The sequence below is a fragment of the Lujinxingia sediminis genome, from assembly GCF_004005565.1.
In the GTDB taxonomy this organism is placed as follows: domain Bacteria; phylum Myxococcota_A; class Bradymonadia; order Bradymonadales; family Bradymonadaceae; genus Lujinxingia; species Lujinxingia sediminis.
Genome location: NZ_SADD01000005.1, coordinates 57,672 through 115,342 on the forward strand (window position 1 = coordinate 57,672; position 57,671 = coordinate 115,342).

At 65.3% G+C, this 57,671-nt stretch carries 43 protein-coding genes (2 of these 43 cut by a window edge); 15 read left to right on the forward strand and 28 right to left on the reverse strand.

Translation table 11 applies throughout. The annotated features are described in order from the left end of the window. Positions 1-73: the 3' end of a hypothetical protein gene (locus EA187_RS10655; RefSeq protein WP_127780255.1), read on the forward strand. It extends 395 nt beyond the left edge of the window; 73 of the gene's 468 nt are visible here — the last part of the coding sequence; its start codon lies off the left edge, out of view; its stop codon occupies positions 71-73. Then, positions 70-744: a hypothetical protein gene (locus EA187_RS10660; RefSeq protein WP_206524256.1), complete on the forward strand. Its 675-nt coding sequence runs from the start codon at positions 70-72 to the stop codon at positions 742-744. Before EA187_RS10655 ends, EA187_RS10660 begins: the two co-directional genes overlap by 4 nt. A gap of 101 nt (positions 745-845) precedes the next feature. Here EA187_RS10660 and thrS read toward each other — a convergent pair whose 3' ends face one another. After that, a complete protein-coding gene (gene thrS / locus EA187_RS20405; RefSeq protein WP_164856188.1) occupies positions 846-2,660 on the reverse strand; it encodes a threonine--tRNA ligase in 1,815 nt (604 codons plus the stop codon). 318 nt (positions 2,661-2,978) lie between these two features. On the opposite strand from thrS, the gene EA187_RS10670 reads away from it, so the two are divergent. Continuing rightward, positions 2,979-3,941, forward strand: a complete 963-nt coding sequence (locus EA187_RS10670) for a thioredoxin domain-containing protein (protein ID WP_127780356.1) — start codon at positions 2,979-2,981, stop codon at positions 3,939-3,941. A 53-nt stretch (positions 3,942-3,994) separates the two neighbouring features. Here the strand turns inward: EA187_RS10670 and EA187_RS10675 are convergent, their stop codons facing one another. Continuing rightward, the gene (locus tag EA187_RS10675) at positions 3,995-4,783 is read right to left on the reverse strand and encodes an Ig-like domain-containing domain (protein WP_127780257.1); all 789 of its coding nucleotides are present in this window, start codon (positions 4,781-4,783) and stop codon (positions 3,995-3,997) included. Further along, positions 4,770-6,071 carry a hypothetical protein gene (locus tag EA187_RS10680; protein WP_127780258.1) on the reverse strand — a complete coding sequence of 434 codons (1,302 nt, stop codon included), beginning with the start codon at positions 6,069-6,071 and terminating at the stop codon, positions 4,770-4,772. The genes EA187_RS10675 and EA187_RS10680 overlap by 14 nt, the downstream gene beginning before the upstream one ends. A gap of 399 nt (positions 6,072-6,470) precedes the next feature. Here EA187_RS10680 and EA187_RS20800 point away from each other — a divergent pair, with 399 nt between their 5' ends. The 3 genes from EA187_RS20800 (at position 6,471) to EA187_RS10695 (ending at position 9,321) form a co-directional block, all read left to right on the forward strand. Then, positions 6,471-7,259, forward strand: coding sequence for an OmpA family protein (locus EA187_RS20800; protein ID WP_115604128.1), 789 nt, complete (start codon positions 6,471-6,473; stop codon positions 7,257-7,259). 126 nt (positions 7,260-7,385) lie between these two features. After that, positions 7,386-8,177: a tetratricopeptide repeat protein gene (locus tag EA187_RS10690; protein ID WP_115604130.1), complete on the forward strand. Its 792-nt coding sequence runs from the start codon at positions 7,386-7,388 to the stop codon at positions 8,175-8,177. A 121-nt stretch (positions 8,178-8,298) separates the two neighbouring features. After that, positions 8,299-9,321, forward strand: coding sequence for a DUF6483 family protein (locus EA187_RS10695; RefSeq protein WP_127780259.1), 1,023 nt, complete (start codon positions 8,299-8,301; stop codon positions 9,319-9,321). Positions 9,322-9,398: 77 nt separating this feature from the next. Here the strand turns inward: EA187_RS10695 and EA187_RS10700 are convergent, their stop codons facing one another. The 5 genes from EA187_RS10700 to EA187_RS10720 all read right to left on the reverse strand — a co-directional run bounded on the left by EA187_RS10700 (position 9,399) and on the right by EA187_RS10720 (position 13,932). Continuing rightward, on the reverse strand, positions 9,399-9,908 hold the full coding sequence (locus EA187_RS10700; RefSeq protein ID WP_115604134.1) for a double zinc ribbon and FHA domain-containing protein: 510 nt from the start codon (positions 9,906-9,908) through the stop codon (positions 9,399-9,401). Between the two features lie 113 nt (positions 9,909-10,021). Then, on the reverse strand, positions 10,022-10,813 hold the full coding sequence (locus tag EA187_RS10705; protein WP_115604136.1) for an inositol monophosphatase family protein: 792 nt from the start codon (positions 10,811-10,813) through the stop codon (positions 10,022-10,024). Between the two features lie 32 nt (positions 10,814-10,845). Then, positions 10,846-12,006 (reverse strand): serine hydrolase domain-containing protein, encoded by a 1,161-nt coding sequence (locus tag EA187_RS10710; protein WP_127780260.1) that lies wholly within the window; start codon positions 12,004-12,006, stop codon positions 10,846-10,848. A 19-nt stretch (positions 12,007-12,025) separates the two neighbouring features. Then, positions 12,026-12,976, reverse strand: coding sequence for a S66 peptidase family protein (locus EA187_RS10715; protein WP_164856189.1), 951 nt, complete (start codon positions 12,974-12,976; stop codon positions 12,026-12,028). Beyond that, complete coding sequence (locus EA187_RS10720; RefSeq protein ID WP_127780262.1) at positions 12,973-13,932, reverse strand: DUF3108 domain-containing protein; 960 nt, start codon at positions 13,930-13,932, stop codon at positions 12,973-12,975. Before EA187_RS10720 ends, EA187_RS10715 begins: the two co-directional genes overlap by 4 nt. A 252-nt stretch (positions 13,933-14,184) precedes the next feature. Here EA187_RS10720 and EA187_RS10725 point away from each other — a divergent pair, with 252 nt between their 5' ends. Beyond that, positions 14,185-16,188: a hypothetical protein gene (locus EA187_RS10725; protein ID WP_127780263.1), complete on the forward strand. Its 2,004-nt coding sequence runs from the start codon at positions 14,185-14,187 to the stop codon at positions 16,186-16,188. A 3-nt stretch (positions 16,189-16,191) separates the two neighbouring features. Here the strand turns inward: EA187_RS10725 and EA187_RS10730 are convergent, their stop codons facing one another. From EA187_RS10730 to EA187_RS10760, 7 genes are all read right to left on the reverse strand, one after another. Beyond that, positions 16,192-17,115, reverse strand: coding sequence for a cation diffusion facilitator family transporter (locus tag EA187_RS10730; protein ID WP_127780264.1), 924 nt, complete (start codon positions 17,113-17,115; stop codon positions 16,192-16,194). Positions 17,116-17,136: 21 nt separating this feature from the next. Continuing rightward, entirely contained in the window at positions 17,137-18,216 is a 1,080-nt protein-coding gene (locus EA187_RS10735) for a mannose-1-phosphate guanylyltransferase (protein ID WP_127780265.1), read from the reverse strand. Between the two features lie 72 nt (positions 18,217-18,288). Further along, a complete protein-coding gene (locus EA187_RS10740) occupies positions 18,289-19,227 on the reverse strand; it encodes a HAMP domain-containing protein (protein ID WP_127780266.1) in 939 nt (312 codons plus the stop codon). A gap of 3 nt (positions 19,228-19,230) precedes the next feature. Continuing rightward, complete coding sequence (locus tag EA187_RS10745) at positions 19,231-19,896, reverse strand: potassium channel family protein (protein ID WP_115604152.1); 666 nt, start codon at positions 19,894-19,896, stop codon at positions 19,231-19,233. A gap of 34 nt (positions 19,897-19,930) precedes the next feature. Next, positions 19,931-21,694: a TrkH family potassium uptake protein gene (locus EA187_RS10750; protein ID WP_164856190.1), complete on the reverse strand. Its 1,764-nt coding sequence runs from the start codon at positions 21,692-21,694 to the stop codon at positions 19,931-19,933. A 255-nt stretch (positions 21,695-21,949) separates the two neighbouring features. Continuing rightward, entirely contained in the window at positions 21,950-23,638 is a 1,689-nt protein-coding gene (locus EA187_RS10755) for a ribonuclease J (RefSeq protein WP_115604156.1), read from the reverse strand. Positions 23,639-23,772: 134 nt separating this feature from the next. Further along, the gene (locus EA187_RS10760) at positions 23,773-24,003 is read right to left on the reverse strand and encodes a hypothetical protein (RefSeq protein ID WP_127780268.1); all 231 of its coding nucleotides are present in this window, start codon (positions 24,001-24,003) and stop codon (positions 23,773-23,775) included. Between the two features lie 320 nt (positions 24,004-24,323). Here EA187_RS10760 and EA187_RS10765 point away from each other — a divergent pair, with 320 nt between their 5' ends. From EA187_RS10765 to EA187_RS10775, 3 genes are all read left to right on the forward strand, one after another. Beyond that, positions 24,324-24,983, forward strand: coding sequence for a hypothetical protein (locus tag EA187_RS10765; RefSeq protein WP_127780269.1), 660 nt, complete (start codon positions 24,324-24,326; stop codon positions 24,981-24,983). Positions 24,984-25,062: 79 nt separating this feature from the next. Further along, positions 25,063-26,490: a flotillin family protein gene (locus EA187_RS10770; protein ID WP_127780270.1), complete on the forward strand. Its 1,428-nt coding sequence runs from the start codon at positions 25,063-25,065 to the stop codon at positions 26,488-26,490. 51 nt (positions 26,491-26,541) lie between these two features. Next, a complete protein-coding gene (locus tag EA187_RS10775; protein ID WP_115604164.1) occupies positions 26,542-27,780 on the forward strand; it encodes a flotillin family protein in 1,239 nt (412 codons plus the stop codon). Between the two features lie 335 nt (positions 27,781-28,115). On the opposite strand, the gene EA187_RS10780 is transcribed toward EA187_RS10775, so the two are convergent. The 8 genes from EA187_RS10780 to EA187_RS10815 form a co-directional block, all read right to left on the reverse strand. Further along, positions 28,116-30,719 carry a BatD family protein gene (locus EA187_RS10780; RefSeq protein ID WP_127780271.1) on the reverse strand — a complete coding sequence of 868 codons (2,604 nt, stop codon included), beginning with the start codon at positions 30,717-30,719 and terminating at the stop codon, positions 28,116-28,118. Next, a complete protein-coding gene (locus EA187_RS10785) occupies positions 30,719-33,922 on the reverse strand; it encodes a vWA domain-containing protein (protein WP_127780272.1) in 3,204 nt (1,067 codons plus the stop codon). Before EA187_RS10785 ends, EA187_RS10780 begins: the two co-directional genes overlap by 1 nt. A gap of 12 nt (positions 33,923-33,934) precedes the next feature. Next, complete coding sequence (locus tag EA187_RS10790; RefSeq protein ID WP_115604170.1) at positions 33,935-35,008, reverse strand: VWA domain-containing protein; 1,074 nt, start codon at positions 35,006-35,008, stop codon at positions 33,935-33,937. Then, positions 35,005-36,171, reverse strand: a complete 1,167-nt coding sequence (locus EA187_RS10795) for a hypothetical protein (protein ID WP_127780273.1) — start codon at positions 36,169-36,171, stop codon at positions 35,005-35,007. The genes EA187_RS10790 and EA187_RS10795 overlap by 4 nt, the downstream gene beginning before the upstream one ends. After that, entirely contained in the window at positions 36,168-37,043 is an 876-nt protein-coding gene (locus EA187_RS10800) for a DUF58 domain-containing protein (protein ID WP_115604174.1), read from the reverse strand. The genes EA187_RS10795 and EA187_RS10800 overlap by 4 nt, the downstream gene beginning before the upstream one ends. 58 nt (positions 37,044-37,101) lie before the next feature. Beyond that, positions 37,102-38,130: an AAA family ATPase gene (locus EA187_RS10805; RefSeq protein WP_115604176.1), complete on the reverse strand. Its 1,029-nt coding sequence runs from the start codon at positions 38,128-38,130 to the stop codon at positions 37,102-37,104. A gap of 53 nt (positions 38,131-38,183) precedes the next feature. Next, positions 38,184-38,957 (reverse strand): ribonuclease HI, encoded by a 774-nt coding sequence (locus EA187_RS10810; protein WP_206524257.1) that lies wholly within the window; start codon positions 38,955-38,957, stop codon positions 38,184-38,186. Between the two features lie 957 nt (positions 38,958-39,914). Beyond that, positions 39,915-42,095 (reverse strand): caspase family protein, encoded by a 2,181-nt coding sequence (locus EA187_RS10815; protein ID WP_127780274.1) that lies wholly within the window; start codon positions 42,093-42,095, stop codon positions 39,915-39,917. A gap of 222 nt (positions 42,096-42,317) precedes the next feature. On the opposite strand from EA187_RS10815, the gene EA187_RS10820 reads away from it, so the two are divergent. Both EA187_RS10820 and EA187_RS10825 read left to right on the forward strand, forming a co-directional pair. Further along, positions 42,318-43,433 (forward strand): ATP phosphoribosyltransferase regulatory subunit, encoded by a 1,116-nt coding sequence (locus EA187_RS10820; RefSeq protein ID WP_127780275.1) that lies wholly within the window; start codon positions 42,318-42,320, stop codon positions 43,431-43,433. After that, positions 43,430-44,179, forward strand: coding sequence for a type 2 periplasmic-binding domain-containing protein (locus tag EA187_RS10825; protein WP_115604182.1), 750 nt, complete (start codon positions 43,430-43,432; stop codon positions 44,177-44,179). Before EA187_RS10820 ends, EA187_RS10825 begins: the two co-directional genes overlap by 4 nt. A 116-nt stretch (positions 44,180-44,295) precedes the next feature. Here the strand turns inward: EA187_RS10825 and EA187_RS10830 are convergent, their stop codons facing one another. Next, complete coding sequence (locus EA187_RS10830; protein WP_127780276.1) at positions 44,296-50,118, reverse strand: tetratricopeptide repeat protein; 5,823 nt, start codon at positions 50,116-50,118, stop codon at positions 44,296-44,298. A 266-nt stretch (positions 50,119-50,384) separates the two neighbouring features. On the opposite strand from EA187_RS10830, the gene EA187_RS10835 reads away from it, so the two are divergent. Beyond that, positions 50,385-50,975 carry a hypothetical protein gene (locus EA187_RS10835; protein ID WP_115604186.1) on the forward strand — a complete coding sequence of 197 codons (591 nt, stop codon included), beginning with the start codon at positions 50,385-50,387 and terminating at the stop codon, positions 50,973-50,975. 120 nt (positions 50,976-51,095) lie between these two features. Here EA187_RS10835 and EA187_RS10840 read toward each other — a convergent pair whose 3' ends face one another. Further along, on the reverse strand, positions 51,096-51,443 hold the full coding sequence (locus EA187_RS10840; RefSeq protein WP_164856191.1) for a rhodanese-like domain-containing protein: 348 nt from the start codon (positions 51,441-51,443) through the stop codon (positions 51,096-51,098). A 334-nt stretch (positions 51,444-51,777) separates the two neighbouring features. Here EA187_RS10840 and EA187_RS10845 point away from each other — a divergent pair, with 334 nt between their 5' ends. Continuing rightward, entirely contained in the window at positions 51,778-52,833 is a 1,056-nt protein-coding gene (locus tag EA187_RS10845) for a PEGA domain-containing protein (protein ID WP_164856192.1), read from the forward strand. A gap of 88 nt (positions 52,834-52,921) precedes the next feature. Continuing rightward, a complete protein-coding gene (locus EA187_RS10850) occupies positions 52,922-53,110 on the forward strand; it encodes a hypothetical protein (RefSeq protein ID WP_115604192.1) in 189 nt (62 codons plus the stop codon). Positions 53,111-53,309: 199 nt separating this feature from the next. Here the strand turns inward: EA187_RS10850 and EA187_RS10855 are convergent, their stop codons facing one another. The 3 genes in view from EA187_RS10855 to EA187_RS10865 are tightly spaced (at most 51 nt apart) and all read right to left on the reverse strand, a layout consistent with a single transcriptional unit that may run on beyond the window. Then, positions 53,310-55,694: a BamA/OMP85 family outer membrane protein gene (locus tag EA187_RS10855; RefSeq protein WP_127780279.1), complete on the reverse strand. Its 2,385-nt coding sequence runs from the start codon at positions 55,692-55,694 to the stop codon at positions 53,310-53,312. Between the two features lie 31 nt (positions 55,695-55,725). Continuing rightward, on the reverse strand, positions 55,726-57,321 hold the full coding sequence (locus tag EA187_RS10860; RefSeq protein ID WP_127780280.1) for a serine/threonine protein kinase: 1,596 nt from the start codon (positions 57,319-57,321) through the stop codon (positions 55,726-55,728). Positions 57,322-57,372: 51 nt separating this feature from the next. Next, positions 57,373-57,671, reverse strand: the 3' end of a protein-coding gene (locus EA187_RS10865; RefSeq protein ID WP_127780281.1) for a serine/threonine-protein kinase. The gene runs 1,408 nt beyond the window's last position; only the last 299 of its 1,707 coding nucleotides appear in the window; its start codon lies beyond the right edge, outside the window; its stop codon occupies positions 57,373-57,375.

The window sequence follows — 57,671 nt, forward strand, 5'->3', positions numbered from 1 at the left end:
TGACGCTGACGCCAGCGATCCGGAAAACGGCGGCTGCGGCGGCTTCTCCTGGACGAAGATGACGCGCCTATGATGAAGCGAATCCATCATGGTCTGCTCGCTGCCATGCTCGTCACCGCCGGGGGGGCGGTGGGCTGTGGCGAGGCGGTCCCGCCGGTAGATGCTGCACCCTGGTGGGAGGGGCTCCCTTACGCCAGTGAGATGGTTTCGTTTACGCCGGGTGAAGGTGCCGGCTATGGCGAACAGGCGTTGCCCGACGTGGTGCTGGGGCCGCCGCAGGGCAAAGGAGAGCTCGCGGCGTCGCTCGATGTCTTGAGCCTTGGAGATGGTGGGGAGATCGTGCTGGGCTTTGGCGATCGCGTCATCGTCGACGGTCCCGGTGCGGACTTCGTGGTCTTTGAAAACCCTTTTTACGCCGATGGCGATCCCGAGCAGGTTTTTGCCGAGCTGGGCGAAGTCTCGGTGAGCGAAGACGGGGAGACATGGGTGCATTTTGCCTGCGACTCTACCCCGGACGATGCTCCCCCTTATACGGGGTGCGCCGGCTGGACGCCGACGCAGGAGTACGACGCGTTGGAGCATCCGACGCTCTCGCTTGAGCTCACCGGCGGCGATGGTTTTGACCTGGCGGACGTGGGTCTAAGCCGGGCGCGTTACGTGCGCATTCGGGACCTCTGGGGCGTGGGTGCCACTCCCAGCCAGGGTTTTGATCTGGACGCGGTGGGCATTCTCAACGCTGAGTAAGTTCTTGTAATGATTGAAAAAAAAGGCCGCGCCTCCCGAGGGGGGCGCGGCCTTTTTTGGGGTTCAGACCTCAGCAGATCGCGTTGTCCATCGGGACACCATCAATACCCGCGCTCGGCCATATCTTCGCCGCTCGGGGCGTCTTCGACGATCGTGGCCAGGCCGCTGACCTGCACATCAACGTCGAGGGTGCGGTTGGCGATGCGATCGAGGATCTCCGCTTTGACCTCGGCAAGGGGGAGGGTACCGCGACGGCCGTCCTTGTAGGTACGCAGCGCGACGTTATGCGCTTCGGCCTCGCGTCCGCCGATAACCAGCATGTAGGGGATCTTTTTGGTCTCCGCTTCTCGGATCTTAAAGCCCATCTTCTCGCTGCGATCGTCAACCTCAACGCGTACCCCGGAACGTTTGAGGTCGCGGGCGACCTGCCAGGCGTAGTCGTTCTGATCGTCGGTGATGGGCACGATCACCGCCTGCACCGGGGCAAGCCAGGTGGGGAAGGCTCCGGCAAGGTGTTCGAGCAAGATGGCGAAGAAGCGCTCCAGACTGCCGGCGATGGCGCGGTGGATGACGATCGGGGTGCGCTCGGCGTTGTCGCTGGCGGTGTAGGTCAGCTCAAAGCGGCGAGGCAGCTGGAAGTCGAGCTGGATGGTGGCACATTGCCAGGAGCGGCCCAGGCAGTCGCGCACCTGGAAGTCGATCTTGGGGCCGTAGAAGGCACCGTCGCCCTCGTTGATGGTGTAGGACTTGCCAGCCGCCTCCAGCGCCTCTTTGAGCGCGCCCTCAGCTCTGTCCCACAGCTCCACCTCGCCCATAAAATCTTCGGGGCGCGTGGAGATCTCCACGTCGTACTCCATGTTGAACATGCCGTAGGTGCGCTCGACGAGTTCCAGGAGCATGGAGATCTCCTGGGTGATGTGCTCCTCGGTGGTGAAGATGTGGGCGTCGTCCTGGCAGAACTGGCGCACGCGGGTGGCGCCGCCCAGCGCGCCGGGGAGCTCGTTGCGGTGGAGGTGTCCGAACTCGGCCACCCGCAGCGGGAGCTCGCGGTAGGAGCGCTTCTTGCTCTTGAAGTAGAGCATGGTGTCCGGGCAGTTCATCGGCTTGAGGCAGTAGTTCTGACCGTGGGCCTCCAGCTTGAACATGGTGTCCTGGTAGTGCTCCAGGTGGCCGGACTGCGCGAAGAGATCTTCGTGATAGATCAGCGGGTTGCAGATCTCCTCGTAGCCCTGCTCGGCCTCGATCTCGCGGAAGTAGTTCTGGAGCTCGCGGTAGGAGGTCCAGCCTTTGGGGCGCCAGAAGATCGAGCCCGGAGAGAGGCGGTTGAAGTCGAAGAGTTCCAGCTCGCGGGCCAGTTTGCGGTGGTCGCGGCGTTTGGCCTCCTCCAGCATGAGGAGGTACTGGTCGAGCTCCTCGCGGGTGGGGAAGGCGGTGCCGTAGACGCGCTGGAGCATCGGCTGGTTTTCGTCGCCGCGCCAGTAAGCGCCGGCGACCTTCAGGAGTTTGAAGTTCTTGCACTGCTTGGAGTAGCGCACGTGCGGGCCGGCGCAGAGATCGATAAGCGGGCCGCTCTCGTAGGTGGAGACGGTGTCGCCTTCGATGCCCTCGATGAGTTCGAGCTTGTAGGGCTGGTCTTTGAAAAACTCGCGGGCTTTGTCTTTGTCCCACTCTTCGTATTTGAAGGGGACGTTGGCCTTGACGAGTTTGGTCATGCGCTCTTCGATCTCCTCGAAATCGTCGGGGGAGAGGGCGCGGGGGAGCTCAAAGTCGTAGTAGAAGCCGTCCTTGATGGGCGGGCCAATGGCCAGGCGCGCATCGGGGAACATCTCAAGGATCGCGGCCGCCATCAGGTGGGCGGTGGAGTGGCGGACCCGATACAACTTATCGGCGCGTTTATCGTTGGGTGCTTCCGCCATGGGGCTCTCCTGGGGTAAGAGGTCAATCGTATCGTGAAGGCGTGTTGCGGCAGGTGGGCCGCAGCACAGGGGTTGTGAAGCGCGTCTGAGCGCAGCAGACAGTGACTTAGCCCGAAAGGCTGGCGAGCGTAAAGTGCAGCGAGGGGAAAGTCGACGAGGGAGGGGGCACATGCAGGCGTCGCTTGACGATGCGCGTGTCGATCCCATTGAATAGCCCGGCCCGCGACGATGTTTGAGCCAGTTCCCCCGAGCCTTTGTTCTGAGAAGCCGGGGCTGGCCTGAGAAAAGTAGACCTACAGAGAGCCTGGAGACGAAGTGATGAAACAAAACGAGCGGTTTAAGAAGTCGGCCCTGGTGCTGGCGATGGTAGCCATGGTGGTGGCGCTTTTGGGGTGCGACTCTGGCTCGAAAGAGGACGCCCAGGCTGAGGCGCCCGTGGTGAGCGCCGAGGGTGCTGCGTCTGATGAGGGTGCGGCAAAGGGCGAGGCCCCCGGCCAGGGCGGGGCGGGAGCTCCGTCGGTGGAGTATCCCGGTGTGGATCTCTCGAAGCTCGGAGCTGCCGAGCGCGCTCGCCTGACCGAGATGGCTGAGGGTGAGCTTTGCCCCTGCCCCGACAGCACCGAGAGCCTCAACGCGTGCATGCAGAAGGAAGAGCGTTGTGAGGAGGCCGAGACGGCGTTCACGACCATGGTCACGGCGCTGGCGGAAGGCGCTGGCGAGGACGCGCAGCAGCGTGTTGCCGAGCAGCAGAAGAACGAAGACCGCGTCCATAACTTCGTGCTCGAAGGTGTGCCGGTGAAAGGCTCGGCCGAGGCGGATGTGAAGATTGTGGAGTTTGCGGACTTCCAGTGTGGCTACTGCCGCATGGCTGCCGGCGTGCTCAGCGCGGTGCATGAGCAGCTCGGCGATGACGTGGGCATCTACTTCAAGCAGTTCCCGCTGGGGAGCCCGCTCTCGGATCTGGCCGCGCGCGCGACCAACGCCGCTCATAAGCAGGGGCGGTTCTGGCAGATGCACGACCTGATCTTCGCCAACCAGCAGCAGTTCAACCCGCAGCGCCTTGAGGCTTACGCGCGTCAGCTCGGCTTGAATTACGAGCGTTTTCAGGAAGACCTGAAGTCGCAGGAGATCGGCGCGCTCGTGGCTCGGGATCGTCAGGAAGGTATGGCGGCCGGTGTGCAGGGCACGCCGAGCCTCTTCATCAACGGCAAGCGCTACACCGGTCAGCTCACCCCGCAGGCCATTGTGGCTGCGGTTAAGGCTGAAGCGGCAGCTGAGTAAGGCCGTCGCAAGAGGTCAAAGTTAGAACAGGCGTCATGCACAGGGCGCGCGCGTCAGCGCGCGCCCTGTGCGATCCAGTCCTCGATACGTTCGATCTCATCGAGGCTAAGAGGGGGCGCGTCGCTGTAAGGGGGAGGTTGGACGGTGAAGCGTCGCAGGGGATAGTCGGGCAGGATCTTATGCATCAGGTAGGATTGCGCCGGCTCAAAAGGCATCACCAGGGGAGCATCGACCTGGGTGGATCGGGTCTGTCGAAGAGCGTCGGGTGTGAGGCGAGGAAGCCTCCAGCCGGGATCGTTGTGACAAGCGTTGCAGGAGCGTTCCACGATCGGGGCGATGTCGCTCCAACGTACCTCGGGTCTGTCCAGGGGCGGGGAGCCGGGAAGCGACGCGTCGGTGAAGCGCTCCGGAGCCGGCGTGTCGGGAAAGAGCGGTGCGCCGGTGACGCTGCGAAGATCGCGTGAGGCAAAGAGGGTGTAGCGCAGCCCCTCGATAAGATCGCTACGGGGACGTAGACGCAGCGTTTTACGGGTCATGCGGTAGTCAATGCGCCCGCCGCTGGTCAGACCGCCGGAGCGCAGTGAGAGAGCGCTGTAGGAGTTAAAGGTGCCGGGATCGAGGTAGGCGTTGAAGCGCACCTCGATGGTGGGGCGCACGGCGATGGCGTGTGAGGGGGTGACCTCAACCACGCGCAACCAGTCGTCCAGGGGGGCCGGTCGCGGAATCGGCTCACCATCGGCATCCGTCGGTGGTGGCGGCTCGATAGGGCCACAACTCGCCAGGCCGAGGCAGAGCGTCAGCGTCCCGATGCGGCGGAGCAAGGTAGCGTTATGGCGATGCACGTGGGGTCTGCCAGGTGAGAAGAGTGGTGAGCAGGCCTGCGCCCAGGGAGAGGGTAGAGGCGACGCCGAGCGGAGTGATCGTAGCGAGCTCGGTCAGCGCGAGCAGGGAGGCCGGAGGGGCGATGAGTATGAGGGCGCCGAGCAGGGCGTAACGCGTACTGGAGAGGGTGGTGCGGGAGAGGGTGTCGGGCAAGAGCGTGAAGAGCAGGGCGACGAAGATCAAGCCGGCTGCGATCATGCGGGCGGGCTGGATGCCCAGGAAGGCCAGGAGCGGGTCGGCACCGAGGAGGTGCAGCGTGGACGCCGGAGCGACAAGCAGGGGGAGGACGAGCGTTGCGGCGAAGGCGGCAGCCAGCAGGTCTGCCGGAAAAGGCGGTGTCGAAGGCGAACGCGAGAGTTTGCGCGCAGCGCCCAGGCCCAGCCCGACGAGGGCGACCAGTACCAGAAGCGAGCAGAGCAGGTAGGCCAGCGCGACAAAGCCGCCGGGGGTGTAGGCGCCCATGGCGTAGGGCCAGTCGCTCCACAGCGCGAAACCCGGCGCAGGGAGCTCGCCACGGCCGGCGAGCTCGCGCAGCGCGGCGGCGCCGGGCTCGTGGTGCGCGGGCATGTCTGAGAGCCACTCCGAGCGCCAGGCCAGATCTTGACGGGCCAGAAGCCGCGCGCCCAGAATCAGGCTTATGGCCCCGGACCAGATCAGGATCAACCCCGGCGCACGGGCCAGCGTGAATGCCGGAGGGGCGCCGCGGCGAACCCAGACACCGCAGTCGCGCGAGAGCCACAGGGCAAGGGCCGCCCCGACCAGCGGGGCGACGATAAGCGCCGTGCTCAGCACCGGTGCCCAACCCACCTCCGAGGGGAGCATCAGCGAGAGCGCTCCGGCCGCGACGCCTCCCAGGGTGCTCGCCAGCAGGGCACCCTCCCGGCGGTGGGCGAAGAGGCGCAACGCCATCAGCAAAAAGATTGCGGTGGGCAACAGCGAGAGCGCCCGCAGAAGATGGATCTCGGTGAGCCCGAGGGGCAGTCCCGACACCCCAAAGATCGCCGTGGCTGCCAGGGCGCGCCTCAGAGCGGCATGGAGCCCGAGGGCCGCATCGGGCTTGTCGGGACGGGCCAGGACCACCACCAGAGCTACCAGGGGCCAGAAGAGCGGGGCGCTCTCGGCCTGCGCTGTCGCCAGGGCGATGAACTCGGCAGGCGCAGCGTGACCCACCCGTGCCAGGCCTCCCAACTCCAGGAGGACGGGCAGAGCGAACGCGAGAGTCAACGCCAGAGCACTTGCCAGTCGCAAAGATTGCGTCGGTCCGGTGGCGTCTTCCATAGGCGGCGCAGAGGCATTCACGGCGTAGTTTCGGATGGCGGTAAGGAAGCGGGCGAGGCGGCACGACGCAGGTTCGAGTCTGGTGGATGTTCAAAAGGTGCGCAAGCGGCTGCGATACGCACACGATGTTGCATGTGTTGATGCAACATTTAGCGAAAATTCCCTTGGGTTTGGGGAGAAACTCCGTATATTGCGGCAGTTAAGAGCCTTTGAACGAAGCGGGGCGGTGCAGCCCGCGTGCGGAGCCCGCGTCGCACACGCTCGTTCAGGGTATCGGCAGTGCCTGACCGTCGGGTTCAGGTCGCAAGGGGCTGCCAGTATGTGGATTAAATACCGGTCGTACATGCCGTAAATAAGGAGTCTGTCGTTATGTCGCTTCGACGTATGTTTGCGTTGTTCTCCGTCGCCGCTTTGATCGCATTGAGCTCGGTGGCCTGTCGCCCTGATTTCCCCAACTGCAAGACCGATAATCACTGTGCCGACAGTGAAGCTGGCCAGGCCGAGGGGCGTCTTTACTGCGTCAACGGTCTCTGCCAGCAGTGCCGCACCACCGCAGATTGTGGTGACGCGGGCATGGAGTGCCGCGCGGGTGTCTGCGAAGAGATCCCGGGCTACTGCGTCGGTACCGGCGACTGCCCCGGCAACCAGGTTTGCCGTGACAACCGCTGCGGCCCGGAGTGCCTGAGCAACGACAACTGTGAAGAGGGCTACATCTGTGAAGGTGGCTCCTGCGTGGCCGAGCCGGAGTGCTCCGAAGACGGCGACTGTGGCGAAGGCATGCGCTGCCGCCGCGGCACCTGCGAAGAAGCACCTGTGCAGGTCTGCCAGCTGGAGACGGTTCTTTTCTCCTACGATAGCTCCAACCTCGATGATGACGCGCGCAGCGCGCTTCAGCGTAACGCCTCCTGTGTTCAGGAGCGTGGCATTTCGGTTCAGATCGCCGGTCACGCCGATGAGCGCGGCACCTCGGAGTACAACATCGCGCTCAGCGAGCGACGCGCCCGCTCGGTGCGTAACTACCTGACCTCGCTGGGTGTGAGCAGCTCCCAGGTCAACACCGTCGGCTACGGCGACTCGCGCCCCGTGCGCGTCTGCCAGGAAGGTGGCCCGGAGAGCTGCCACCGCGCCAACCGTCGCGCTGAGTTCAATGTGCGCTGAGTTCGGTTTGGCCCATCCTCGGCTTGTGGCCTGAGGTTGAATCATTAAGGTAGGAGGCCCGCCGCCGACAGGCTGCGGGCCTTTTGCCCTCTGAGCAACGTGATCCGTTTCATATCAGGTCAAGTTATGTGGAAGCCCTTTGTCGTGGTTCTTGCCTTGAGCACCAGCGGGTGTCTGCCGATCTGGCAGGGTAAGACGATGCAGGAAGATATCGAGGCGCTGCGCGCCGAGCAGCAGGCGATCATCTCCAAGAGCGCCAGCGAGCGCGAGGAACTCACCGCCATGGTTGCCAGCGCCCGCGAGGATGTGGCCGAGCTTCGCGATGTGCTCGCTGAGGCGCGTGAACTCTTGCAGCGCAACAGCGCCGACCTGGGGGTGGAGGTCGCTGCCACGCGCGAAGATCTCAACCGGCTGCGCGGCACCGTCGAAGAGCTCGATTTCCGCTTTATGCGAATGGAGCAGAGCCTGGAGCTGTTTCGGCGCGACGTCGACCTTCGTTTTGAGTCCGGAGAGGCCATCAAACTTCCCGAGAACCCCGACGAACTTCGCCAGTTCGGTGACGCGCGTCTGGCCGCCGAGGACTACCCGCAGGCCCGCCGCGCCTACGAGCGCTTTCTGGAGCGCCACGGCGATGATGCCCGCGTCAATGAGGTTCGCTTTCAACTGGGTGAGGCCTTCTTTGCCGAGTCGCAGTGGGTGAGCGCGATTGGCGAGTATCAGAAGGTGCTCGAAGGTTCGGCACCCACCAGCCGTCAGGCTCAGGCGAATCTGCGCATCGGGCAGGCCTTTTTAAAGATGGGGCAATGCCCCAACGCCGAGGTCTTCTTTGAAACGGTGGTCGCCGAGTATCCGGGCTCGCGGGCGGTGGCCGATGCTCGCCGGGGCCTGGAGCAGGCGCGCAGCGGGCGTTGTCCGTAACGCGACCCGCCCCGGAGACCGGGCATTGACGAAGCCTCTCGATTGCCGCACTTTGAGCGCCTCTCGCCACAGGCGCAGCGCAAACCCTTAATGACGTAGCGACACACCAAGGACGATCGCCATGGAAGATAGCCGCTGGATGGATGCGCAGCTCAAGGCTGCCAATGACCTAGTTAACGCGGGCAGCCAGGCCCTGCGCCAGAATCAAAATGCCGTCGGTGCCGCCGCGCTGCGCGAGGCGGACGCGATCCTCGATATGGCTGAGGAGGAGAGCGATGAGGTTTTGAAGCTGCGCGCCCGCGTGAGCAACGAGCTCGGTGTGGCTCATCAGCGCCTTAACAGGCTCGAAGAGTCGCTGGGCTACCACGGCAAGGCCGCCGAGATCTGCAACGAGCTCATTGAGCGCGGTGAGAGCTTTGAGGCCAATAGCGCCGCCACCCACCTCAACCTCTCGAGCATCTACATCGCCATGGGCAAGGCTGCCGAGGCGCTGGAGGCCGGCGAAAAAGCGCTGACGATGATCGGACTGCTGCGCGAGCGGGAGGAGCCCGGTGTCGACGCGTTGGAGCTCGGCGCCAACCAGAATATGGCCGTGATCTACGCCCGCGAGAAGCGCTACGAGGCCTCGGACGCGGCGATGGAGCGCTCCGTGGAGTTGGCCCGGATTCTGGCCGAGGCCGGTCAGCCTAACTTCCAGGCGCAGCTCGCTCAGGGCTGTCAGCAGCTCAGCGTGATCCTCTTTGATGAGGAGCGCTTCGAGCACGCGCTTCGCTGGGGCCGCGATGCGGAGGCCCTCTCCGAGAAGGCGTTTGAGGCGATCGGGCAGCCGGTGCTTCCGGTTTACGTCATCAGCCAGATCAACCTGATCAGCTACAACGAGCGCCTCGGCCGCTATGCCGACGCGGAGGATTGCCTCTGGAAAGCGCTCGATGTCGCCGGTAACGACGCTCAAATCCTGCGCCGCGGCTACGCCTTCTACGACTCCTGCCGTAAGCAGGCCGATGCGCGTCTCGAAGAGGGGAACCTCCCGCGCGAAGAGGTCGACGAGGGCTTTGAGGAGCTTAACGCGCGCATTGAGAAGGTCGGTGGCATGGAGGCCATTCAGCGCGCGATCGAGCAGGCTCAGCAGCGCGGCCGCCGCTGAGTGCGACCTGTGATATCGAGCTACAAAAAAAGCGCCCTGCGGGGCGCTTTTTTTTGTAGCCGCTCAGTGTGGCTGACTTAGATGGACTCCGCAGTGCGGTAGCGGGGTTTGAGCCAGACTTTGAACTCTTCGCTGCCGAAGCGCAGAAGATCGCCGTGGTTGAGGGCGTGCGGGATGCGTACGCGTTTGCCGTTGATGTAGGTGCCGTTGGTGCTGGCAGAGTCCTGAATTCGGACGCGTTCATTGCGACAGATGACGATGGCGTGGTTCCAGGAGACGGCGGCCCGGCGGATGACGATATCGTTGTTGCCGCCGGCGCCGATGGTGTTGTCGCCCTGCTCCAGCGGGAACTGCTGTGGGTTGGCGTTGAGCTCGTAGAGGTAGCCGAAGACGGTGTCGGCCACCTCCGAGGGCGGCTCGAACGTCGGGCGGCGCTCCACGACGAGCGATTCGCCGCAACTTCCGCAAAAGCGAGCATCGCCCGGGTAGAAGTGCTGGCAGGGCTCGCACTTTCGTACCGAGCTTCCACAGTAAGCGCAGAAGCGTGCGTCGGTGGGAATCTCTCGAGCACAGACCGGGCAATGCATAGGACCTGACCACAACGGGGGCGAGAACTTCGACCAGGGGCGCGCTCATCGCAGCGCCGCGTCCTTATGGTTGTGCCACAGCCGCAGGGCGAACAAAAGGGCAGGGCGTCGACTCAGAGCTTGAGCGCCTCGATCAACTCGGCGTGCAGCGTGCCGTTGCTCGCCAGGATGCTGCGTCCCTCCACCACGTAGGGTGAGCCATCAAGCGCGCTGACCTGACCGCCAGCCTGCGCCACGATCAGATAGCCTGCGCCGGTGTCCCACGGGCTCAGCCCAAACTCCCAGAACGCGTCGATGCGCCCGCAGGCCACATAGGCCAGGTCGATCGCCGCCGAGCCCAGCCGTCGCACCCCGCGACTTGTGCGGGTGAGCCTGATGAACTGTTCCAGCGCGTTTTCAAACTCCTCGCCGCGCCCGGAGGGAAACCCGGTGACGAGCACAGCGTTGGCGATCGTCGCGCACTCACTCACCGCAATGGGCCAGCCGTTAAGCGTGGCCGGCTGGTCTTCGCGTGCGCTGAAGAGTTCGTCACGGTTAGGCTCGTAGATCACGCCGACGACGGTATGACCGTCGACCTGCAGCGCAATCGAGACGCAGTAGAGCGGGATGCCCATCGTGAAGTTGACGGTGCCGTCGATAGGATCGATCAGCCAGCGACGCCGCGCCCCGATGGCCGTCGAGTCGCCCCGATGGTCGCCGTACTCCTCGCCGATGATATCATCGTCGGGGAAGTGCTCGCGGATCGCGGCGGTGATCAGGCGCTCGGTGCTGCGATCGACGTTGGTCACAAGGTCGTTGGGGGCTTTGAGCGAGACTTCCATGTTCTTCGCGCGCTCGCGGAGGATGTGGCGGCCGGCCTGGCGTGCGATCGATTCGGCGACGCGTAACTCGTGGTGATAAGTCATCGGGACTCCTCGAGGAGGGGGGAAGGTGGCGTTTAGACGCGGGAGGCCGGAGGCAGAACGGCCTCCTGAAAGTCGATGCGAGCCGTCTTGATGCGGGTGTTTTCGCGGGTGGGATAGACGCGGTTGGTCAAAAGCACGCTGACCACGCCCAGCTCCCGTTCTATCCACAGCGAGGTTCCGGTAAAGCCCAGGTGCCCCACGGTGGTGTCGGGAGCGAAGCCTGCACCGGCGCTGGAGGTGGCGCCGCTGGGCGTATCCCAGCCGCCGCGGTGGTTGCCGCCGGCCATGGCGGCCTGAGCGGACCAGGCATAGCTCAGGGTCTTGCGTGAGGTCAGCGGGGCGTCTACCTCCTGGCCCTGATCAATGGCCAGGAGGTGCAATCCGAAGCGCAAAAGATCGTCGGCGGTGGAGAAGACGCCGGCGTGGCAGGAGACGCCGCCGATGATCTCGGTGTTTTCATCGTGGACGCTGCCCTGGATGAGGTGGCCACGACGTTCGCATCGCTCGGTGGCGGCAGCGTCCTGCAAGGGGGCGTCGCCCCGGGCCAGGGATACGTAGCGGGTATGTCGGAGCTTGAGCGGCTCAAAGATGCGCGTTCGGGCCATCGTTGCCAGGGGCACATCGAAGATCGTTTCCAGGACGTTGGCCAGCAGCAGGTATCCCAGGTCGGAGTACGCGTAGATCGCGCCGGGAGGGCCACAGAGAGGTGTCCGACAGATGCGCGCGATGATGTCTCGGCGCGTAGCCTCGGCGGTCGAGGCCTGCGGGTTGAGCGGGTATTCGAGATAGTATTTATGCCAGGCCGGCAGACCGCTGGTGTGGTTGAGGAGGTTCAAAAAGGTGACCTGTGCGGCGCGCGGGTCAGGGTGCGCCCGCCAGGGCGCGTAGAGCTCACCCAGGGGAGTGCGCCAGTCGGTCAGGTTTTGGTCGATGGCCTGCATCGCGAGTGTGGCGCCGACCAGCGCTTTGGTGACGCTGGCGATATCAAAGAAGGTGTGGCGCGCCACGGGCTTAGCGTCGGGCTCAAAGGAGGTCAGGCCCAGCGCGCGGTGGTAGCGCTGGCCGTTGAGGGTGCCGACCGCCGCCTCAATGGCGCTGCAGGTATGCGTCGTGCCGATCGCCTCATAGGAGGGTGCCAGCGCGCGGTCGAGCGCCTGGTCGATGCGCCGGGAATCGAGGAGAAGAGCAGTCATAGGGCCAGGATGCAGTGGTTCAGGTCAGCAGGGTGAGGCGTCCCAGATCGGCGTTGAGTTCGGCCGGAGCTCCCATGGGCAGCGCCAGGTTGGGGCTGCGGTGACCCACCGGTGCGCCGGCCACCACCGGGCAATCAAACTCGCTGGCGAGCATGGCCAGAAACGCGTCGGTGCCCTCGTCGTCGACGTAGACCCCGGCCGCGTCGCTGAAATCGCCCAGTACCAATCCGGCGATGCGCTGGCCCTTGAGCGAATGTCGCAGCGCCGTGAAAAGTCGGTCGATGCGGTAGTCGACCTCCCCGACATCTTCGACCACGAGGATCGCATCGTCGAGCGAGGGGCAATAGTCGGTGGCGAGCTGGTGCACGAGCACGCAGAGGTTACCGCCGAGAAGTCGGCCCTGCGCGCGGCCGGGGCGCACGGTGCGCAACCCCTCCAGACGCCAATCGCGCTTTTTTTCGCCAAAGAGCAGCGCCCGCAAATGCTCGATGGAGCGATGGGAATCGTCGCGATGCAGCGCAAAGCTCTTAACCACCGGACCATGCCAGGTCTGAAGCCTTAAGTTACCCGCCAGGTGCAGGTGCAGCGCCGTGATGTCGCTAAACCCGACCAGGTGGCGGGGGTGCGCGCGAACATCGAGTTCGTTGAGGAGTGGGAGGATGCGCTGCGAGCCGAACCCTCCGCGGGAGCAAAAGAGCGCGCGGCACTCCGGGTCACGCCAGGCGTTAAGGAAGGCCGCGGCCCGCGCCTCATCGTCGCCGGCAAGATAGTCGGCACCAGGGCGGCGAGCGTAGACGGCGTCATCGATCACCACGTCAAGCCCCCAGGCGCGCAGCGTGGCCAGCCCCTCTTCGAGGAGCTGTGGAATCACCGGGCCTGCCGGGCTGACCACATGCACCCGATCGCCGGGGCGCAGCGGGGCAGGGTGGACGAGGTGTAAAGCGGAGGTTTCAGTGAACGTCGAAGTCACGCGCCGGTTCCGGGTTTGTAGTGGATCAAAACGGCCTCGCCGGCCCCCAGAGGGGTGTTTATGGTGACGCGGACCGGAATGAAGTTGGCGTCTCGGCTCAGCCAGAGGCTGCCGGTGTGACGGGAGGACTCCCGCAGCGAAACTGCAGGGGCGGCCACCTCGCCAGCCTCGTCGTCTACGCCGCCGTGCTCAGCGTCCATGATATGGCGTGCGAAGTCGAGGCGGTAGGTATGAAACCAGCCCAGCGGGGTCAGGATGTCTTCGCGGGCAACAACGTCGACATCAAGCCGACTTAAGAGCCAGCCGTCGTAGATGTAGAACTCAAAGGCGTCTCCCACGTTCAGCTCCCCCTGGCCGCGAAGCTCATAGAGCCAGGTGAGCATATCGTGGGTGGTGTCGGGAATGGTGGCCCGAAAACGCATGCTACGATCTTCGCGCAGCCGTTCCACCCGCGCCTCAAAGCCGGGATGGCGGTAGTCGACGTTATAGACGCGGGTCTGACCGCGCTCCTCGAAGTGTTTTTCGGTGCGCAGCGGGCGCATCGTGGTCGGGTCGAGGTAGGTGTTGGCGCGGTCGTGCAAGGGATAGACCGCATGAAAGAAGCCACGGGACTGAGCGGTTCCACTTAATGGCACGTACTGTCGCCCCTGATGGCGTCGAAGCTCGCCGGTGCGAAGTCCGGCGCGCATGGCTTCGGCGTCGTTGACACGTACCGAGTAAAAGAGCTCCTCCTGTTGCCAGCGAAACGTCCGGGGGCGCATCACCTGCGGTGCGTCCACCTCGACCAGGGGCTCCTGCAGGGAGGCGCGTAGTTCGGCGCGCTCCACCTGCTCGGTCGGTACTGTTTTTGTCGGTCGCCGGGCCTCGGCCGCCGCCGGAGCGCCGACGTTGAGCGCCAGCGCGGCCAGCGCGACGAGGGCCAGGCGGACATGAATTCGGGGCGTGGAAGCGTTCATCTCAGGAGCCGGGGCGAGGGAGGTTCAGAGCCATTACCATAACTGAGACGGTCAACAGGATCATTTCTTCATCAAAGCTCGTCACCACCGAAGGGAGAGACAGCACCGAGCGTTGCGGGTTGCCCCGCACTTTGGCGCTCTCCATGACCGCTGCGAGGCAGGTCGCCGGGTTGTCGGCTATACCACATCATGATAGGGGCGTGGGTTTGCCCCGTTGCCCGGGGGCCACCCCCGACACATCTGGAAGAGCGAATGAGCGAGCCTCAAGAATACGTCGTCACACATCGCCAGCGCCTGGAGGCGCACCTGGGGGAGTTCAGCTCGCGCCAGCGCACGCGCATGGCCGAGATCTACGGCGTTGACGAAAACACCCCGGAGGCCATTGCGACCGCCTGGTTGAGCGATCCGGAGCGCTTCGCCGAGGTGGTCGAGGAGCACGTTCCCGCCGGGAGCGCCTGGCGTGTGCTCGAGGAGCTTGTGCTGGAGCACGATATCGGGTTGTCGATCGGCTGGGCAACGATTCGTTCCCGCCAGATCTTGCAGCGGCTGGGCATCGCCAAAACGCGTCGCTCCGAGGAGGGCGATCTGTGGGCGGTGATCCCCGGCGCCATCGCCGCGATGCTCGCCAGACGCATTCAAGGGCAACGCCCCTCGCTGATCATGCTGCTGGGACGCGTCAGCGATGAGGAGATCGCGCGCCTGGAGGCGCTCTACGGCGTGGACTCGGAGGGCTCTCGCATTGAGCGGGTGCTGCGTCTGGCCGAGACGTTTGAGCAGCCCGACACCGTAGCGCAGATGGTGGAGTCGCTCCCCAACCAGGACTGGATCGGGGATGCCATGATGGTGCTGGAGCTCGGAGGGGTGTGCTACTGGCAGCAGATCTACGGCTATGACCTCGATCCGACCTGGGGAGAAGCGCCGGATGAGAAGATCGTCCCGCTGATGCGCACCCAGGACCGCCAGCATCAACAGGACGTGGCCGAACATCTTCTGCAGGCCGGGGTACTCTTTCGTTTCGACGATCCGGTCTTGCATGTGCCGATGGTTGCGGTGCCCGAGGAGCTCTGGCGCGAATTGTGGACGCTCGGCCGCCGCTGGCTTTTCGACTGGATTGCCCAGAGCTTTTATGACTTGAGCGACCAGGGGGCCCGCCGCGCCATCACACCCGCGCCGGTTGATCTGCAGGCGGTGCTCAAGTGGTTGGCGTTGGAGCTCGACCGCGAGCCCCTGGCGTTGAGCAAGGGCGGGAACTTCAACGAGGCCAGCGTCGCCCGGCTCGACGCCATCAGCGAGGCCCCGGTCAACTGGGAGGCGGTGGTCAGTCTGGCGACCGAAGCGCGCATCTTCCGTGCTAAAAAAGGGAGGCTGGAGCGGGGCGTGGAGTTTGAGCTGATGCTCGACGTGCCTCGTCGACGCTTCGCCCGCGAACTTCTGCTGGAATGGGTCGTTGGCTACTCCGGGGAGCGCGCCGACCGCCTGATGGCGGAGGCCATCGGGCTTGATGACCTCTGGCGGCGCGACGCGATTTATCAGCTGCGCCAGAACGACGAGATGGTACCGCGCTGGATGACCGGCACCGGTGTCCCCACCCACGAGACCGGTGGAGGCTGGCTGCGAGGTGCCGGTGAGGGGTCCACCGACGCGGTGATCTTTGAGGCCGGGCTGGTCATGGGCTTTGGCATCGCGCTGAAGATGACCTGGCTTGACCTTGTAAGCCTGCTGGAGCCGGAGCGCTGGTACACGCTGGATTCGCTTGTGGAGATGCTTCAGTGCACCGCCGCAGCGACGATGTTCAGCCAGCTGGGCATGGTGCTCGAACATCAGCACTCCACGGTGTACCTGCCCTACCAGCGCGCGAGCTTTTTTATGGACACCTACCACGGGCCGAAGTTCCGGGAGTGGCTTGAGGCGATCCTCGACGAGCTGCTGGTGCCGCTGGGCGCAGCCCAGCGCAGTGAGGGGGGCGATCTGGTGTACCTGGATACGCGTCAGCTGCGCATTGAGTCGCCGGCGGGCTGGCCGGAGGAGCATCGCGCCGAGATCATTCAGGAAATCCTCGGTGATGAGGAAGTCGTCTTTGATCTGCCCGCCCAGGGGGGGCCGGAGCTACGCAGTGTCAGCCTGATCGAGGAGGCCCAGCCGGCACGTGTGAGCGTGGCCGAGCCTTTGAAGACCCTGCGCGGGCTGGTCGGTGACCGTCGCGTGGCGCGTTTTGACGGGCGCTTCCTGGAGCTTGTCGGCGGCGACGCTGAATAAGTCTCAGACCAGGTTGTCCGGCACGTCCTCATAATGCACGGGGTGGTGCGGTTCGAGCTGAATGAGGACGTCTTCAAGCTCGCTGAAGCGCGCATGAAGGCGCGCTTTGATCTCCAGAAGTACCTCGCCGGCCTGCTCCATCTTCATGTCCGGATCGACGGTGACGTGAAGATCCAGATGGACTGAGCCGGGCATCCCGCGGCTGCGCACGTAGTGGCAGGAACGCACCTCGGAGTGGGTGCCGACGACCTCGCGGATGGCGTCGGCGTCGAGCAGAGCGGCGTCGACCAGCACGATCATTCCATCGCGAAGGACGCGGTAGGCGGTCATTCCGATAAAGAGCATCACGGCCAGCGCCGCAAAGATATCTCCCGAGGGGATGCCCTGCCGCACCAGTACAAGGCCAATGAGCACGGCGATGCCCGCCAGGGCATCGGAGAAGGTGTGGGCTGCATCGCTGGCCAGAATCATTGAATCGTAGCGTTTCGCCGCGCGTTTCTCATACCAGCTGATGACAAAGCTCGTGGCGATGGCCACACCGATCACGCCGAATGCCGCCGGGCTGACCTGGGGGGAGGCCGCGCCGGTGGCCGCGGCCCACACCCCACGGCCCACCTCCAGCAACCCCAGAAGGATCATCATCCCGATGGCCATGCTCGCGGCCACCTCCAGCTTCTGGTGTCCGTAAGGGTGCTCGCGGTCCGGGGGAAGTGTGGCCATGCCCAGCGCAATCAACCCGATGACGTTGGAGAGGGCGTCGAAGAAGGAGTGGAAGCCATCGGCCTGCATGCTCACGATGTTGGCGTGGTAACCCCAGGCGAGTTTGCCCACGGCCACGAGCAGGTTAGCGGCCAGGGTGAAGATGAGCACGCGGCGCACCGCGCGGTGGTTGTTGCTGCGACTGACCTCTGGCGTCGATGCACACATGGGGACTCCGGCCGAAAGGCTCTACAGAAGATCGTTGCGACCTTTGCGCTTGAGCGCGTCCACAAGCTCTCGCACCCGCTGGGCGCGCTCCCGAGGCAGCACCAGAAGCGCATCGGGGGTGTCGACCACCACAAGGCCCTCGATGCCGCTCATCGCAATGAGGCGATCGCTTCCCGCGCTGAGCACCACCGAATCCTTGACCTCGTCGAGCACCGCCTCGGCGCGCACCACGTTGCCCCGGTCGTCGGTGGCGCTGACCTCGTCGAGTGCCGCCCAGTGGCCGACATCCGACCAGCGAAAGAGTGCCGGGATGACCTCGACCTTCGCCGCTCCCTCCATCACCGCGTAGTCGATGGAGATGGACGCGGCCTTATCAAACGCCTCGGCGATGATCGCCGCATCGCTCGCCCCGCTGCGACGCACCGGTTCAAAGGCGCGCAGAAGTTCAGGCTGCTGGCGTTCAAGTTCCGACCACAGTGTGGAGGGGCGCAGCACGAACATCCCGGAGTTCCATACAAAACGCCCCGACGTCACATAGTCGCGGGCGGTGGCCAGGTCGGGCTTTTCGACAAAGCGCCGCACCCCAAGCGCCACCGGCCCCTGGCCGGGTGCGCTGTCGATTGAGCCCTCGCTCTCGATGTAGCCGTAGCCGGTTTCAGGCCGGGTGGGTGGCACGCCCAGGGTGACAATGGCTCCCTGGCGCGCGCGCTCGTCGGCGAGCTGCAAGCAGGCCTCAAAGGCCTCCTGACCGCCGATGAAGTGGTCGGAGGGAAAGACAGCGATGGGATCATCGCCGGCGATGGCCTCGGCGCGCGCGGCTGCCAGGGCGATGGCCGGCGCGGTGTTGCGGGCCCGGGGCTCCACGACCAGCTCCAGCCCTTCGGTGCCCAGGTTTCGGAGCGCCTCGGAGGTGGGCTCGACATGATGTTGGCCGAGCACCAGGAGGGCGCGACCCTGTTCGTCAAGGCCTGCAATCCGATCGAAGGTCTCGGCGATCATCGGTCGGTCGCCCCACAGGGCAATCAGCTGTTTGGGGCGCGCGCGACGGCTCAGCGGCCAGAAGCGGGTGCCGGAGCCGCCGGCTAAGATGACTGGAATCATGATGAACCTGAACTGTGCGTGCGGGAAGGATCGGCGGCGGCCACGATAGCCATCAATGCCGATAAATCAAGGTCAAGCCTCGGCGCTCTCCAGGGTCGCAAGCCAGAGCTCATCGGTGAGCTGGCGGCGGCGCCATAGACGCTCATCCTCGGCGAGTTCATCGAGGTGCTTGAGCTGCGCCCGCGCCTCATCGGGAAGATCGAGGGCGGCGCGACTGGTCGCCAGCACCTGGCCCGAGCGATCGAGCAGCGCGCTGGGAGTGGCGGAATCGTCGAGCAGGGCGATGGCCAGTCGCCGCTCACCATCACCCAGCATCGAGGGCCTGGGCGAGGGCGTGGCCTCGGTTTTCGTCGTGCCACCGTGGCGAAGGCGTTGATGCTCATCGAGCAGGGTGTTCATACAGCGGGCGGTATCTCTAAACTCCGGCGGGGGCTCATCGAGGTGAACCCGACGCAGAAGATCACCGCTGGAAAAGGCGCGCGCGGTGGCCTGGAAGTCCTCGGCCGGCTCCACGATGCGGTGCAGGAGCCGGCGCGCAAAGACAAGGCCCAGAAAAACGCTGACAACTCCCAGGATCATCGCCGCCCAGGCCCCGGAGATGCCCATGCGTTTGGCGCGCTCGTCCATGCGCGCCATCGAGTCGTGGTTGATGCTCGCGAGCTCACTGAGCGCGGCGGTGGTCTCGGCGCGAGCCTGCGAATCACCGCGGAGCGCGGCCTGATGGTAGCGCTCAATGGTGGTGATCGCCGGGCGTTCCTCGGTCTCGGTGATGTTGGTGCTGGCGCGGGTGAACGCCTCGTCAAAGCGTTCCAGATCCTCATCGCTGACCGGGGTGTTCCCCAGGATCACGAGCATCTCTTCGACGGCGATGATCGAGTAGGCGTTCTCCTCGATGATCTGCTCGATCGCCGGCGCCATCCGCGAGAGCAGGCCGATGGCCCCCAGAGAGGTCAAGATCTGCAGGGAGAGCAGGGCGATGAGCAGCGCGGTGATTTCGGTGCGGACGCGCATGACTTAGATCCAGTCGACGAGCTTGCGGGCGGCGTCCGAACGGGAGACTACCACCAGAATGTCGTCGCTTTGTAAGACGGTGTCGGGCTCGGGAAGCTGCACAACGCCGCGTCCTTCAATGACGCGGCGAATGGCCACGACGTTGACGCCCACGCGGGTGGGAAGTTGCAGCTCTTTGAGGCTGCGGCCCAGCATGGCCTGGGGCGGGCGAAGTTCGGTCAGGACCAGATCTTCGCCCAGAGGAACTTCTTCGAGCACGCCGCTGTAAAGCATGCGTGTGGCCAGGCGCTCTCCGAAGGCGCGCTCCGGGTTGACGACCTCGTGGGCGCCGACCAGATGCAGGATCCGCTCGAGAAGCTCGTCGGTGGCGCGGGCGACCACCCGGGAGGCTCCCATCTTGCGCAGCAAAGCGGTGACCACGATCGCCCCCTCCCGCGACTCGTCGCCGATCGCGCACACGCAGATATCTCGCCGATCAGGCGCCGCGCGCGCCAGGGCTTCCTCGTCCATGGCGTTGAAGCAGGCGGCCTCGGCGGCAAAACTTGCGGCCTGCTGCACAAGGTCGTCTTTGGTATCGACTGCCAGGACGTCGACGCCCTGGCCAGTCAGCGAGCGGGCCAGGGCCATGCCGAATTGTCCCAGCCCGATGATCAGAGCCTGCTTTGCCATAGGAGTTTCACTGCGCGGGGTACGAAAGGGTCAGTTAGCCGACCGGCAGGCTGCGCGTGGGGCGCGTCCAGTCGGAGCTCGGCGTACGGGAGGCCAGTAGCAGAAAGAGCGTCAGCGGGCCAATACGACCGATGAACATCGCCAGCATCACGATGATCTTGCCCACAGTATCGAGCATGCCGGTTCCCCCGATCGAGAGCCCCACGGTGCCCAGCGCGCTCAGCGCCTCGAAGATCGCCATGAGAAAGGGCATCTGTTGGGTGATGAGCAGCGCCAGCGTCATCACCACCCCGATCATGGCTCCGACCGTGGCGATGGCGGCGGCCCGAAAGATCGTCTGCTGCGGGATATGAAATCCGAACGCTTCGACCCGCGCCCGGTTGGCCAGCGCGCTGCGCACCACCAGAAAGAGCAGCGCAAAGGTGGTGGTTTTGATTCCACCGGCGGTCGACCCGGGGGAGCCTCCGATGAACATCGCCATGAGCATGATCAGGACGCTGGCCGGATGCAGAAGAGAGAAGTCCACCGAATTAAAGCCCGCGGTGCGCAGCGTGATCGACTGGAAGATGGCGTTAAACGCGCGGTCCACGGCTCCCAGGGCTTCAAAGCTGTGGGTGGACTCCGAGAAGAAGAAGAAGACCGCCGGCAGAAGCCAGAGCATCAGCGAGGTCGTCATCACCACGCGCACATGCAACGAGACCGGGCGTCCGCGCCACCAGCGTGGAAGCGATGCGACGACCGCCGGTCCCAGCCCCCCTACGACGATGAGCGCGCCGACGGTCATCAGGATGGCCGGGTTGGATTGCACGCTGACCAGGCTGTCGGAGCGCAGCGCGAAGCCGGCGTTGCAGAAGGCCGAGATGGCGGTGAACACCCCTTCCCAGATCGCGCGTGCCGGGGAGGCACCGTCGAGCCACCAGAGCACGCTTAAGATCAGCGCACCGATGGCCTCGGCGACAAAGGTCACGAGCAGGATAAGTTTGAGCGCGGCGGTGATCTGGCCGCGGTCCCGTTCGCCGATGAGTTGAGCGATCGCACCCTCGTGGCGCATGCTCAGCCTTCGCCCCAGCAGCAAAAAAGCTGCGGTGGAAAAGGTCATAATCCCCAGGCCGCCGATCTGAATGAGCACCAGGATGATCAGCTGACCCACGCCGCTGAAGTCGGTCGCGGTGTCCAGAACCACCAGGCCGGTGACGCAGGTTGCGCTGACCGCGGTGAAGAAGGCGTCGATGACGGGAATGGAGCCGTGCGTAGCCTGGGGCAGAGAGAGGAAGAGCCCGCCGATGAGGCAGGTGAGCAAAAAGGTCGTCGCCAGCAGGCGCGCCGGGTTGGTTGCCACCGGCTCCCACCAGTGCGCTTCGGGATCGGAGGTCGGGTGGTCGAGGATCCACAGCCGGACAGCCAGCAAGATCACGACCAGGGCCCACAGGCTCAACGCCAGACCGACGCTGGCCCCGACCAGCAGGGGCAGTGGGCCCGTCAGGGCCAGGGCGCTGGCGAGCATCGCCAGCTCACGCGGCGCCTGGCGGCAGCGCCAGAGCCCGTGGGTCATCACGATCAGAGCGCTGGCGATGGAGAGCCCCACCGCAACTACTCCGAGGCGTTCAGGAGGAGCAATCAGCACCGCGTTGAGCCAGACAGTGACCATGCCCAGGGAGGCACCGATCGCACCGGCCGCGCCGCGACCTCGAACAGATACCTCCCCCTGCTGGAGCCAGAGCAGCCAGTAGCCTCCCAGCAGTACGCTCAACGCCCATAAAAATGCCGGTCCGGGTCGGGTTGCCGAGACCTGTAGCATGGGGATCAACCCCACCAGCACAAGGCCCAGTGAGCACAGCCGCACGAAGGGCCGTCGCCAGTTTCGCGTGTTCGTCAAAAGCCAGAGTGCCGCGCAAATCGCGAGACTTACGACGAGCGGGCGCGGTGCCTCCAGCCAGCCAGGCAGATCTCTGGCTGTGCCCCAGGACAGCACGAACGCAGGTGAGCCCGCGCGCAAGAGCGCGCGGGCGAGGTTGGGTCGCGTTAACATCGGTGCCGCCTCAGGGTCCGAACATTAGAGTTCGTGAACCACGGGAATAACCACCGGACGACGCCCCAACTCTTTGCTGATGTAGCGTCGGATATGGGTGCGAATGGCCTCTTTGACCTCGGAGATGTCGCCGCGCGCGGCGCGGGAGAGTTCCTGGACGCCGTTCCAGGCCGCCTGAGCCGCCTGCTCAAGCAGCTCGTCGCTCTCGGTGGTGTTGACCACCCCGCGCTGAAGCACGGTGGGCGGGGCCACCAGCGAGCCCGATTCGCGATCGAGGATACCCATGGCCATGACGATTCCGGCGCTGGCCAGCTTGCGGCGGTCGCGAAGCTGGAAGTCCTCGGTGTCTCCGACGTTGCGACCGTCGACGAGCATGCGCCCGTGATGCACTCGTCCGACGACCTCCGCGCCTGCTTCGGTGATCTGCAGGCAGTCACCATTTTCGATCAGATGGGTGTTCTCCACCCCCACCTCCGAGCCCAGGCGGGCATGGCTCTTGCGCATGCGGTACTCGCCGTGGACGGGGATGAGGTGCGTGGGACGGGTGAGGTTGAGCATCAGCTTGAGCTCCTCCTGCTTGGCGTGACCCGAGCCGTGGATGACCTTGTCGTCGGCGGTGATGATGATCGCGCCCCGCTTGTAGAGCGCGTTGACCATCGAGTTGATCCCGTACTCATTGCCCGGGATCTGACGGGCACTGAGCACGATGGTGTCGCCCTCCTGCACGTCGACGTGGCGGTGATCACCAAAGGCCATGCGCGCCAGCGAAGAGCGTGGCTCGGCCTGGCTTCCTGTGGAGATGATCAGGATGCGCTTGTCCGGGTACTTATCCATCTCCTCCGGGGTGATAAGGATATCTTCGGGAGGGAAGGGTAGAAACCCTAAGTCCCGGGCGATATTGGAGTTTTTGACAAGGCTTGTGCCCATGAGCACCGCCTTGCGCTTGTGGCGGTAGGCCAACTCCAACAGTCCGGCGACGCGGTGCAGGTTGCTGGAGAACTGCGCCACGATGAGGCGCCCGGGGGCGTTATCAAACACCTCCGAGAAGCCCTGGAAGACGGCGCGTTCGCTGCGGGTAAACCCGGGAACCTCCGAGTTGGTGCTGTCGCCAAAGAGCGCCAGCACTCCCTGGTCACCCAGCGCCGAGAGGCGCGGAAGGTCGGTGATGGGCTCGTACATCGGGGTCTGGTCGATCTTCCAGTCGCCGGTAAAGAGCGCGGTTCCCAGCGGGGTGTGCAGCGCGATGGCCATGGCATTGGGCACCGAGTGATTGATATGCACAAACTCCGCGACAAAGGGGCCGATCTCCAGCTGCTCACCGGGCTCCACTTCGATCAGGTCGACCTGGTTTCCCAGCCCGTGTGACTGCAGCTTGCGGTTGAGCATGCCCAGGGTGAGTCGCCCGCTGTAGACCGGCACATCGACTTCCTGAAGGAAGAAGGGCGCGCCGCCGATGTGGTCCTCATGGCCGTGGGTCAGCAGGATGCCGTCGAGCTTATCGAGGTTGTCGAGGACGTAGCTCCAGTCGGGCAGGACGATGTCCACGCCGAAGTCGCCGGTCTCGGGGAAGGTGATGCCGCAGTCGATCATCAGCATCGAGCCGTTGCACTCGATGATCGAGCAGTTCATGCCCACCTCATCCAGACCACCGAGCGGGATATAGCGCAGGTAGTCCTTTTTGGGCGGGGCGGGTAGCAGGTTGTTTTCGCTCATGAATCCTCTTCAAACAGGTGTACGTCGGCCCCGACCACAGCGCGTTCTACGCGTGGCAAGGATCGGGGCCCTGACTGTGGGTGCTAAGTGGGGTGATTCAAACGTTTCACGTCGGGATGGTCTTTTCGAGGTGTTCAGGCGCCGGGAAGCGCTGCGCGAGCGCGATCCTCGCACTCGTCGGGGTGGGCCTCATCGGGATGAAGCCAGTGACCGTCGGCAGCGTTGTTGTCGTCACAACGCTCGCTGGTCGGAGGAGGAGAACACCAGAGGCAATCTTCGGGGCGCTCCAGAAGCTGCACAGAGATCTCGGCGCTGTCGTCGGAGGCACCGGTCGCGCTGTCGACCAGCGCGCGAGGCGTCAACAAAAGAGCGCTCGCAAACGCCAGAGCGCCTACGAGAAACTTGAGCGTGAGATGTGTGAGGGGCCCGGTCATGCCGTGAGAACTCTGTATTTTCGTCACCATTAACGCGTCAAACTCTAGCAGGTATTCCGCAGCATTAAAAGGCCAGCGGAGCATCGCCGCTCTGCGGTTGCCTTGATCGCGTGGAGATTGCGCGCTATCAAAGGCTGCGCACGCGTTCATTGATGTCTACCACTTTTGTCCGTGGGTCCTTCAGAAGGTCGGGTTGATCGGGGACGAGTCTGCCTGATTGCACCTTTCCGGGGCCGGACGACAGGTCGTCTATGCTGGCACTCTACGTATTCTGTCTGGTCTTCGGGGGCCTCTTCGTGGCGATGACCGTCTTCGCCGGACTGGGCTCCGATGCTGATCTGGAAGCCGACGGAGAGGGGGATTTCGATCTCGATAAGGAGTTTGAGATCGATCAAGAGTTCGACCTCGACAAGGAGTTTGAGCTCGACAAAGATCTGGATGGCGACGCTGAAAAAGACTTCGAGACTCAAGGCGGACGCCGTTTTCGTCCCCTGCGAAGTTTTAAGTTTTATACCTACGCGATGGGTTTTTTCGGGCTTACCGGCACGCTTCTTACGGTGCTTGGGCTTGCCAGCGGCGGGTTCGCCGCCGGGCTCTCGGCGCTTATGGGGCTGGGTGCCGGCTTTGCCGTCGCCTACGTGCTCTATCTGGGCGGGTTGAGCGAGGGCGGACGGGCGACCAACGACGATGATTTTGTGGGGACCACCGCCCGCGTGCTGCTCCCGGTCAAGAAGGGCCAGCGCGGCAAAGTGCGCGTGACCATCGGCGGGCGAAGCATGGATGTGATGGCGGTGACCGAGGACGACGAGGTGGTGCTCGATTTAAACGAGCCCTGTTTTGTGCTCGGTATTGAGGATGGCGTGGCGCGTGTGGTCGATATGCGCGCGCTCGAAGAACGGCGGCAAAGTTGAGGCACCTCGGCGACCATTTTGGGGCCGGTTTAGCGCCGTGGGCGCGACCCCGGGTCCATCAACGTAAGGGATAGAGGGTATGGAAGGTATCGTTATTGCGACCGTCTTTTTAGGGTTCTTCGGGTTCATCGCCGTCTCGGCGTTGATCTGGGCCTACCGTTACTTTCTGCGAGTGTGTCGGCCCAACGAGGTGTTGATCTTCTCGGGTAAAGACTACCGTCTGGCCGACGGCTCGGTGCGGGGCTACGAGGTTCTGGCCGGTGGCCGGCGCCTCTTCAACCCCTTCTTTGAGAAGGTCGACCGCCTCGACCTGACGGTGATGCCGGTGCATATCAGCATCACCGGGGCATACTCGCGCGGCGGTATTCCGCTGACCCTGCAGGCGGTGGCCAACGTCAAGATCGACAGCAGCGACGGCGCCATCCACAACGCTGTGGAGCGTTTTCTGGGGCGAGGCCGCAATGAAATTATGCGCGTGGCCCAGGAGACCCTTGAAGGTAACCTTCGCGGGGTGCTCGCCACGCTGACCCCGGAGCAGGTCAATGAGAACCGCCTGCTCTTCGCCGACCAGCTTGCCCGCGAGGCCGAGCCCGACCTGGAAAAACTCGGCCTGCACCTGGATACGCTGAAGATTCAGAACGTGGCCGATGATCGCGACTACCTCGACTCCATCGGGCGTCGGCGCATCGCCGAGATCTTGAAGGTCGCCGAGGTCGCCGAGTCCAACGCGGTCAAGACGGCGGAGGAATCGGAAGCCGAGGCACAGGGGCGTGGCGAGGTTGCCCGCCGCAATGCCCAGGCTCAGATTCAGCGGGTGCAGAACGCCCTGCGCGAGCTTCAGGCCGACCTGGAACTTCGCGCGCGCTCCGAGGAGGAGCGCGCCACCGCGCGGGCGATGACCGCGCGGGCCGAAGCCGAGCAGGAACTCCAGCAGGTGCGTACCGAGCTTGAGAAGTTGCGTCTTCAGGCCGATGTGGTCATCCCGGCCGAGGCCGATAAGGTCGCCCGTGAGTTGACCGCCGCCGGTGAGGCCGCCGAGATCGCCGAGCGCGGCCGCGCCATGGCCGAGGTCCTGCGCATGATGACCGCGGTCTGGGTCGACGCCGGCGATGCTGCGATGGATGTCTTCATCCTCCAGCGTATGGAGTCGGTGATGAAGCGCGTGGCCGAAGCTGCACGCCAGGTCGAGGTGCGTGAGGTCGCGCTGATCGACAGTGGCAACGGCAAGGCGCTCCCCAACTACGTGAGCAGCTTCCCCGGCATCGTCAGCGGCCTCTTCAAAGAGATGCGCGAGACGGTGGGCATCGATATCGAAGCCGTGCTCACCGGTGGCGGTGGCATGACCGAGGGCTCCGGCGGCGGCAAGCTCCCCTCCGCCCCCGCCTCTCTGGGGCGACGACTCTCGGAGGCGCGCGAGGCCAACGAGGGCTTTGGTAAGCGTCCCACCACCCAGCACTCCATCCCGAAACTTGGCGAAGAACGCGACGGCCCCACCGAAAAGGCCTGAGCATCACGGTAAACGCTTTTCGGTGCCCCACGCTTCATCATAGGAGAAATCATGGGAATCTTCGCTCTCTTCGGTGTCATCCTGGTTCTGGTCGTGATCGCGGTGATCGCGGCCACCCACCTGATCGAGGTCTGCCAGCCTAACGAGGTGCTCGTCTTTGCTGGCGAGAAAAAGGCTCCGGGTTACACGATCGTGCACAGCGGTCGTAAGATCCGAAACCCGCTCTTCCATCGTGTCGACAGGCTCGACGTGACCAACATGGTCATCGACCTGCACGTGACCAACGCCTACTCCAAAGGTGGTATCCCCTTGAGCGTCAAAGGGGTTGCCAACGTCAAGGTGGGCAGCCGTTCGCCCCTGATCGACAACGCCGTGGAGCGTTTTCTGGGCATGACGCGTCAGCAGATCATTCAGATCGCCAAAGAAACCCTCGAAGGAAACCTGCGCGGGGTGCTCGCCACGCTGACCCCGGAAGAGGTCAACGACGACCGCATTAAGTTCGCGCAGTCGCTCTCGGAGGAGGCCGAGCACGATCTGACCCGCATCGGGTTGGAGCTCGACACGCTTAACATCCAGCACGTCAGTGATGATCAGGGCTACCTCGACTCCATCGGTCGTCAGCAGTCGGCGACGCTTCTGATGGAGAGTCGTATTGCCGAGGCGCTTAACCGCGCCGAGGCCAGCGTGCTCGACGCCGAGAACCAGCAAAAGCGGGCTACCGCCAAGGTCAACGCCCAGATGGAGATCGCCAAAGCGGAGGCCGAGCGTCGCGTCATCGACGCGCAGACCCGCGGCGAGGCGATGGTGGCTGAGGAGCGCGCCAGGGTCGGGGCGATGGTGGCCAAGGCTCGCGCTAACCTCGATGTGCAGCGCGCGCGTCTGGAGCAGGTCAAGCGCCAGCTTGCCGCCGACCTCATTCAGCCCGCTCAGGCCCGTAAGTCCGAGCTTGAGGCGCAGGCCAAGGCCAACGCCGCATCCTTCATTGAGGACGGCAAGGCCAACGTCGTGGCCCTTCGTGAGCTGATCGACACCTGGAATAGCGCCGGCGACTCCGCGCGTCCGATCTTCCTGTTGCAGCAGTTCGACACCATCCTCGACTCGATGCTCTCGACGGTGCAGGAGATCAAGATCGATAAGATCACCGTCATCGACTCGCAGATGCAGGAGGTCGATCGCCACGGCACCGCGCCGATGAAGGCGGCCAGCGGCTCGGAGCAGATCAAGCAAACCCTGGGCATGGATCTTCCGCGTATGCTTCAGGGCCTGGCGGCGATGCAGGAATCCAAATGAGGTCGTTGATTCAGGGCTCTCGTCTCCGCGTCGGAAAGCGTCAACTTCTGCTCACAGCGTAGTAAAGGCGTCGAAGTCACAACAAAAAAGCCGCGCCCCGAAGGGGGGCGCGGCTTTTTTGTTGCGCACAGGCCATCGAGGCGATGTTTGGCGCGGGACGCTCGCCACGTGCCATGTGATGAGGCTCACACCCCGGGGGGTAAGCCGAGCCAGGTGGCAACGTTGCATGCCGATGAAGCGAGGCGGGTGCCCGGGCGGGGTATCAGGCGGGGCGGGGCACATGAACGCAGGTTTCAGCTGGTGTCGGGCAAGAACCCGGGGGGGAGCACTGTAACTTAGTCGCCGGAGGATTGGACTGCTTCGACCTGATCGGCGGGAAGCCACCCGAGGTCGCCGGTGGGCAGGATGACCTCCACCCAGCCGTCACGCGTACGCTTGATATCGACGACCGCGCCGGCAGCCAGCTGAGGGTGGCCGCTATGGGCACCGGCATGCAGGGAGGGGGCCACGCGCATCTCGCTCTCGTTGAGCACCACTCCGAGGCGTTCCGGGCCCGAGATCTGGGCGATGCCCGCATGAAGCGTCGCGCTGAGGAGACCGAGCACCAGCGCGGCGATGACCGAGGCGCGCACCACCCCTTCGGAGGGCCGCCCGCTGAGGCGGCGCACAAGTGTGAGCGCGAACGCTACCCACAGCACGATCAGCGCAAGCCAGGGGCCGCTGCGCAGCGCGCGGGCCACCACCGGACTCTGGGCCCCGAAGCGTGCGGCGTTGGCATCGTTGAGGCTCACCAGGTTGACGGTTGTCTGAAGGTTGGCGGCCACATCGGGATGGTGGGCGTGGGTGAGCGCGGCGCGCTCCAGGAAGAGGCGCGCCTGCCCCAGCTCTCCAGCGCGCAGGGCTGCGGTGCCGGCGTTGTACCAGGCGGTGGCGTCGTTTTGCTGCGCGGCCGTCTTTGCCCAGCTCCGAGACGCCTCCTCAAACGCTCCCACCTCCCAGCTCCGGGCGGCCTCTGTTGCAGGCTCTTCCGACTGCGCACGGGCCTCACCAGGGCCTGCCAGCGCCGCGCACAGGCCCACGGCCCCGGCCGCGATCAAAAGGGCTGTGCGTCCGGCCTGCGAACCCTGAGAGGCAGCTTTCGACCGGCGCTCCGCCTGCTCAAAGAGCGTATCGATCATCTGCGCCGCCCGCTCCACCAGCGTCTCAGCCGAGCCCGCCCCCGGCGCATAACGCCCGCGGGTGAGCTCGCCGACCAGCTCGGCGACCTTCTCAACCAGCTCGCTGGAGAGCCCTCGTGTGCTCAGCTCGCGCCGAACCTCCGCGGCGGTGAGCGCGCCGGTCTGAACGCCGAAGCCCTGCTCCAATATCCGCGCGAGCGCCCGCAGGAGGGCCTCATCGCGCGCGGCTCCGTCGGCACGACGCGCCTGGTCGAGCACGTGGTCAAGCTCCTGACGTAGCGCGCGCCGCGCGCGCGCCGGCCCCCACCGGCGAGTCAGCTCGTCACGCAGCGGACGCTCGATCGCCAGCGCTCCGAGCCCCAGCAGCGGAAGCAGCCAGAGCCACCAGGGAAGGCGTCCGGCCGGCGCGCGCGCCGGGCCCAGCTCCCCTTCGAGCTTCGGTTGGGCCAGCTCCAGCAGATCAAACTGCGACTGCCCGGATTCACCGCGATGCACCTCGTCGACCGGTGCCTCATCGAGGCTGGTGGCGGGAAGTGTTCCCGGCTCCACGTGGATCGTACGCGCCTCAACCCGCGCGACCTTGTAGGTGCCTTCCTCCGGGTCGAAATAGCTCAGCGCGAGCTCGGGCAGCGTCAGCGGGCCTTCTTTGAGAGGCATCAGCGTAAAACGCACCTCGCGGGTGCCGTGAATGCGCGTGCCCTGGCGAATCTGCTGCGGCTCATCGGCGGTGGCAATGACGCGGTAGGCCTCGGTGTCGCTCAAGGTGGGAACCTGAAGTCGGGAGGCGCGGCCGACCCCGGTAATACGGAGCGTGTAGTCCAGGGTGCCACCCACCCGGGCGCTCCGGGAGTCGAGCCTGGAGGTCATCGACCACTGCCCCACATTGTTGCGGTCGAAGCCGGCGGGAGCACCCGCGGGAAGTTCCTGAACACGGAAGGTCACCGCCTCCGTCTCGACCTCAACTTGCGAGCGCGGACCAAAAAGCGAGGCGCGCTCCAGCGGCAGTCGCATCGCTTCGACGCTCAGCTCTCCGGCCTCCAGCGGAAAGAGCGCGTAGCCGCGCACGCCGCTGACATTCCAGTGATGGCCTTGAAGCGTGGTGGTGCGGCGCTGGCGGACCACCACATCGCTCAAGTCTTCAACCCAGAAGTCATCCAGGGCCGGCTCATCGGGGGGAGAGGCTCTGAGCCCCCCGCTGCGAACGTTGGTGTAGAGCTCGTAGACAAGCGTGATCTGCTCGCCAAGGTAGGGATCGCGGTCGGCCGGCTCCACCGTCACATCGAGGAATGCAACGTTGTTGCGGGCTCCGGCTTGCGGGGTGGGGGCGGGAACCTGGTCGGGCGCGGTGACGCGCACGTTGACCGGGTTGGGGGTGAAGGAACGCGTGCCGACTCGCACCCGCGGCGGCTCAATGGTGTAAATCTCATGTTCATCCGGCGCGCGAAGCTGGTAGCGCACCTTGAGCGAGCGTTCGATCTGCCCGTTGCGGTTAATCATGGAGGGCGCGCTCCCCGCGCCTACCAGCCGAAAGGGGCCAAAGCGTGGGTCGCGCTCCACGCGGATGTCGTAGTTGCCGCCGACGCGCGCCTCCAGCTGGTACTCCACCACCTGGCCCGGGGCCACGACTTTGGGGGAGGCGCTCACGGTGATCTCGACGTCCTGTTGAGCGTGGGCCTCAAAGGCCCAGAGCAGCGAGATCGACGCGCAGATGCAGGCCACCAGCGCCGGAAGAAGAGTGGGAGTCTGAGACGTGTGGCGCATCACCAATCCCTCTCAATATGGCGGCGAGGGACGTCTTCCAGCGCCTTTTTAAGCTGGAAGTTATCATCGCTCTCCTCCAGCGCGCGCAGGATCTCCATGAGCTCTCGCCGCTTGTCGTCGGTGGGCTCCTCGGAGGGCGAGGGGTGTGCCTCCTGCTGCTCTTCGGACGCGTGTTCCTCGTCTTGCGGGGCCTCGCTCTCGTCCTGCGGCTCCTCGCCATCGTTTTGATCTTGCGGCTCCTCGTGCTGAGGATCGCCGCTTTCCTGCTGATCTTCTTGCTCGTCCTGGTTGCGTTGCTGCTCCTGCGGATCGTTCTGGTCCTGGGAGTTGGAGCCGCCCGACCCTCCGCCGTTGAGGCTCTGCAGATGGTAGAAGCCCGGCTCCCCGGTGACCTTGAGGATGGCGCGCTCGTCATCGAGCTCCTCGATGCTCAGGCCCTGATCCAGCGTAAGCGCTGCGAGCAGGGGAGGGGCCTCGTCGGTGTTGGCGTTGTCAGGCGCGCTCGCGGCAGGCGGGCGAGAGGGTGTGCTTTCGGGACGTTCGGCGACCATGAGGTCTTCGCCGAGCACCGGATCCACGTGAGACAGGGTGTGGGCGGGGAACGCGCCGTAGGGAAGCTCCACGTCGGGATCGGCGTCGGGGTGCCAGGCGTTCGGCGGGATGCTGGAGATGCCCCACTGCAGCGGCTCCTCCTCGGGAACGGGCACGCTGAAGAAGTCCGACTCCCCGGGGCAGATACGCGCGTAGCGCACCTCCTGCTGCTCTTCGCTCAAGGTGGCCGGCTCATCGGGGCCGTTGTTGGGCCAGTGCGCGTCGTTGCCGGAGGGGCAGGCCGCAAAGGGGTAGAAGTTCAGCGTGTAAGGGCCCTGCTGGGTGGCGTCGACGGGGATGACGCTGACCCGGACTTCGTCGACGTCGCCAAGGTTCGGAATGCCCGCGCTGAGGCGGTTGCCGGCCGAAAGCCCCCGGGCCAGAAGTTCGCCCGAGGATGCGTCGCGAACCTCCAGACGAAGCTGCGGCGGCTCTTCGGACTCGAGGTCGGGCTGGGGCTGAAGATCCACAAAAAGCGTCTCGGCCCCATCGGGCTTAAACGTGAACCAGTCCTCATCGCCTTTGCAGATATGGAGCTGGTGTTCCTTGCCCTCCAGGGCTGCGGCGGTGGAGGCGGAGCCGTTGGGCTCGTAATCATCTTCCAGCGCTTCGCAGGGGGGTACAAAGTGCACGTCGAGTTCGTAGGCGAACTCCAGGCCCGGGTCGGTCTCCACGGCGATAAAGACGGGCGCAGGTCGGGGGCCGCCCAGAAGCTGCTGGCTGAGTACGATCTCCTCGATCGCGCGTGCCACTTCACCGCGGGCGTTTTGCCCGCGCAGGGCGTCTTCGTCGTCGTCGAGGCCCTCGTCGATGGCGAGCACCGTCTGGCCGTCGGGGGCGATGATGCTCAGGCGCAGCGCGCCCGGAGCGGGCAGAAAGACGCGTTCGGGATCGGGCTCGTCGCGAAGCTCTTTGAACGTTGCGCTTACCCCCAGCAGGGTGCCGGGGACGGCGTCAATCTTGAACAGGTCGATGTTCTCGCCACAGAGGGTGAGCTCTTCGAGTTTGGGTTTTTCGAGGGTGTGAGCGCTTTGCGGATCGTTGTTGGGCTCAAGTTCATCCTCAAAGGTCGCGCAGGGCGGGTAGAGCGCGCGCAGAGCCACCTCCAGGTTGTGGCGCAGCGCTTCGCCCAGCTCGGGATCTTCGGGCTCCTCGACGGTGGCAAAGAGCTTGAGCCCCTGGCGGAAGGCATCGTGGGCCTGGTTCCAGTCTTCGAGTCCGGCCAGGCTTAAGCCGAGGTTGTAGAGGATGGCGGCGCGAAACTCGGGATCGTCGACGGTGAGCGCGCGGGCAAAGGCCTCGCGGGCCCCCTCAAAGTCTTCCAGGCCCAGGAGCGCGCGGCCACGGTTGTAGTGGTATTCGGGACGATCGTCGTAGGTCGAGGCCAGGGGGGCCATCAGGTCGAGGGCCTGCTGGAACTCGCCAGCGTCAATAAGCTGGTTGGCCTCTTCGATGGCGGTGTCGGGGCGAGGCGGGGGCTCACAGCCGGAGCTGCCAAGCAAAAGGGCCACAAGCGAGAGGCCGAGGATGGCGCGGACGCGCTTGCCCAGACGCCCGCCGAAGGAGCTTCCGCCGACGGTGGGTAAGACGCGCTGACCCAGGAAGATCGAGAGGAGCGTGAGTAGAAAGGCCGGGATTAAGAAGATCATAAAGCGGTTGATGTAGCGCTCGCGCAGCTGGTCTTCGAACTGCGTGCGCTCCAGCTGGTCCAGAAAGCCCACCAGCGCGTTGGAGACGGCGCCGGGGCGGTCGAAGTGGATGTAGGTGCCGCCGGTGGTCTGGGCGATCTTCCTGAGCGTGGCGTCATCCAGGGTGCTCAAGACGTACTCGCCATCGCGATCGCGCAGAAAGCCTCGGCGGCTGCCGTGTTGGTCGAAAACGGGAACGCGTGCGCCCTCGCTGCTGCCCACGCCCACGGTGACCACGCGAATGCCCAACTCGGCGGCGCGCCGGGCTGCGACCATCGGGTCGGATTCATGATCTTCGCCGTCGGTGATCAGCACGATGACCTGGTTTGGCGAGCGCACCATGGCGTCCTCGGCCTCGGGATCGTCGGCGCGGCCGGTGAGAAGCTCGGTCGCGTCGACAAGCGCCGCACCCAGGGACGTGCCTCCTACCGGGATCTGCTCGGGATGCACGCGGCGCAGAAAGAAGTTGATCGCCGCGTAGTCGGTCGTCAGCGGGGCCTGGGGAAAGGAGAGCGAGGTGAAGATCACAAGCCCCACCCGGTCGCCGGCCAGGCGCGTCATAAAGGTCTGAATCTCGCGGTTGGCCGCCTCCAGTCGGTTGGGGGCGACGTCTTCAGCGAGCATGGAGCGGGAGAGGTCCATGGCGAAGACCACATCGAGGCCCTCGCGGGTGGAGGGGGCGTCGCTGATGCCCCACTGAGGCTGAGCCAGCGCGATGGTGAGCAAAACCAGCGCGGCCAGCTGGCAGATGCGGGCCGCGAGCTTTCGGGTCGGGTTAAACGAGGCGGTCATCGCCTCGATCAGCGGCAGATCGCCCAGGCGGCGCAGCACGCCGCGGCGCCAGACTTCGTAGCTTATCCAGGCCACCGCCAGGGGAATCAGCAGGGCCAGCCAGTAGAGGTTATCGGTCTTTGCGAACACCATCGGCGCCTCTTCTTAAGGAAAGGTCCGACACAGCGTGTGCCGCGCGAAGAAGTGGAAGGCCAGCAGCAAAAGCGCCGCGAGTGCCCAGCTGTGGTAATGCTCGCGGTAGCGCACGCTTTTGATGTCTTCGAGTTCAGTGCGGTCGTAGGCGTCGATGATCTCGTGGAGATCCTCGCGCATCGAGCGTGCGTCGAAGGCACGGAAGTACTCGCCGCCGGTGACGTTGGCGATCTCCTGCATCAGCTCGGGGTTAATCGGAAACTCGCTGGTCTGGTAGGCGATGCGACCGCTGAAGATGTCGCGGCCGGCGGCGATGAGCGCCTGGCCCTCGCGCCCGACGAGGATGGGGTAGACGACCGCCTCGATGTCGCGGGCCATCTCGGCGGCCTGCACCGGCGAGATGTTGCCGCCGCGGCGATCGCCGTCGGTGATGAGGATGATGAGCTTGGACTCGGCCTCGCTCTCCACAAGCCCGGCCACCGCGCGACCCAGGGCGTTGCCGATGGCGGTGCCGGAGTCGTCGATATCGCCGAGCTGCAGGCCGGCCAGGCTCTCGTCGAGGAGCTCGTGGTCCAGGGTCAGCGGGAAGTGCAGGTAGGCGTCACGGGCGAAGAGCACCACGCCGATGCGGTCGTTATGGCGAGTGGCGATGAAGTCGCGCAGAGTGCGCACCGCATCTTCAAATCGCGTGGGGGGGCGCTGCCCGCGGGCTTCCAGGGCACGGGCCTGAGCCGGGTCGAGGTCAATCGCACGCATCGATCCGCTCATATCCAGGGCCACAAAGATGTCGATGCCCTCCACCTCGGTCGGCAGCGGTTCCGATGTCTGAGGACGGGCAATCGCCACGATCATCGCCGCCAGGGCAAGCAGAAGGGCCAGGTCGATCAGCGGGTCGAGCACCACCCGGGGGCCGCGTGAGCGCTGCGCGAGCCTGCCGGTGGCCGAGAAGAGAAACGAGGGCTGGCGGCGCGCGCGAATGCGCGGGGTGAGCATCATCACCGCCAGCAGCGGGATGAGGATCAACAGGCCCAGCACCCAGGGGTGGGCAAACGCAAACGTCGCAATCAGCAGCGGGGAGCTCATCATCGCGCCGCCTCCTCGCCGGCGTCAGGGGCCTCGGTGGGGGGCTGTGAGGCCGGATCGTGGACTTCGGTGCCTGAAATGGCGTTGTGGTCCGCGGGTTGCGGGCTGGCGTTCTCAGCCGCGCTCGCTTGCTCGGGCCGAGGGCGGGTGCGCTCGACGATGTGGAAGGCGGACTGCAGATGCTGGCGTGCCTCGGCCGTGGCCGGGGTGTGGCCGGCGAATTTGACGCGGTCGCAGGCCCGCAGCCAGCGGGCCAGGTCCCCCGCGCTCAGGTCAGCCGGGAGGGTGGCGCGCTCTTTGAGGCGCGCGATGATCTCGGTGGTGGTGAGCTCGGTACCGGGAAAGCCCCAGCGACGCCCCAGGTAGGTCCTCAACGTCTCGGAGAGGCGCACATAGAACGCCATCACCTCGCCCTCTTCGAGCAGCGAGGAGCTGGCGAGGAACTCGAGTTTTTGCAGGGCTTCTTCGGCCGGGGGCTGACGCGGGGCGGCGTCGGGCTCGGAGCGACGGCGCCGGCGCGCGAGGAGCGCCCCGGCTGCACCCAGCGCCAGAAGCCCCAGCGCGCCGCCGGCGATGAGGTATGGCGTGGCGTCGGAGACGAGCAGCGCGCGCGCTCCGCGCGCGCTCAGAAGTCCCGCGCCCGCCTCGCTGATCGGCGCGACATGCACCGGGGTGCGGGGCACCTCAAGCTCCACCGGCTCCCCCTCGCTGCCCAGCGCGCGAATGATCACCTCTGGCGAGCGCGTGGGGCCGGGGCGAAAGACCGCGTAGTCGAGGCTGAAGGTCGTGACTTTCTGGCCGCCTTCGTCCCGGGTGTCGCTCCCGAGGGCTGTGCGCTCCCAGCGCGAGCCCTCGGGCAGCGGGACGACGGTCAGGCGCAGGTCGGCGGCGTGTTTGACGGTGACGCTCACGCTCACCGTGTCGCCGACCTTGAGCCCGTCGGGCACCACGAGCTCGTGGCCCTCCAGCGTGGCGCGCCCGTCTGTATCGGGCACCTCGTCAGAAGGAGCGGCGTTGTCCCTTGCCTGCTGCTCGGTGACCTCGGCGCGTGATGGGCCCTCCTGGGCGTAGAGCAGCGAGGCAGGAGTGAGAAGCAGCCATGTGAGCGCGGTGGTGAGTCGCGTGCGTCGGGCTCGTTTTTGGGATGTTCCTGAACGAAAAATCATGGGCGCCTCGCGCGCTGCTTGAAATAACGCACCAGGGGATCGATGTGGTTGCCTTCGGTGTCGATGGTGACGCTGTCGATGCGCAGCTTGTTGAAGATGCGCTGCTGATCGCGTCGCACCCTGGCCATATGCGCGGCAAATCCCTCCCGCACCGCCGACGAGGAGGTGTCGACGGGGATGATCTGCCCGCTCTCCGGATCTTCAAAATGCACAAGCCCCATCTCGGGGATACGGCGCTCCATCGGGTCGACGACGACCAGGGGAATGAGCTCGTGGCGGCGGTTGGCGATCTTCAGGCTGCGCTCGTAGTCGGCGTCCAGGAAGTCGCTGATCAGAAAGGAGATGCTGCGCTTGCGGCTGATGCGGGTGAGGTACTCCAGCGCGGTGTTGATGGAGGTTTTGCGCCGCTCCACCCGTGGCGAGAGGATCTCTTTGATGACGCGCAGCACGTGCTTTTTGCCTTTGCGCGGCGGCAAGAAGACCTCGACCTGATCGGTGAAGACGATCAAGCCCACGCGGTCGTTGTTGGCAATCGCGCTGAAGGCGATGAGCGCGGCGAGCTCGGCGGCGGTTTCTTGCTTGCGCCGATGGCGGGTGCCGAAGGACTGGGAGGCCGAGGCGTCGACGAGCAAAAAGACGGTGAGCTCGCGCTCTTCGGTGAACTGCTTGACGTGCAGCTCACTTGTGCGGGCGCTGACGTTCCAGTCGATGACCCGGATGTCGTCGCCGGGCTGGTAGGCGCGCACATCCAGAAAGTCCATGCCGCGCCCTTTAAAGACGCTGTGGTACTGGCCGGCCAGGTGATCGTTGACCGCGCGACGCGCGACGATCTCGAGGTGACGTACCGCTTTAAAAAGTTCACCGGGGAGCATGGTTTTTGGGGAGTCCTTCAAAAAGTCAGAAGAGCGGGAGCAGCGAGGGCGGTGGGGATCAGGGGACGTCGATCGTCTCCAGGATCGTGGTGAGCACGCGCTCGGGGGTGTACTCCTCGGCCTCGGCCTCGTAGGTGAGCACGACGCGGTGGCGCAGCACGTCGTAGGCCACCGCCTTGATGTCCTCGGGGGTCACGTAGGCGCGGCCTTCCAAAAAGGCGTGCGCGCGGCTGGCGAGGTTGAGGTAGATGGTCGCACGGGGGCTTGCGCCGTAGTCGATAAAATCGGCCAGCGAGCGCAGCTTGTACTGCTCGGGGGTGCGCGTGGCGTAGATGATGTCGACGATATAGTCCTTGAGCTTGTCGTCGATGTAGATCTGACGCACGAGCTGCTGGGCTTCGAGCACCTCCTGCGGCGTGACCACCGGCTGCGGGGTGGGCATCTCGGCGCTCTCGGTGACCAGATCCATGATCTGGCGCTCCTCGGAGCGGGTGGGGTAGCCGACCTTGATCATGAGCATGAAGCGGTCGACCTGGGCCTCCGGCAGCGGGTAGGTGCCTTCCTGCTCGATGGGGTTCTGGGTGGCGAGCACCAGGAAGGGGCGGTCGAGCTTGTAGGTGGAGTCACCGATGGTGACCTGGCGCTCCTGCATCGCTTCGAGCAGCGCGGATTGCACCTTGGCCGGGGCGCGGTTGATCTCGTCTGCGAGCAAAATATTGGTGAAGACCGGACCCTTGCGCGGCACAAAATCGCGGGAGGCCTGATCGAAGATCATCGTGCCGATGAGGTCCGCCGGCAAAAGATCCGGCGTGAACTGGATGCGCGCAAACTGGCAGTGAATGCTCTCGGCCAGGCTCTTGACGGTGAGCGTCTTGGCCAGACCGGGCACGCCTTCGAGAAGCACGTGGCCGCCGGTCAAGAGTCCAATGAGCAGGCGGTCGACCATCATGGTCTGACCGATGACGATGGGGGCCAGCGAGGCGCGGATGCGGCTGATAAACTGACTGGCGTCGGCGACGCGCTCTTCCAGCGCGGCGTTGGCGTCGGTGGCGCTCACATTCTGAGGGGTCTCATCGGGGGTGGTCATACGTCGATCATCCATCGCAGGTCATCGGGGGTTTGCGAACGTCTCAGGCGAACTTACCGGGCGTCCTCAAGCGAGGAGGTCGCCATAAAGTCGGCGCGGTCGTTGAGCGGGTGGTCGGAGTGGCCTTTTACCTTATGAAAGGTCAGGTCGGAGAAGGTCGCAACCAGCGCGCGAATCTCCAGAATAAGCTCGCGGTTGGCCTTGGCCTTCCAGCCTTTTGTGAGCACGCCGATGCAGTAGGTGCTGTCGGTGTAGAGATGCACCGGGCGGCTGCGGTCGTCGACGGCCTCCAGAGCGGTTTTGATGCCCATAAGCTCACCGATGTTGTTGGTGCCCTGGCCGAGGTACTGGCCGATCTCGCGGTAGTGCTCTCCGTCGCGGATCACCACGCCGTAGCCACAGGGGCCGGGGTTACCGGAGCAGGCGCCGTCGGTGTAGATCTCGACGATGCCCTCATCGGGCCACTCAAGCGAGGCGATGGCGTCGGGCACCGACGTCGATTCGTGGCGCGGCCCCCAGCGCTCGGGCGCTTCGAGCGATGTAATGGAGCCCGGGGCCGCTTTTGTTCCCGACGTCGAGGACTTCGACGAGGACTTCGACTTCGAGGCGGGCTTTTTACCGGCGAGTTTTTCTTCAAACTCGCGGGTGGCATCAACGAGCTCGGCCGACTGGGCGGAGACGTTGGCCGGGGAGGCGCGGTAGATCTTGGCGTCCTCGCTGTTCTGGTAGCGCATCTCCACGCGCCCCGACTCCACGACGGGGTCACCCAGATGGTCGACCTTGACCCAGACTTTCTTGCCTTTGAAGTAGCGCTCTTGCCAGTCCACAAAAAACCTCGCGGGGGGGTGTGCGTGTCATTGCGTCGCGCACCGCGGCCTTGCGCAGGGCGCGGGCCCGCAGTGGGCGCGCGTCCGAGGCCGGCAGTGGCGAGATGGGTGGAGTTAGCACAGGTCGTACAACTAGGAAACAGGGGGCAGCCTCGTGGAATGCGGGCGGAGCAGGGGCTTTCGTCGCGCTGAGGTCTGCGAAAGAGGGGCCGGATGTGCGAGGAGTCTGCTTTGACCCCCGGCAAAAGCGGTCAAGGTGTGCCATCCTGTCACGATCACCTCCCCCAAAATCGGTCATCGCGTGTGTTTTGGGGGAGGTGACCTCCCCCCTGAGGCGGTCGAGGTGTGCCAATCTGGCACGGTGACCTGTCCGAAAAGCGGTCATTGCGTGCGAGAAATCTGCATCGACCCCCGGCAAAACCGGTCGAGGTGTGCCAATCTGGCACAATCACCTCCTCGAAACGCGGTCAAAGCGCGTGTGTTGGGGGAGGTGACCTCCCCCCTGAGGCGGTTGAGGTGTGCCATTCTGTCACGGTGACCTGCCTGAAAAGCGGTGGAGGTGTGACTGGTTGTCGGGGGGAGGGGCGAAAAAGGGGGTCGGTGACCGGTTTTGGGGGGAGGTGGAGGGCATCACGACTCGCCACGGCCCTTTGTGAGAGAGGCGGGGCTGCGTCGGGATCAGTGAGAGCCGAGTTCCGGGCAAGCAACACCAAAAAAAGAAGCGCCTGGCGTTCATGGCCAGGCGCTTCTCGCGTTTAAGAACCCATCGCGCAGTCTTTGCCTCATCGGGGCTTATTGCGCCGTGAGCGATCGTTGACGCCGTGTCTGCTGCATGGAGAGCCGCACAAACGACGTTGCAAAGCCCCGACGATACTCAAACATTGCCTGCGTTTTGCGCCTTGCCCGCGTCACGCTCAATCTCGGCATCCGCCGGCTTCACCTTCTGCTCATGGCGTATTAGCGAATTTCCGAGATCTCCAACGCATAATCGACGTCAGTTCCGAAGCCGACCCTGCCGATAAACACTCCATACTCGCCGGCGGGGAATGCGCCCTCGATGAGCGGGTCGTGGCCGTCGCTATCGTCGTTGCAGTAGAAACTGCCGTCCGGGCCCACGATCACAAGCGAGGTGTCGGAGTGCGATCGGGCGCGAAATCTCAGGTAGTTGAAGCTCCTCTCCAGGGTGACGCGGTGGTCGGGGCGAGTATCGATTCTTCCGGTGCAGGGGCCGTGGGCGGTCCCGCCGATAATCGAGGCGTCGCGACTGCCGCCGGCTGCGCCCGTGCCGATGGCGGGGTCTGGCGAGAAGCCCGGTCGGAGCGAGAAGTTCTGGTAGTGTGCCCCGGGCGAGGGTGCGGCCTGTGGGGAGGGGATGCCGGTGCTGCTCTCGGAGGCGTAGAAGTCGTAGGAGGGGCTGCTGCTGAACTGTGAGCCGACGTAGACCTGGTAGACGCCCGGGGGAAAGGCGCCACTGATGCGGGGGTTGAGGCCCCGGCCGTCGTCGTCGCAGAGGAAGCTGCCGTCGGGACGGCGGACGATGAGCCAGGTGTCGGCCGGGGAGTTCACCCCCAGGTGGAGGGTGGAGAAGCGGCTGGTGAGGACGAGGAGGAGTTCGGGACGGCTGTTGACCTCGCCGATGCAGCCCGGGATTCTGCTTGCGTCGGCGTCACGGTCAGCGACCCCGCTGAAGGTGGCCTCGGAGGGGGTGAAGCCCCGGGAGAGGGACATGGATGCGATCTCGGCCGCCGGCTCCGGGGGCTCGACGTTGCGGGAGGGAGCCGCGTTGGCCGGGCGCTCGGAGATCTCCAGGCGGTAGACGGGATCGCTGACCTGGCCGACGGCACCGATGAAGATCTGGTAGTCGCCGGCGGGCATGCGCCCGGCGATCTCGGGGTTGAGGCCGTGGGTGTCGTCGTCGCACAAGAAGCTTCCGTCGGGGCGGCGGATGGCCAGGCTTGTGTCGACTTCGCTGGTGATGCCGATGCGCACGTAGGCGAAGTCTGCGTTGAGTTTTAGCGTGTGGTCGGGGCGCGCATCGACCATGCCGATGCATTCGCCGCCGGCGACCGGGCCCAGCGAGGCGGCGTTGATGCGGCCCCCGGCCAGGCCGCGGCCGATGGCCGGGTCGGGGACAAAGCCCGGGCTGAGCGCAAAGCTCTGGTAGCGCGCCGAGCTCTGGTCGGTGGGGGTTGGCGCCGGGGTGGGTTCGGGGCGCGGGGTGGCGGCGGTGCGCATGATGCGCTCGATGCCCGGATTGCGCTCGGAGGCGCCGCGCACCAGCACGAGCTCCTCGTTTCCGAAGATCGAGGGGGTCTGCTGAAAACGCCCGGGGATGCCGCGCAGCGCGCGACGGGTAAAGGACCAGGCGTCGCGCGCGCTGACCCGGGTCTCCGACGATGCCCAGCCGCGCAGCGCGCCGAGCAGCAGGTAGCTAAAGGCCGGCCGGGAGGCGCCGGGGAGCGCCCCGGCAAATTCGGTGGCCTCGGCCGCCGAGAGGATCACCGTGGATTTGCTCAAGGCCGGCCGCACGTTGATCGGGATCACCGGCTGGGTCGGGGCCAGGGGGTCACCGTTGGAGGCGCGCCCGCTGAAGCAGGCGTCGACAACCATCACGGTGTTGGCCTGGTTGCCGGCGTTGAGCACATCGAGGAGCGCCTGCTGGGAGAGGCCGCGGGCCTGGAGGCTGTCGGGGTCTTGCTGGGCGTCGACGCCGACCAGGAGCCCGTCGGTCGCCGAGCCCGGGGCGCCGTGGCCGATGAAGACAAACCAGAGCGTACCGCCCTCACCGACCTCGGAGGCGGCCTGCTCGGCGAAGCGCAAAAGCTGCTCGCGGGTGGCCTGGCGGTCGGTGAGCGTGTGGACGCGGGGGACGCCTAAGTCATCGCTGAAAAAACGCTCCCAGTCGTTGGCGTTGTCGATCGCGCCGGGGACGTCGGGCAAAAAGACATAGTCCTGCAGTGCGACGATGATGGCAGCATCGCGGGTGCCGGAGCGCTCGACCGAGGCCGGGGCGCTCAGCGCGGGGTAGGGCCCCTGGGGCGCGGTCTGCGCCCGGGCCGGCAGGGGCGTCTGCAGGAGCATCGCGGCGACGAAGGCGATGAGTAGGAGAGGGCGACGACAGGGGTGAAGAGGCGCCATAGATGGTCCGCTGCAAGGGAAGGATCGGGGTTCTCAATTCGTTACGTGTGTAGATCGCCGCGTGCGAATAATCCAGTCTGGCGTAGGGGCCCGACATCGACGGGCATAAGGCGTGAGCGTGTCCGTGATGAGGTGGCATTGACACTCTGAGGTAGCCCCCCTAAAAGGGCGCCGAAGTGGCAAGCGCGCGACGTGATAAGTTGACCCACCAGGGAGCACAACGTGCTGGATATACAGTTTGCGACGCCGGCGCTGGACCGCTCAGTGAGCCTTCGCCGACAGGTGACCGCCCAGGCGATGCAGGTCTTTGGCGGATGGGGCTACCGAGAAATTCAAATTCCCTTGCTGGAGCGTTTTGACGCCCTGCAAGGTGCGCTCGACGAAGATCAGATCGCGCGCAGCTTTCGCTTCGTGGATCGGGGGGGCAACCTCATGGTGCTGCGCCCCGATGTGACGCCGGCGGTGGCCAAGACCTTTGCGTTTCAGCTCACCGGGCTGCCGCTGCCGCTGCGGGTGAGCTACGCCAACAAGGTCGTGCGCATTGAGCGCAGCTTCTCAGGCGCGCAGGTTGAGAGCTACCAGCTGGGCGCCGAGCTCATCGGGCGCGGCGGGCTGGTGGCCGATGTGGAAGTGCTGCTGGTGGTGCTCGAGGTGCTGGAGCGCCTGGGGCTGAAGATGTTCCACATCAACCTGGCCGATCATCAGCTGGCGCGTCACCTCCTTAAGGCGACCGGCGCGCCCAGGCGCATCCGCGAAGATGTGGAAGAGGCGATCCTGGCGCGCGATCCGGATGAGGTTCGCCTGATCCTCGAAGGCCTGGGCACCCGCAGGCCCTTCATCGACTCCATCGCGGTGCTCGCCGGGCTGGAGGGCGGCCTGCAACAGCTCGACTGGATTGAGAAGGCGTTGCCTAACGAGCTGGAGCTGCTCGAGCGGGTGCGTTATCTGCGCGATATTGAGCGGACGCTGGCCGAGCTGGGCTACGGCAAGAAGGTGCGTATCGACCTCGGTGAGATCGACGGGCCGGGTTATTATACGGGTATCGGCTTCAGTGTGGTTTCGGAAGGTGCCAGCCGCAGGCTTGCGCGGGGTGGGCGCTACGACACGTTGATCGGGCGTTTTGGCAAAGAGACGCCGGCGGTCGGGTTTTCGTTCTCGCTGGAGACGCTGGTGGAGCTGTTGCACCCGAAGGTCGCCCAGGGAGGCGCGCGCCGACGCGCGCATGAGGTGGTGACGGTGCGCGAGAGCGATGCGGTACTGGGCTTTGAAGAGGTTCTGGAGCGACGACGCAATAACCTGCCCACGCGCGTGATTGCCCGTGGCGAGGAGCGAGGATGACACAGCGACAGAGCTTGAGGCTGGCGTTGCCCATGAGCGCGGAGCTCGGCGGGATCGTCGAGCAGTTGCGCGCCTGCGGTTTCGCCCTGCCGGACCTGGACATGCCGGGGCTCCATCACGTGGGGGATCCGCTGGGCTGCGGTTTTGATTTTGAGGTCTTTCCGCTGGCACCGGCCGACGTTGGCACCTACGTCGAGCATGCCATCAGTCACCTGGGGGTGATGAGCACCGATCTTCTCAACGAGACGGGCGTGGAGGTGTGGCGGCCCTATACCTTTGCGTTCGGGCGATACCCGCTGATTCTGGCCGCGCCCAAGGGCGAGACCTTTGCGAGCCTTTCGTCGCGGCCTCTGGCGCGTATTGCGACGCCTTATCCGGCGTTGGCGCGCGAGGTCTTTGCGCACCGCGGGATGAACGTGGAGGTCGTCAACGTCAGCGACACCTACACGGCGTGTTTGCTGGGGTTGGCCGACGCCTTTGTGGATCGTCTCGAAGATCCGGCGCCGATGCATGAGCACGACTTCCGGGCGATTGATGTGCTGGGCTACAGCCAGCTCAAACTTGTGGTGAACCGGGCGCTGGGCTCACGTCGGCGCATTGCGATTCAGGCGCTGGTCAAATGCCTTCAGGCCCAGCCGGTGGCCGCTGCGCCGGTGATCGACATCCCCTTTGATGATGAAGATGAGCAGTTGCCGGGGCCCTTTCTGGAGTGGGACGAAGACTCTGGTGGCGAGATCGCAGGCTGAGTTGGCCGAGCCGATGCTGCGACAGAGAGAGAAGCAACAACGAAAAAGCCCGGGCAGATGCCCGGGCTTTTTCGTTGTTGCAGACCGCGTGTTGCCTGCATCACGCGGCGCAAGCCTTAAAACACGCGATCCCAGGGGGCGCGTTGTCCGATGCGGTCGGCGTAGATATGCATCCAGGCCGCGCTGTGGTGTTTGCCCCGGGCGTCGAGGACCTCGCCAAGGTGGCGGTAGAGCTCTTCGAGGCCGGCGGTGCTGCCGTCGTAGAGGTTGAGCGCGCTGCTGATGGTGTCGTGGGCCTGCTGAAGGTCGCCCTGGCGGAAGTAGAGCCAGCCCAGGGTGTCGACGTAGCTGGAGTTTCGGCCGCCGGCCAGTGCGATGGCGCGCCTGGCAAGCGTGAGTCCCTCGTCGACATGGTTGTCGGTGGTGGCGTACATGTAGGCCAGGTTGTTGAGGTAGACCGCCAGGTTTTCGCGCCGCGGGCTGGTCAGTAGCGACTGGTAGATGCGGTCGCGGTAGACGCCGTAGGCGGCCAGGGGATCGTGGTGCCGGTAGGCCTCGGCGAGTTGACCGGCGAACTGTTGCCAGTTGATGCCGGCGCTGCTGGCGATGCGCGGGAGACGGGCGTTGAGGAAGTCGCGCACGTGCAGCATGCCGCGTCCGCTGCGGTCGAGAGCGCCGGCGGTGAGCACACGCTGCAGCGGTTGGGTTGCGGCGTAGGCCTGGACCACCGGGGTCTGGGCGAGGGCTTCCATTAGCAGGCGCGCGTCTTCGGGGAGGTCGCCGTCGATGGCGGCGACCAGCCCGTCGTAGAGCGTGTTGAGCGAGGGGAGGCCGCGGCGCATGGCGTTGAGCAGGGCGTTGGCTGCGGGCCGCCCGGATCCCATCGTGGCGATGGCGTGTGCGGCGTCGTAGGCCGGGGAGTTTTCGCTCTGAGGCGTCCCCAGGGCCTGGAGGGCGGCGGCGTAGCGTCGGCGCTTGTTGAGGTTGGCAGCGATGGCCACCCGGTTTGAGGGACTGCCGGCCAGCGCGTCCAGGCGCTCAAGCCAGGGGCGAGCACGCTCTTCAAATCCCAGGGCCAGCTCGGCCTCGGCGATGGCACCCAGGTGGAGGGGACCCAGGGTATCGATGTTGAGTTCGCCGGCGAGCACGCGGGCGATCTCGACATCGAGGCGTTCGCTGCTCAGCATGGCAATCAGCGCGTCCACCACCGAGGGGTGGGCTTCGGTGCGCTCGACCATGGCCAGCATGCGCTCGCGCGCCTCGTCCACATCGCCATTGCGAAAACGCAGGTAGATGCGCTCGATCTCCCAGCTGATCGACGCGGGGTGAATGGCCTGAAGATGATCGAGGATGGCCAGGGGCACCCGGATGTCGGGGCTGAAGCGGCTGCGATGGTAGAGGTTGCCAAGGACAGCCTCGGGCTCATCGGCGGTGCGCATCGCCTGTGGCAGAAGGGCGTGAAGGGTGTCGAGGTCGCCGTCGATGAGCGCGGCGTTGAGCGCCAGGCCAAGCTCGGAGGCAACCGGAATTCTGGCCGCGCCGCGGCGGGCGATGTCCAGCGCGAGGTCGTCGAGCGCCAGATTGCTCAGGTGCTGGCTGACCAGGGTGCGGGCGAGCTGGCGGTCGGCGCTGGCGTTGATATGCGCCTCGGCGGCGTCTGTGATGGCGGCGTCGGGGGCGTTTTCAGCGCGGAGGAGCGCGAGCTGCAGCGCAAGGTCGGTCGGATCGGAGGCCCGGGTCTCGGTCAGGGGCGCGAGCACGGCGTTGGCGCGCGCGGTGTGTCCGAAGGCCAGGAGTTGAAGGGTGATCTCGCGGCGCGCCTCCGGGGCGTTGTTGGCGCTGGCGAGCAGCGCCTTGACGGCAGCGTCGATGGCCTCGTCGTCGCCGCGAAGCATCGCGGCGTGCAGCCGAAGGCGGCCGAGTCTGGGCGATTCGCGAAGCTCCGCGGGCAACGTATCGAGGTGGGGGAGTACGGCGTCGATGTAGCCCAGGGAGGCGATGGTCTCCAGCGCTCCGATGATCGCGTCTTCGATGGCGTTGGAACTCAACGCTTTACCGAAGTCGGCCCCGCGAAGCTGGCGCATCCAGTCGAGGTGGGTGTTGACGTCGCTCAGCGCCTGGTGGACGTCGCCGTGATACTCCAGGTCGTAGTGGATCTTCAGCGGGAAGGCCTCCGCGGTCGTCGTGGGCCGGGCGGACAGCTCCTGAAGCAGGCGTCTGGCGAGCTCGGGTTGTGCGGCGAGCTCCAGGCGCATCGCTGCATCGGCAGCGTTCCCGGTGGGGGCGATGGGGGCTTCGACGGCGCGGATCAGGAGGTCCATGCCCTCATCAAACTGGCCCTCCAGGATCAGGGCCTGGGCGAGCTGACCCAGGTAGCTGAGGTCGCCGGCATCGACTGCGGCGCGCAGATAAACGATCGCTTCATCGCGGCGTCCCATGCGCATGAGTGTGTCGCCGACGGGGCCGACGAAATAATCATTGTTGCGCTCCAGCGGGTCGATCACCGGACGCAGCGTCACCAGAAGATCGTTCACAGCTGCGCCCGGGGTGACGGCGAGTTGGCGGGCGATCAGAAGCTCAGCGCCGGTCGTGGCGTCACCCTGTTGGAGCTCGTCTTCGAGCATCTCCTGGGCCAGCGCGTAGTAGCCGGCATCGTCGAGCTGGCTGACGATTTCGTGGACGCCCCCGCCCAGGCCGCTCACGCTATCGGCGAAGGCACGGACCCGGGCCGGATCGCTGGAGAGCAGGGTGGGGTGAATGTGTCCGGGGCTCTGACCGACGAAGTGAAGCTGGTTGAAGCTGAGCTGGTCCGCAAAGGGGGCGATCAGGTCGAAGCGGCCCGCCGCGCTGAGCGCATCGGCAAAGCGGGTGAGGAGCTCCTCGGGGCAGCCATCGGCCTCTTGCAAACAGTAGCTGGCGTCTTCGAGCGCAGGGTCGATGTGCCCGGCGCGCGCACGCAATGTAGCGCGCTGAAGGCGCAGCGCGCGATCGCCGGGGGCGCGTTGAACGCCCTCGTCGAGCAGTGTCAGTGCGCGTTGCACCTCGCCGTGGTTTGCCAGGAAGTCGGAGGCGGCGAGCCACATCTCGGTCTGCGTGCTCTCGGATGCCCAGCGCGTGAGCATCGTGCTGGCCTTGTCGGTGCGGCCGGCGCGGAAGTGGTTGAGGGCGATGAGGTAGGTGTGGTCGCCCGGCGCCATGGAGGCGATGCGCTCGAGCTGGTCGATGGCCTCATCCCACATTCCGGCGCTCTCCAGCGTGCTCAAGATCAGCTGGCGGGCGATCAGCGTGTTGGGGGCTTTGGCCAGGTAGCTGTCGATGAGCGGGTTGAGTTCATCGAGGCGGTCTTGCTGGCGGTACATCGTGGCCAGGAGTGTAAAGCCCTGACGGTTGGCGTCGGCATCGGGTGAGGCGAAGAGGAGCTTAAGGTAGGGCTCGGCGGCCTCGTAGCGCCCGAACTTCATGAGCAACTCGGCGATACGGATCGCGTCTCGGATGCTGCGGGATCGGTCGCGATGGAGCTGCTCCAGAGTCGCTTCGGCGCGCTCGAACTCACCGAGCTGAAGCAGAGTCTCGGCGTAGGGGATGGCCACCGAGGTTGGGGAGTTGCCCTGCGCGATCGCCCGTTCGTAGGCCAGGCGGGCAACCTCGAAGAAGTGGCGCTGGCGCCAGCGGTCGGCCTGCCTGCTCCAGTCTCGCAGCAGGGCGTCGGCCTGCTCGCTCCAGCCTTCGGGGGTGTCCTGAGTTCGCTCCAGGGCGCGGCGGTAATGCTGGGCGGCGCGCCGGCGCAGCTCGGTGGCGTCGTCGGGGGAGGCCTCGCGCGACATCGCGTCGTAGACATCTCCGAAGACCCGGTTGGAGGTGTAGTCGTCGCGTTCACCGAAGATCTGGCGGGCCAGGGGGAGCGCGGCGGAGGCGCGCTGGCGCGCGCTCAGCCGCGCAAGAATGCCCTCAAAGGCCTGGGCCGGGATATCGGTCACGGCGATAAACTGCGCCAGTATGGCGATGGCGGGTTCGTCGCGGCCGGTATCAAAATAGAGATCGGCAAGCTGTTCGACCCAGCGCCAGTCCTCAGGGGCCTGCTCCAGGAGGGCCTGCAGCGTGGATTCGACGCGATCGGGGAGGTTGGCGCGGCGGTAGCGCATCAGGGCGTCGGCCAGCGCGCTCTCACGCTCCTCGGGGGGGCTGTTGGCGATGTAGCGCTCCAGGCTCGTGCTCATCGCCGGGAAGCGGCCCTGCTCGAAGTTGATGTCGGCCGCATTGAGCCAGGAGCGGTGGTTGCCGGCGCCGGCGGAGCGCTCGTAGTAGCTCAGCGCGCGTCCCGGATCGCCCAGACGCCAGAAGCGCTCGGCGACAAAACGAAGATCCTCTTCCTTGTTGCCGCGCGAGGCGATCCAGGCGTCGTAGGTGGCCTCGGCGTCCGCCGGGCGGCCCCAGGTGGCGTAGAGGCTGGCAAGCGCCTCAACCACGCGGATATCCTGACGAGCCTGGCCTCCCAGGCGTTTGAGCAGGCGTTCGGCTTCTTCAAAAAAGCGTTCGCGCGTGAGCAGCGCCGTGATCTGCAGGACGCTGGAGGTCTCCATATCGACGGCCTGCAGGTAGGCCATAAAGGCCTGCAGCATCGCCTCGCGCTCTTTGAGTTCCATGAGCACCATGCCCAGCGCGAGGTTGGCGTCATCGGGGGTTTCGGCAAATTGAAGGGCGCGCTCATAGAGCGAGCGCGCCAGCGGGAGGTTGTTGCGTTGCTGGGCCCAGCTGGCCGCGCGTCCCAGCGCAAGGTGGGTCGGAGGGTTGTCCTCGACGAAGCGGTTGATGAGCGTCTCAACCTCATCGAGGCGCGCGCGGGCAGCCAGCAGGTTGGCCAGAAGTTCGGTCATCGGCCAGTCCAGCGCGACGGACTCCGAGGCGTCGAGCAAAAGGTTCAGGGCGACCTGGGGGGCGCCGTTGTCGGCGGCCAGACGCGCGACACGGGTGTAATCTGCGGCGGTGGGTGGAGCGGGGAGGTTGTCGATGGAGGCCCGCAGAGCAGCCTCAGCCCGCGCGGGTTGTTCGGCACTTACGTAGGCCCGGGCTGTGCGCGCATGGAGGCTAGCAAGCTCGGGGTGGGGCGGGTTGAGCAACCCGATGGCGTCGTTAAAAAGAGCGATCGCGGCGGTATAGGCCTCGAACTCTGAGGCTCGATCGGCGTAACTGGCCAGTCGACGGGAGCGTTCCTCGGTGTCGGGGGCGCGGGAGGCGGCGTCGCGCCAGACGCGCAGCGCCTCATCGGGAAGATCCAGCCTCAGGTAGAGCTCGCCGAGTTGGGCGGCACCGGCCTCAAAGTCGGGGTCCTCGGCGAGCGTACTTTCAAGGAGTTCGACCGCATCGACGTACTGGCGCCGCGCGACTCGATCGTCGGCGTAGGCCAGAGCGTCGGCGCGCAGGCGCTCCAGGGCAGCGGCGGGGTGATCGGGGTTGATGCCGCGCAACGCGCCGCGCAGCCTGATGAGGGTCGACACCTGCTGGCGAACTTCGGCGTGGGTGATGCCGGCTTCCAGGAGCTCGGCCAAAGACGCGTCATCCACCGCCGCAACATCGTGCTCGCGGGCGCGCAGGTACGCCAGCGCGGCCTCCGCCGGCTCGTTGAGCGCTTCATTGATGCGTGCAACCAGTGTGGAGGCGCGCGCGCCGAACTCCCCGGAGTTCTCCGCCAGGGTCGCCGGCCGCAGGGCCTGCTGATGGTTGCCCTGGGCCTCCAGGGCCTCGGCCAGGAGCAGGTTGGCGCGGGCGTCGGACGGCTCTTCGTCGAGCTGCTCGCGTGCGATTTGCTCGGCGCGGGCGGCGTCACCGGCGCGCAGGGCCTCTTCGCCCCGCTGTAGATCATGGGCGCAACCGGCGAGCAAAAGTGCCGCCAGGAGCCAGGCTGTGGAATGGGGGCGATGGCGCAGGAGAAACTTCATCATAGCGGACACGTCATTCTAGAAGGACAGGGGCGCGGCGGGTGAGAACACGGCCTTGTCGCCCCGAAATCTACTCATAGGATGTGGTCGCACAGCCCGCGCCGGGGTGCAAGAAGGGGGGGGATGCGGGCGCATCTGACGTGACCTACTTTACAAGGGGCACGCGTGTGCTAATGATAACGACCCGTTGGTGGGTTTTGAGTCCCGAACTTCTTCAGAAATCTCGAAACAAAAGGGTAACAATCGTGACGTCGAATGAAGACGAGTTGATGTCCTATGATGGCCTGGTCATTGAGCGCGGTGCGCGCCACTGCAAGATCCTCAATGAGGAGGGAGAGGTGGAGTTTCGGACCACGAACGTGCGCGACGCACAGCGCTTCCTGGAGCTGCTTGAGGAGCGCGACCGGTTGCAGAAGCTGCTCGACTCGCGCGGGATCGCTCCGCACCGCATCTACCTCCTGGCTGCCGAGGAAGAGAAACGCGGCCGGGTGAACCTCGATGGCGCGCCCGCCAAAGAGGTCGTGATCGTCGCCAAGAGCGAAGACAACGGCCTGGTGGTGCGCTCGCTTGCTGATGGCAAAGAGGAGATCGTCGACATGGACGAGCTCGAAGCCATTGAGGGCGGGCCCTATCTGCAGGCCTCCGAGGTTCAGGATGAGACGATGCTGGCACTGATCCGCTACGACCGCGAGGCTGAGACGGCGCACCTTGCACTCTTCCGCACGCAGGAAGGAGCCGATGAGATGGCCGGTGAGTGGGCCAAGGTCGAGGAGAACCCGGGCACGGAGTACCAGGCGTTGGTGGCCAACTCCGAGGGTGATGTGATCCTCTACCGCGCGGAAGCCACCGTCGAAGACTAAAACGTCTCCGGCAGGAAGAGCGCCCATAAAAAACCTCGCCGCAAGCTGGCGAGGTTTTTTTATGCATGTTGCGCGGCGACCCGGCGTCGCTGATGGCCGGGTCGCACCAGGGTGAGGTGATCAGAGGCGGGTGACTTCGCCGACGATCTGAGCCTCGCTGCCCTCGGTGAGGAAGCCTGCGTTTTTCCAGGCGTCCAGGCCACCGTCGAAGTCGGAGACCTTGCGGAACCCGAGCTCCTCGAGGATTTTTGCCGCGCGGGTGGACGCTTCGGCGTCGTGACTGTCGCCGTAGACGACGATGCGCTGATTCTTACCAAGATCCTTGCGGGCGCGTTCCTTGAGCGACTCCACAGGGATGTTGATTGCGCCGGGGATGTGCTCGCGCTGGTAATCCTCGGGGTTGAGAATGTCGATCAGTACGAAGTCTTCGCCTTCTACGATACGCTGTTGAAGCTCCGTGCTAGACATCAACCGTGCCATGAAGATCCTTTGTTCTGGGCCTGTTACGCCTTTTGTGTCCTCCAGATGCCCGCGGTATCGTAGCGAGGTCGGCCGGATTTGGGACAACGGCGCTCTCGGGGAGAGGGCCGCGACCGCGGGGCAGGACAGCTGCTGGCGAGTAATATAGTCGCCGGCAGCTCTTTAGCAACCGCGCATCCCCCGAGGGAGCGTTGTGGTTGCCTCGGGGCGGACTGCTCGTTAGGTTGCAGCCCGTTGAACGCTTTCGACGTGATGATACAACGGCTTCCCGCACTGGCGAGGGGCTTTGACTGGAGCTGTTTTCATGGTGAGCGCACGCTCGATGAGACGATGGTTCGGCGCGCTTGTGGCGGTGGTGGCCCTGTGTGTCTGCGCGCCGCTCTATGCGCAGGGGTCAGAAGAGGCGCTCGATACGGTGCGGGAGGCCAACGGTCATTACGATGCCGGAGAGTTCAGCCGCGCGCTGCTCAAGTACCGCCAGGCCTACGATGTGCTCGAGGATGTGCGCCTTCTCTACCGCATCGGCTTAAGCTACGAGAATCTTGGCAACTACGCCCGCGCCCGCCAGACCCTGTTGCGCTATCTGGAGCTCGATAAGGACAGCCCGGTCGAGGGGCGAGTGCGCGCCAAGATCGATCAGCTGCGTGATCTGGAGGAGAATATCCAGGCCTACCTGGTCATCGACTCGGTGCCGGCCGGCGCCACGGTCTACCTTAATGAGTATATGGGGGAGTCGGAGGGGCAGGCGCCGGTGACGATGCCGGTGGGAGCGGGAGAGAACGTTGTGACGCTGGTCTTCCCCGATCGGCAGCGCCTGCAGGCGGTGGTCGAGGTCGGGGCGGGCGCGACCGTCGAACGCATCTTTCAGGTCGGCAGCGCCGCACCTCCCCGCCAGAGTGAAGAACTTGCGAGCACGGAAACCACCGAGGTGGAGGTCGGCCAGCCCGAAGCGCCCCTGGTTGAGGGGCCCGCCGAAGATGGTTCTCTTGCGGAAGAGTCGGGCCCCGACGCAGCGGAGCCCGAGGTCGCGGAAGCCACCGGAGAGGAAGATGTGATTCCGATGCCCGGCTCCGAGCGAGCCATGGACCGCCCGGTGCGACTTGACCGGATCAGCGTCGCGCCGCCCTGGTGGGCCAACGCCCTTGCGGTGACGGGCTTTGTGGGAAGCGCGCTGTGCGGGGCCGGAGTGTACTCCGGGGCGCTCAGCGTCGGACAGGCCGTAGGGTGTGGGGTTGTCTTAACCGGTGCGGGCTTCTTTTTGCTCGGTCGGGACTGGAGCGGGCACCTGCCGCCGGCCTCCGCCGCTCCGGGGTTTGCAGGCGCTGATGAGGGCGCTGCGACCCGCGCTCTCGGCGTGAGCTTCAGCGGACGCTTCTAGCGCAGGCTCTTGCACCGAGGGCCCCCCGGTGGTAGGTCTGGCGCGAGATCTGGTCGTTGGTATTAACCTACTCTTCTTTGAGCTAATGATGTCCGAGCGCGCCCCCCAGCATATTTCTCGTAAAAAGACCCCGGTCTTCTGGGACTGGTGGTATGAGAACCCCGTCGAAATCATCATCGTGGCGATGGCGCTGGCGTTTTATGCCCTGACGCCCTGGAGCGGCTTCGGGGTCTCGGAGAAAGACGTCAGCAGCGCCGAGATCACGATCGTGCCCTGAGCCACCTGTGGCACGGGTGTAGGTAGGTGTGATGCCGGGCCCTTCGGGCCCGGTTTTTTTTTGTGGGCGAGGGCTCGCACTGCGGCGTGCGGCGTGTGCATCGACGCGGCGTCACAGGTAGCGGTCAGCGGTGCGGGGCACTTAGAAGGAGTGCCCGATGCTCAGGTAGAAGCCGTAGCCCGCCAGCGGTGCGGGGCACTTAGAAGGAATGCCCGATGCTCAGGTAGAAGCCGTAGCCCACGAGCAACTCCTGGATGGCATCGTCATCCTGAGGCACAAAGACACAGGCCTCGGTGCCCTGGGTGGAAGGATCGGCGCAGCGCCGAAAGCGCGGGTCCTGCGAGGTGTCGCTTAAGGTGTACGCGAAGTCCAGGCGCACCGGGCCCACCGGGGTGTTCCACCACACACCGGTCCCCAGGCCGTAGAGCAGGGAGGGGGCCAGCTGCGAAAAACTCACCGTGCCCTGGTCGTTGGCGGCGGTATCGAATTCGAGCTGACCGCGGAGGATGGTGGCCGCGTCGACAAAGATCGCGCCCCACACATCGCCGATCGAGAAGAGGTTGGGCACCAGGCGCACCCGGGGCTCCACCGACCATTCAAACTGGGTCAGCCCGCCCACCGGCACGGCTTCTCCGGAGGGGGTATAGAGTGAGAGACGCTGTCGGCCGAAGCTGCGCATCCCATCGGTACCGCCGCTGTAGAGGCGGTTTTGAATCGGCACGCCGGTGTCTCGACCGATGTTGTAGACGCTTCCCAGGCGGGTGCGCATCGCGAGCACCGAGCGGCCCAGAAGATCAAAAGGAACGTAGCCCTCCGCAGAGAGTACGGGCTTGATAAAGTCGAACTCACCGCCCACAGCGAAGCCGCCGGCTTCTTGAACCGTCAGGGCGACCAGGGCGCCGGAGGTCGGGTCGAGCACGTCGTTGCGCATGTCTAAGATCAGCGACTGCTCGAGGTATTCGAGCAAAAACTCCGTCTGGAAGTCCAGCCCCAGGGTGGTCGTGGAGACATCGACGAGCGACTCTTCGACGTTGAAGTAGTTGTAGTAGGCCACGTTGTAGGAGGCCTCCAGACGCAGCTTGCGGAAGATCGGACGGTCCAGCCCCACTCTCAGCGCGGGGTTCCACACCGAGAAGCCCTCGCGTACATCGCGCTCCACGCTGGCGATCAGGCGCAGGTTGGTGCGTCGCTCGATAAACTGGGGCTGGGAGAAGCGCAGCTCGCTGGAGAGGATCGCCCCGCGGTTGACCAGATCGGCGCTGGGGATAAGCCCGGGAGCCCAGGCGTAGCCCGCGGCATTGAAGTGGTCCAGGCGTCGCAGGCCGCCCAGGAAGTTACGCGCCGACCAGTTGAGGAGCCCGCGCACGTCCTGCCGGGCGCTCTCCACGGCCAGGCCCGCTCCCACGCGCAGGTTGTACTTTTTGGCCTCTTTAAGGCGAACCACCACCGGGACTTCCGGGTCGAGGCGGCTGCGGCGCTCGGCTTCGAGCTGGGCGCTCTCCAAGAGGGTACTGACGCCCAGCGCTCGCTCGCGCGGGGAATCCTCCGAAGTTTCGCTGCTCTGCGAGGCGTCCTCCCGATTCGCCGCGCCATCATCACCGGGAGCGATGGCCGCATCAACTCCGGGGCGAGGACGGGCATCGACGCCGGCCTGGGGGTCGCTGTCGTCGGGAATGTTGCTCTCTTCGAGAAGATCCTCCAGGCGGTCGCGATCGTCGGCTTCCTCCAGGGTAAATTCGCGGGCTTCGTGGGCCGGGAGCACCGTGACCAGCCCGAAAACGCCCAGTTCGTAGACGTCCTCCTGGGTTTCGTTGAGGCGTTGCGGATCGTAGCGCTCACCGGGCTCCAGGGTGATGGCTTCGCGCACATAGCGCTCCTCGACGTCTTCCAGCCCGAAGATATGAACCTCTCCGAAGCGGGAGCGGGGGCCGGCGTCGATGAAGAAGAAGACATCGGCCTTTTGCGATTCCGGGTCGACAAAGGCCCGCCCACTGACGGCGGCATAGGCGTAGCCGGCCTCGCGCAGCCTGCGGCCCAGGGCATCGCGGGTGGTCAGGTAGTCATCCTGGGTAAAGATCGCGCCCTGGTTGAGCGGAAGTTCCTTCAGCAGAGCGTCGCGGGAGAGCTCCGATGAGGCATCCAGTCCCTCAAGCTCAATGCGCTCAATGCGGGTGGGTTCGCCCTCGTCGATGGTCACCCGCACGCTGATCGTGCTCTCCTGCGGGTTCTCGATAATCGACTCTGAGACGATGCTTGCGCCGAAATATCCCCGACGCTGGTAGAAGGTCTCGATGCGTTCGCGGTCGCGCTGCCAGCTAAACTGGTTGAAGTACTGGCGCTCGGCGCCGATGAGCGGGAGCCAGGGCACGGCCGCCCGCCAGCCCGGATCTTCGCGCGTGGCAAGTCCGTCGCGAAGTTCGCTTTCGGAGACCTGTTCGACGCCCCGCAAGTCCACCTGGCTGATGCGTAGATCGGTCGTCCCCGGCACGATGTAGTCGCTCTTGGAGGTGGTTGCGCAGCCGGTACACAGCGCCAGCCACACGACACCCGCAAGTGCGACGCGATGGGATGGGACAGAAGCCATAGCGCGACACCACGTCAATCAGTCAAAAACACTACTCGGAGAAGAATCCGTCGAAGGGGTCGTCCCTGGCCGGCTCTTCGGGGCGAGGATCAGGCGTCGGGCGCACTGTCGGCTCCGGTTGGGGCCTGGGCTCAGGGCTGACCTCGGGACGGGGGCGTTTCTCGGGAGAACGCCGGGGCGCTTTGGGCGAAGGCCGAGCCTCGGAGCTTCGATCCGCCTCGGCGCTGGCATGCAAGGCTTCGGCAGTCTGGCGAGCCCGTGAGGCGACCGGGGCCGCCAACGCCCGAGCGTCTCCCCGGGCCTGCTCGTGGGCACGCTCGGCTTGCAAGGCGTGATGCTCGTCCTCAACCGCGACCTGCGAGGCAACGTCGTCACCCTTCGCGGGTTGGGAAGGTTCCTCGACCGAGAGCTCCCCGCTGGCTGTCGGAGCAGCCGGGGGCCGCGTGAGTACGAACGCGGCGCCTGTGATCGCGAGCACCACCAGCGCCTTGAGAATCATCGGCGCGCGGGAGCGCCGGCCGAAGGTGATGGGCGACAGATCATCGAGATCGTCGATGGGCGTGCTCAGCGAGGCCAGGGGAGGATGGGTCTGCGTCTCGGTAAGCGTGAGCTCCACACCGGGCGGCTGCTCGACTGGCTGTGCATCGGGAGTGGCCGGGCCCGGCGCGCTGGCCAGAACTTCGGGGTTAAGCTCAGCGAGCAGCGTTTCAAAAAGTGCGCGTGCGGTGCTGGCATCGGCGGGGCGGTCGGCCGGCTCCTTTGCCAGCAACGAGGAGATCGCTCGCTCCAGCGTCACAGGCAGGTTGCGGTGCTGGCTTAAGGGAGGGATCTCATTGACGACATGCGCCATTAAGATCGCCATGGGCGTCTCGGCCGAGAAGGGGGGGCGACCGCCGACGAGCTCATAGAGGATGCAACCCAGGCTGTAGAGATCGGCACGACCGTCGACGGCGTGGCCCTGGCATTGCTCCGGGCTCATGTACTGCGGGGTACCAAAGACCTGGCCTGTGCGCGTGACCTGGGTCTCCGCGCCCAGGACTTTGGCAATGCCGAAGTCGAGCACTTTAACGAAGGTGCCCCCGCCGGGGATGTCGAGCAGAAAGATGTTGTCGGGCTTTAAGTCGCGGTGGACGATGTTGGCGTCGTGAGCCGCCGAGAGCGCCGAGGCGATCTGCACGCCGATGCGCAGGATCTCTTCAAAGGTGAGGTTGCCCTCTTTGATGCGCTCGCTGAGCAGCGTGCCCACCAGGTATTCCATCGCCAGGTAGAGGGTGCCATCTTCATCCTGGCCAAAGTCCAGGATCGTCACGCTGTGCGGATGGTTGATGGTGGTGGCGATGCGCGCTTCGCGAAAGAAGCGGTCGACGAAGTCGTCCGTCTCACTGAGGTTTGCCCGCAGCGTCTTGATCGCCACCTGGCGGTCGACGCTGCGCTGATGGCCCAGATAGACCGCACCCATGCCGCCAGCGCCGATGGCCTTCTCGATGATCCAACGTCCGTCGAGCACGCGTCCGAGCATCGGGTCGTCCCCCTCGGGGCGACTCAGGCGTAACTTCATGCCGTCATGCGGGCAGTAGACGACGTCGTCGCCGTAGCTGCGCTGACAGGTTGGGCAGATCTTTTGCATGAACGCTCAGAATGAGGACGCCCCCCTTGCGGCCGGGCTCCCCGGCGAAGGTTAGAGGCGGTTGACTTTGGGGCGAGGCCCATCATCGAGCAGCTCAATGGAGGGGCGTCGGGGCTCTGGAGAAGCTTCCTCCTCGGCGGGCTCCTCAGTCTGGGAGACCTCCTCGGAGGGCCGTGGACGCCGCTCGGGGCGAGGGGCGCGTCGGGTGGGACGCTGCTCCTCGGCGGTGAGCTCATAGCTGAGTTCCTGACGCAGGCCACGCTCCGGGTCGATGGGAATGCGCACATCAAGCGGCTCGTACCCGTCAAGACGAAGGCGGTAGGCCAGGGGAGCGCTTCCCGGGGCCAACG

What these genes read in the sequence shown, in the direction of transcription:
- EA187_RS10765 (WP_127780269.1), top strand. Translation starts at nt 24,324, where the DNA reads ATGCTGGCACTCTACGTATTCTGTCTGGTCTTCGGGGGCCTCTTCGTG.
- EA187_RS10710 (WP_127780260.1), bottom strand. Translation starts at nt 12,006, where the DNA reads ATGACTGCTCTTCTCCTCGATTCCCGGCGCATCGACCAGGCGCTCGAC.
- EA187_RS10695 (WP_127780259.1), top strand. Translation starts at nt 8,299, where the DNA reads ATGGAAGATAGCCGCTGGATGGATGCGCAGCTCAAGGCTGCCAATGAC.
- EA187_RS10780 (WP_127780271.1), bottom strand. Translation starts at nt 30,719, where the DNA reads ATGCGCCACACGTCTCAGACTCCCACTCTTCTTCCGGCGCTGGTGGCC.
- EA187_RS10840 (WP_164856191.1), bottom strand. Translation starts at nt 51,443, where the DNA reads ATGTCTAGCACGGAGCTTCAACAGCGTATCGTAGAAGGCGAAGACTTC.
- EA187_RS10800 (WP_115604174.1), bottom strand. Translation starts at nt 37,043, where the DNA reads ATGCTCCCCGGTGAACTTTTTAAAGCGGTACGTCACCTCGAGATCGTC.
- EA187_RS10795 (WP_127780273.1), bottom strand. Translation starts at nt 36,171, where the DNA reads ATGATTTTTCGTTCAGGAACATCCCAAAAACGAGCCCGACGCACGCGA.
- EA187_RS10790 (WP_115604170.1), bottom strand. Translation starts at nt 35,008, where the DNA reads ATGATGAGCTCCCCGCTGCTGATTGCGACGTTTGCGTTTGCCCACCCC.
- EA187_RS10815 (WP_127780274.1), bottom strand. Translation starts at nt 42,095, where the DNA reads ATGGCGCCTCTTCACCCCTGTCGTCGCCCTCTCCTACTCATCGCCTTC.
- EA187_RS10825 (WP_115604182.1), top strand. Translation starts at nt 43,430, where the DNA reads ATGACACAGCGACAGAGCTTGAGGCTGGCGTTGCCCATGAGCGCGGAG.
- EA187_RS10835 (WP_115604186.1), top strand. Translation starts at nt 50,385, where the DNA reads ATGTCCTATGATGGCCTGGTCATTGAGCGCGGTGCGCGCCACTGCAAG.
- EA187_RS10850 (WP_115604192.1), top strand. Translation starts at nt 52,922, where the DNA reads ATGTCCGAGCGCGCCCCCCAGCATATTTCTCGTAAAAAGACCCCGGTC.
- EA187_RS10860 (WP_127780280.1), bottom strand. Translation starts at nt 57,321, where the DNA reads ATGCAAAAGATCTGCCCAACCTGTCAGCGCAGCTACGGCGACGACGTC.
- EA187_RS10725 (WP_127780263.1), top strand. Translation starts at nt 14,185, where the DNA reads ATGAGCGAGCCTCAAGAATACGTCGTCACACATCGCCAGCGCCTGGAG.
- EA187_RS10690 (WP_115604130.1), top strand. Translation starts at nt 7,386, where the DNA reads ATGTGGAAGCCCTTTGTCGTGGTTCTTGCCTTGAGCACCAGCGGGTGT.
- EA187_RS10785 (WP_127780272.1), bottom strand. Translation starts at nt 33,922, where the DNA reads ATGGTGTTCGCAAAGACCGATAACCTCTACTGGCTGGCCCTGCTGATT.
- EA187_RS10745 (WP_115604152.1), bottom strand. Translation starts at nt 19,896, where the DNA reads ATGGCAAAGCAGGCTCTGATCATCGGGCTGGGACAATTCGGCATGGCC.
- EA187_RS10770 (WP_127780270.1), top strand. Translation starts at nt 25,063, where the DNA reads ATGGAAGGTATCGTTATTGCGACCGTCTTTTTAGGGTTCTTCGGGTTC.
- EA187_RS10805 (WP_115604176.1), bottom strand. Translation starts at nt 38,130, where the DNA reads ATGACCACCCCCGATGAGACCCCTCAGAATGTGAGCGCCACCGACGCC.
- EA187_RS10855 (WP_127780279.1), bottom strand. Translation starts at nt 55,694, where the DNA reads ATGGCTTCTGTCCCATCCCATCGCGTCGCACTTGCGGGTGTCGTGTGG.
- EA187_RS10755 (WP_115604156.1), bottom strand. Translation starts at nt 23,638, where the DNA reads ATGAGCGAAAACAACCTGCTACCCGCCCCGCCCAAAAAGGACTACCTG.
- EA187_RS10830 (WP_127780276.1), bottom strand. Translation starts at nt 50,118, where the DNA reads ATGATGAAGTTTCTCCTGCGCCATCGCCCCCATTCCACAGCCTGGCTC.
- EA187_RS10670 (WP_127780356.1), top strand. Translation starts at nt 2,979, where the DNA reads ATGAAACAAAACGAGCGGTTTAAGAAGTCGGCCCTGGTGCTGGCGATG.
- EA187_RS10700 (WP_115604134.1), bottom strand. Translation starts at nt 9,908, where the DNA reads ATGCATTGCCCGGTCTGTGCTCGAGAGATTCCCACCGACGCACGCTTC.
- EA187_RS10735 (WP_127780265.1), bottom strand. Translation starts at nt 18,216, where the DNA reads ATGATTCCAGTCATCTTAGCCGGCGGCTCCGGCACCCGCTTCTGGCCG.
- EA187_RS20800 (WP_115604128.1), top strand. Translation starts at nt 6,471, where the DNA reads ATGTCGCTTCGACGTATGTTTGCGTTGTTCTCCGTCGCCGCTTTGATC.
- EA187_RS10845 (WP_164856192.1), top strand. Translation starts at nt 51,778, where the DNA reads ATGAGACGATGGTTCGGCGCGCTTGTGGCGGTGGTGGCCCTGTGTGTC.
- EA187_RS10705 (WP_115604136.1), bottom strand. Translation starts at nt 10,813, where the DNA reads ATGACTTATCACCACGAGTTACGCGTCGCCGAATCGATCGCACGCCAG.
- thrS (WP_164856188.1), bottom strand. Translation starts at nt 2,660, where the DNA reads ATGGCGGAAGCACCCAACGATAAACGCGCCGATAAGTTGTATCGGGTC.
- EA187_RS10730 (WP_127780264.1), bottom strand. Translation starts at nt 17,115, where the DNA reads ATGTGTGCATCGACGCCAGAGGTCAGTCGCAGCAACAACCACCGCGCG.
- EA187_RS10660 (WP_206524256.1), top strand. Translation starts at nt 70, where the DNA reads ATGATGAAGCGAATCCATCATGGTCTGCTCGCTGCCATGCTCGTCACC.
- EA187_RS10775 (WP_115604164.1), top strand. Translation starts at nt 26,542, where the DNA reads ATGGGAATCTTCGCTCTCTTCGGTGTCATCCTGGTTCTGGTCGTGATC.
- EA187_RS10750 (WP_164856190.1), bottom strand. Translation starts at nt 21,694, where the DNA reads ATGCTACAGGTCTCGGCAACCCGACCCGGACCGGCATTTTTATGGGCG.
- EA187_RS10740 (WP_127780266.1), bottom strand. Translation starts at nt 19,227, where the DNA reads ATGCGCGTCCGCACCGAAATCACCGCGCTGCTCATCGCCCTGCTCTCC.
- EA187_RS10720 (WP_127780262.1), bottom strand. Translation starts at nt 13,932, where the DNA reads ATGAACGCTTCCACGCCCCGAATTCATGTCCGCCTGGCCCTCGTCGCG.